The following is a 57671-nucleotide window of genomic DNA, read 5'->3' on the forward strand; positions in this document are numbered from 1 at the left end:
TTTGGCACGCTGTTGAGTTCTCAAGGAACGGACGCTTCCTTTGTACTCACCCTCTCGGGCTTTCCTCCGGGCGCTTCCCTTCGGTGTTTCATTTTGTTCTTGCTGTTCTTGCGTTTCCGACTCTATCAGACTCTTTCGTGTCCGATTTCCCTCGGTGCCTTTCAGGTTTCCGCTCCGGCCTTTCGGCTTTCGCGTTTCCCTTTCCGGCGGTTCCGACTTTATCAGAGATTCTGAGTCGGAATTCCCCGCCCCGTTTGGGTTGCTCCGGGCACGTGAGTGCGGGGTGCTTCCCGTTCAGGCGGAGACGTAAACGTACTGGAGCGGGGCTCCCCGATGCAAATCGAGGCGCCCCGCTCCGGAACTGACGCAGTGTCGGGTCAGACCTCGACGACCACGGGAAGGATCATCGGGCGCCGACGGTAGTTGTCAGAGACCCACTTGCCCAGCGTGCGGCGGATGAGTTGCTGCAGCTGGTGGGGCTCCACGACGCCGTCCTGGGCCGACTTCTCCAGGACCTCCTGGACCCTCGGCATGACGGCGGAGAAGGCCGAGTCCTCGATACCGGAGCCGCGGGCCTGGATGTGCGGGCCCCCGGTGATCTTGCCGGTGCTGGAGTCCACCACCACGAAGACCGAGATGATGCCCTCGTCTCCGAGGATCCTGCGGTCCTTGAGTGAGGTCTCCGTGACGTCGCCGACCGAGAGGCCGTCCACGTACACGTATCCCGCCTGGACCTTGCCGACGATCTTCGCCTTGCCCTCGACGAGGTCGACGACGACGCCGTCCTCGGCGATCACGATGCGGTCGTGCGGGACGCCGGTGAGGGCGCCGAGCTCTGCGTTGGCACGCAGGTGGCGCCATTCGCCGTGCACCGGCATCAGGTTCTTGGGCTTGCAGATGTTGTAGAAGTACAGGAGCTCGCCGGCCGACGCGTGGCCGGAGACGTGCACCTTGGCGTTGCCCTTGTGGACGACGTTCGCGCCCCAGCGGGTCAGGCCGTTGATCACGCGGTAGACCGCGTTCTCGTTGCCGGGGATCAGCGACGACGCCAGGATCACCGTGTCGCCCTGGACGATGCGGATCTGGTGGTCGCGGTTGGCCATCCGGGAGAGGGCGGCCATCGGCTCGCCCTGCGAGCCCGTGCAGACGAGCACGACCTGGCTGTCGGGCAGGTCGTCGAGCGTCTTGACGTCGACCACCAGGCCCGGCGGGACCTTCAGATAACCGAGGTCCCTCGCGATGCCCATGTTGCGGACCATCGAGCGGCCCACGAAGGCGACCCTGCGGCCGTACTCGTGCGCCGCGTCCAGGATCTGCTGGATGCGGTGGACGTGGCTGGCGAAGCTCGCGACGATGATCCGCTTCTGGGCGCCGGCGAAGACGCCCCGGATCACGTTCGAGATGTCGCGCTCCGGCGGGACGAAGCCCGGGACCTCGGCGTTCGTCGAGTCGGAGAGAAGGAGGTCGATGCCCTCCTCGCTCAGCCGCGCGAACGCGTGCAGGTCGGTGAGGCGGCCGTCCATCGGCAGCTGGTCCATCTTGAAGTCGCCGGTGGCGACGACCATGCCCGCGGGGGTGCGGACGGCGACGGCCAGGGCGTCCGGGATGGAGTGGTTGACCGCGATGAATTCACAGTCGAACGGGCCAAGACGCTCGCGGTCGCCCTCGACGACCTCGAGCGTGTAGGGACGGATGCGGTGCTCCTGGAGCTTCGCCTCGATGAGCGCGAGGGTCAGCTTGGAGCCGATCAGCGGGATGTCCGGCTTCTCGCGAAGGAGATACGGGACACCGCCGATGTGGTCCTCGTGGCCGTGCGTGAGCACGATGCCGTCGATGTCGTCGAGGCGGTCCCTGATGGACGTGAAGTCCGGCAGGATCAGGTCGATTCCGGGCTGCTCCTCCTCGGGGAAGAGCACTCCGCAGTCGACGATCAGCAGGCGACCGTTGTACTCGAAGACGGTCATGTTGCGGCCGATCTCACCGAGGCCGCCGAGCGGGGTGACCCGCAGGCCGCCCTTCGGGAGCTTCGGCGGGGCGCCGAGTTCAGGATGCGGATGACTCAAAAGACTCTCCTCACCACACGCGCCACGTACCTCCAGGGCACGTGGCGCGCATGACGTTCGTGCAGTAGCAGTTGTTTGGTGTGGGTGCAGGACCGTGTCAGTCGGTGTCCCGCGGTGTTTCGCGTATTCAGTTGTGAAGTCTGTGGTTAGAGCTGTACCCCGCCGGCGGCCAGATCGATCTTGAGCTGGGCCGTCTCGTCGGGCGACAGTTCGACCAGGGGCAGCCGCAGCGGGCCCGCGGGGCGGCCCTGCAAGGTGAGCGCCGCCTTGGTGGTGATCACACCCTGCGTGCGGAACATGCCCGTGAAGACCGGGAGCAGCTTCTGGTGGATCTCGGTGGCCTTCTGCACGTCACCCGTGGAGTACGCGTCAAGCATCGCGCGCAGTTCCGGGGTGACCACATGGCTCACGACGGAGACGAAGCCGCAGGCGCCGACGGAGAGCAGCGGGAGGTTCAGCATGTCGTCGCCGGAGTACCAGGCGAGGCCGGAGCGGGCGATGGCCCAGCTGGCGCGGCCGAGATCGCCCTTGGCGTCCTTGTTGGCGACGATCCGCGGGTGATGGGCGAGGCGGACGATCGTCTCGGTGTTGATCGGTACGCCACTGCGGCCGGGAATGTCGTAGAGCATGACCGGCAGCTCGGTGCTGTCGGCGATCGCGGTGAAATGCCTGAGCAGGCCCTCTTGCGGCGGCTTGTTGTAGTACGGCGTGACCGTAAGGAGGCCGTGGGCGCCTGCACGAGCCGCGTCACGGGCGAGCTCGATGCTGTGGCGGGTGTCGTTCGTGCCGACGCCCGCGACGACATGGGCCCGGTCTCCGACCGCTTCCACCACTGCTCGTACGAGCTCGGCTTTCTCCGCGTTACTGGTGGTCGGGGACTCACCAGTGGTGCCGTTGATGACGAGGCCGTCGTTGCCTGCGTCCACCAAGTGGGCGGCGAGCCGCTGCGCGCCGTCGAGGTCAAGTGCGCCATCCGCCGTAAAGGGCGTGACCATGGCGGTGAGGACCCTCCCGAAGGGGGTCTGCGGAGTGGAGGTCGGAGCCATGGGTAACACGCTACTCGCTGCTCAACGCGTGGTCCCCCCTCGGGGGATGTGTGCGGACCTGACAAGTGAGGAGCCCGGCACTGCCTGCTCGGGGGTTCAAGCAGTGCCGGGTCCGTTTGATCAGGCTAGATGAACTTCCCGAAATGCCGCAATACGGACACCTCGCTCAGCCCACCCGTACATCAGTGCCTTAGGGAGCCACGCGAGCGCCTTACGGAGCCACACGACCATTGCCGTTGAAGGCCGCGTGCGTGAGGGGCATGAGCTTGGCCCAGTGCTCCTCCATCCTCTCGCCGACCATCTCGATCTCCCGCTGCGGGAAGGACGGGACCTTGGCGAGCTCGTGCTGCGTACGCAGGCCGAGGAAGTGCATCAGCGAACGGGCGTTGCACGTCGCGTACATCGACGAGAAGAGGCCGACCGGCAGGACCGCGCGGGCGACCTCGCGGGCGACGCCGGCGGCGAGCATCTCCTGGTAGGCCTCGTACGCCTTCACGTACGAGTCCTCCATGACGCGGGTCGTGAGCTCCTGCTGGGCCTGGGTGCCCTCCACGAAGACGTACTTCCCGGGGCGGCCTTCCTGGACCAGCTTGCGGGACTCGTCGGGGACGTAGAACGTCGGCTCGAGCTCCCTGTAGCGACCGGATTCCTCGTTGTACGACCAGCCGACGCGGTGCCGCATGAACTCGCGGAAGACGAAGATCGGGGCGCTGATGAAGAACGTCATCGAGTTGTGCTCGAAGGGGCTGCCGTGGCGGTCCCGCATCAGGTAGTTGATCAGGCCCTTCGAGCGCTCCGGGTCCTTCTGGAGCTCCTCCAGGGACTGCTCACCGGCAGTGGAGACACGGGCGGCCCACAGGACGTCGGAGTCGGTCGCGGCATGCTTCACCAGCTCGACGGTGACCTCGCTGCGGAAGCTGGGCTTGAGGTCTTCGGTGGGGGTCTCGCTCACTGGCGGGGGTCCTTCCATGTGCATCACTCGGGCGGCGCCCACTCTATGGCCCGGCACTGACAATCGGCCGTTCGGTGTCTCGCCACGACAATCTTCAGCGAATTTGGCGAAACCGGGCACCATTTGGGTCTTTCGAGCGTCTGTATAGACAACAGAGATACGTTCGAGTCGCGTGAGGAGAAGCGCACCCCATGTTCCGTCGGCGCGAGCCCGTTCCGTTCGCCTTCATCGCCGAAGCCGACCAGTTCCGCAGCAATGTCACTCCCCCACCCCGAGAGCGCCCGTCGACCTCTCAGGTCGTGGGCCGCACCCTGATCGGCCTGGTCGTGGTCGCCGGACTCGCGGGTTCCCTGCTGGTCGGCATGCCCGCCGTGTCGCCCGAGCAGTCACCCGCACAGACCCAGCAGTCCGAAGCCTCGAACGGTCGATGACGACCCCAGAGGGCCCCTGACTCTCCCCCACTGCCCCAAAGGCGTGGGAGGTACCCCCTTGGCCCCCCAAGGGTGGTCGGCCGGAGCCGGGCTCGGTAGCCTCACCGGGCACAGCCCGTGCGTGGATTGAGTGAGGATTCAGTCGTGCCCCTGCCCTTCCTGACGGCGGACCGCGCCTTTGACGAGACGGCGGACGACGCCGCGCTGCCGTTCGACGACCGTGACCACTGGCGGCGGCCCTACCGGCCGGGCCCATGGCGGGTGGGAGCGGCCGCGCTGCTTCTGCTGCTCGCCGCGTTCGTCCTCGTCGCCGCCGTGATCATCGCGTTCGCGGACTCACTGGCGGGTGCCGCGATCTGCGCGGGACTCGCGGTGGCCGTCATCGTGAGCGCGCTGCGGCTGCTGCGGATGGGCACCTGGGTGAGCGCACACGGGTTGCGTCGGGTGGCCTTCCTGACGACGCAGACCGTGCCGTGGGCGCAGGTCGTGACGGTGCGCACGACGCAGCAGCCCGTGCGGTGGCTCGGGCTGCCCCGCACCGTGCAGGGGCAGGCGCTCATCCTCGTACAGCGCGATCAGCGGGCCGGGGGCCGGCCTCCGTTGCTCACCGACCGCAATGCCGACTTCCTGGCCCGGCACGCGGCCTTCAACCGGGCGGCCGACTCCATCGAGGTGTGGGCCGACGAGTACCGGCCCACCGCCTGAGTCAGGCGTTCACCGGCCGACCGGCATGCAGCGCGATCGCGCGCTGCATCGCCTGTCGCGCGCGCGGGGTGTCCCGGGCGTCGTGATAGGCGACGGCGAGGCGGAACCAGCAGCGCCAGTCGTCCGGTGAGTCCTCGGTCTCGGCCTTGCGCCGCGCGAAGACCTCGTCGGCCGAGTCGCGGTCGATGCGGCCGCCGGGCGTGCGCTTCAACTCGTCGACGGGCAGGCCGCCTTCGGCTTCAAGTTCCGCGGCGAGGCGGTTGGCGCGCTGGACGAACTGGGTGTTCTTCCAGAGGAACCAGACGCCGATGAACGGCAGGATGAGCACCGCCACACCGAACGTGATGGTCAGGGCGGTGCCGTGCTGTATCAGGAGCACGCCGCGGCTGCCGACCAGGACGAAGTAGACGACCAGGACGGCAGCCGTGACGGCGTAAGTGATCTTTGCTCGCATGAGGGTCAGTTCAGCTCGGTTCGGCCCGCGTCAGTTCAGGTCCAGGAAGTGTTCCAGGCCGAAGGTCAGGCCCGGAGTGCTCACCACACGCCGTACGCCGAGCAGGATGCCCGGCATGAAGCTGCTGTGGTGCAGCGAGTCGTGCCGGACGGTGAGGGTCTCGCCCTCACTGCCGAGCAGCACCTCCTGGTGGGCCAGGAGGCCGCGCAGGCGCACGGAGTGCACCGGCACGCCGTCGACGTCCGCGCCGCGGGCGCCGTCGAGCGCCGTCGAGGTGGCGTCGGGCTGCGGGGCGCTGCCCGCCTCCCTGCGGGCCTCGGCGATGAGCTGGGCGGTGCGGGTGGCGGTGCCGCTGGGGGCGTCGGCCTTGTTCGGGTGGTGCAGCTCGACGACCTCGACGGACTCGAAGTACGGCGCCGCGAGCTGCGCGAACTTCATGGTGAGCACAGCGCCGATGGAGAAGTTCGGGGCGATCAGGACGCCCGTCTTCGGCGATGCGGCCAGCGAGGCCTCCAGCTGCGCGACGCGCTCGTCCGTCCAGCCCGTCGTACCGACCACGGCGTGGATGCCGTGCCGCACGCAGAAGTCCAGGTTGCCCAGCACCGCGTCGGGGTTGGTCAGTTCGACCACGACCTGGGCGCCGGTCTCCACCAGCGTGTCCAGCGAGTCGTCCCGGCCGAGGGCGGCGACCAGTTCGAGGTCGTCGGCGGCTTCGACGGCTCGGACGGCCTCGGAGCCGATCCGGCCCTTGGCTCCGACGACCGCCACGCGCAGCTTGCTCATGTGCCTGATTCCTTAAGGGGTTTAAGGGGGTTAGGAGACCACGTCGTGCAGACGGGCGGCCTGCTTGTCCTTGAGCGGGCCGATGGCCGAGAGCGACGGACGGTGGCCGAGGACATCGCGGGCGACCTCACGGACGTCGTCCGGGGTGACCGCCGCGATCCTGGCCAGCATGTCGTCGACCGACATCTGCTCACCCCAGCACAGTTCGCTCTTGCCGATACGGTTCATCAGCGCGCCGGTGTCCTCGAGGCCGAGGACGGTGGAGCCCGCGAGCTGGCCGATCGCACGGCCGATCTCGTCGTCGCTCAGGCCGTTCTGCGCGACCTGGTCGAGTTCGTCGCGGCAGATCTTCAGTACGTCGTGCACCTGGCTCGGACGGCAGCCCGCGTACACACCGAAGAGGCCGGTGTCGGCGAAGCCCGACGTGTACGAGTACACGCTGTAGGCAAGGCCGCGCTTCTCCCTGACCTCCTGGAAGAGGCGGGACGACATGCCGCCGCCGAGGGCGGTGTTCAGGACGCCCATGGCCCAGCGGCGCTCGTCCGTGCGGGCCAGGCCCGGCATGCCGAGGATGACGTGGGCCTGCTCGGTCTTGCGGTTGATGACCTCGACGCGGCCCGCCGTGCGCAGGGCGCGCGAGCCCTGGCGCGGGATGACCGGCGTCGCGTCGGTGCGGTGCAGGGCGCCCGCCTTCTCGAAGGCGGCACGGACCTGACGTACGACCTTGTTGTGGTCGACGTTGCCCGCGGCCGCGACGACCAGATGGGTCGGGTCGTAGTGCTTCTTGTAGAAGCGGCGGATCCGGTCCGCGTTGAGGGCGTTGACCGTCTCCTCGGTGCCCAGGACGGGGCGGCCGAGAGGCGTGTCGCCGAGCATCGTGTGCGCGAACAGGTCGTGCACGCAGTCGCCCGGGTCGTCCTCGGTCATCGCGATCTCTTCGAGGATGACGCCGCGCTCGGCGTCGACGTCCTCCTGGAGGATCAGGGAGCCCGTCAGCATGTCGCAGACGACGTCGATGGCGAGCGGCAGGTCGGTGTCGAGCACGCGTGCGTAGTAGCACGTGTACTCCTTGGCCGTGAAGGCGTTCATCTCGCCGCCGACCGCGTCGAGCGCGGCCGAGATGTCGAGGGCGCTGCGCTTCTTGGTGCCCTTGAAGAGCAGGTGCTCCAAGTAGTGCGTGGCGCCGTTCAGGGCCGGCGTCTCGTCGCGGGATCCGACGTTCGCCCAGATCCCGAAGGTCGCCGAGCGTACGGAGGGCAGGGTCTCGGTGACGACGCGCAGGCCGCCCGGCAGTGTCGTACGGCGGACCGTGCCGATGCCGTCCTTGCCCTTGAGGAGGGTTTGGGTACGGGCGACGGCCCGCCCCTCCGAAGAGGGGCGGGCCGTCGTCGTGGTGCTACTCGACGTCACTTGTCGGTGTCGTCCTTCGTCTCGTCGCCCTCTTCGCCCTCGACCACGGGGATGAGGGAGAGCTTGCCGCGGGAGTCGATCTCGGCGATCTCGACCTGGACCTTCTGGCCCACGCCGACGACGTCCTCGACGTTCTCCACGCGCTTGCCGCCGGCGAGCTTACGGATCTGCGAGATGTGCAGCAGACCGTCCTTGCCCGGCATCAGGGACACGAACGCACCGAAGGTGGTGGTCTTGACGACCGTACCCAGGTAGCGCTCGCCGACCTCCGGCATGGTCGGGTTGGCGATGCCGTTGATCGTGGCGCGGGCGGCCTCGGCCTGCGAGCCCTGCGCGGCACCGATGTAGATGGTGCCGTCGTCCTCGATCGTGATGTCGGCGCCGGTGTCCTCCTGGATCTGGTTGATCATCTTGCCCTTCGGGCCGATGACCTCACCGATCTTGTCCACCGGGATCTTGACGGTGATGATGCGCGGCGCGTTCGGGGACATCTCGTCCGGAACGTCGATCGCCTCGTTCATCACGTCGAGGATGTGCAGACGCGCGTCACGGGCCTGCTTCAGCGCGGCGGCCAGGACCGAGGCGGGGATGCCGTCGAGCTTGGTGTCGAGCTGAAGCGCGGTCACGAACTGCTTCGTACCGGCGACCTTGAAGTCCATGTCACCGAACGCGTCCTCCGCACCGAGGATGTCGGTGAGGGCGACGTAGTGCGTCTGGCCGTCGATCTCCTGGGAGATCAGGCCCATGGCGATACCCGCGACGGCGGCCTTCAGCGGCACACCGGCGTTGAGCAGCGACATCGTGGAGGCACAGACCGAGCCCATGGACGTCGAGCCGTTCGAACCGAGGGCCTCGGAGACCTGACGGATCGCGTACGGGAAGTCCTCGCGCGAGGGGAGAACCGGCACGATCGCGCGCTCGGCGAGCGCGCCGTGGCCGATCTCGCGGCGCTTGGGCGAACCGACGCGGCCGGTCTCGCCGACCGAGTACGGCGGGAAGTTGTAGTTGTGCATGTAGCGCTTGCGCGTCACCGGCGAGAGGGTGTCGAGCTGCTGCTCCATGCGGAGCATGTTGAGGGTGGTGACGCCCAGGATCTGGGTCTCGCCACGCTCGAACAGCGCCGAACCGTGCACGCGCGGGATGGCCTCGACCTCGGCGGCGAGCGTACGGATGTCCGTGACGCCGCGGCCGTCGATGCGGACCTTGTCCTTGATGACGCGCTCACGGACCAGGTTCTTGGTCAGCGCGCGGTAGGCACCGGAGATCTCCTTCTCGCGGCCCTCGAACTGCGGGAGCAGCTTCTCGGAGGCGATCTCCTTGACGCGGTCGAGCTCGGCCTCGCGCTCCTGCTTGCCGGCGATCGTCAGGGCCTGCGAGAGCTCCGACTTCACGGCGGCCGTGAGGGCCTCCAGGACGTCGTCCTGGTAGTCCAGGAAGACCGGGAACTCGCCGGTGGGCTTGGCGGCCTTGGCGGCGAGGTCCGACTGGGCCTTGCAGAGCGCCTTGATGAAGGGCTTCGCGGCCTCGAGACCGGCGGCGACGACCTCCTCCGTGGGGGCCTCCGCGCCGTCCTTGACGAGCTGGATGGTCTTCTCGGTGGCCTCGGCCTCGACCATCATGATCGCGACGTCGCCGTCCTCGAGGACGCGACCGGCGACGACCATGTCGAAGACGGCGTCCTCAAGCTCGGTGTGCGTCGGGAAGGCGACCCACTGACCCTTGATGAGCGCCACACGCGTGCCGCCGATCGGGCCCGAGAAGGGCAGGCCGGCCAGCTGCGTGGAGCAGGAGGCGGCGTTGATCGCGACCACGTCGTACAGGTGGTCGGGGTTGAGCGCCATGATCGTCTCGACGATCTGGATCTCGTTGCGCAGGCCCTTCTTGAAGGAAGGACGCAGCGGGCGGTCGATCAGGCGGCAGGTCAGGATCGCGTCCTCGGAGGGGCGACCCTCACGACGGAAGAACGAACCGGGGATCTTGCCGGCGGCGTACTGCCGCTCCTCGACGTCCACCGTGAGGGGGAAGAAGTCGAGCTGGTCCTTGGGCCGCTTGGAAGCGGTGGTGGCCGACAGCACCATGGTGTCATCGTCCAGGTACGCGACGGCGGAGCCTGCGGCCTGCTTGGCCAGGCGGCCCGTCTCGAAGCGGATGGTGCGGGTGCCGAAAGTGCCGTTGTCGATAACAGCCTCGGCGTAGTGGGTCTCGTTCTCCACTAGCGTTTTCTCCGTTACTTGTCGTCTTTCGTCCCCTGGCCCGTGTGGCACGGGGACGGTGGCGGAGAAGCGCTCCTACTGGTGCGGGCCGGTCTTCGATCGAAGCACCCGGGTGGTACACGTTCGCCCGATGGCCGAGTCCCCTCGACGCTCGAGCTCTCCCTGTACTCCGGGGGCCACTACCGAGGACCGGCGGCGGCTTTCCTTGAGGTGCGCTTCTCCTCGTTCAGTTGACGTCGTCCCGTCGCCATGTGCGACGCCGTTACGTCGTTGGACCGTGCAGTCCGATTCTGCCCAGTCCGATACAGGTGTGCGTATGACGTTGTGCGACCAGACTACAAAGCGCCGGTGACACTTCGCACGTACAGCATGCGTACATCACGCACGGCACGCTTGCATACAGCAAAGGGAGCGGCCCCCTCTTGCGTGGGAACCGCCCCCTTCACGATGTCTTACTTAGCGCCCGCCGCACCGCGACGGATGCCCAGACGGTCCACCAGCGCACGGAAGCGCTTGATGTCCTTGCGGGCAAGGTACTGCAGCAGACGGCGACGCTGACCGACCAGGATCAGCAGACCACGACGGGAGTGGTGGTCGTGCTTGTGGGTCTTGAGGTGCTCGGTCAGGTCCGAGATACGGCGCGAGAGCATGGCGACCTGGACCTCGGGGGAGCCGGTGTCGCCCTCCTTCTGGCCGAACTCGGTCATGATCTGCTTCTTCGTAGCGGCGTCGAGCGACACGCTTACTCCTCGTAGTCTTTTCGTGGCCACCGAGTGCCCCTGGTCTAAATCTCAGGGGAGCTTCCGTAACTCGGGAGGCGAGGTCCGCTGGGCGCTGCCTCCAGGTCCTCGTCAGAGGGGGTCCGGGGGCGCGTACACATACGGCCGCTACACAGGATACCAGTCGGCGCGAGAGCGGCTGACAGGGCTCCTGTCCAGTCCCGCGCGCAACGGTTCCATTCCGTCCTGGACCCCTTCGATCCCCACTCAGGACCCTTCGCCCCCCCAGTGTGCCGTAGGCCGTCCCCTCCCCGGGGCCCCTTTCCTCCCGGTGCCACTCCTCGGGGGCGAAGAAGATCCGGCCGTGCTCGAACGCGGTGAGCTCGAAGCCCTTGAGCGTGCCGCCGACTCCCCTGACGAAGTTCCTGTCCGCGGCGGTGTCCGGGATCTCGTCCGGTGCCCGCCTGGCAGCCGTCGGGTTCTTCGCCTCTTGCGCACGGTCGCCGGACACCGCCCAGAGGATGCCACCGCCCGCGCCCAGGACGATGACCGCCAACACCGTGGCCAACACCGAACTGCCGGGACCTGGCAGTGATCGCAGGATCGCGCACGTCCCGGACCCGCCAAGTAGGCTGAGCAAACGGTTGGTTCGCTCATGTGGAAGGGGCCGTCGCACCATGGCCGAGGCACAGGACGAGGACATCAAGGCCCGCAAGGAGCGCGAGAAGAACGAGCTCTACGCCCTTGATATCTCCGGGGTCGAGTGGCACAGCGCGCCCGGTACCGAGGAGGCCGAGGAGCGGGTCGAGATCGCTTACCTGCCGCAGGGCGCTGTCGCGATGCGGTCGTCGCTCGACCCCGAGACCGTGCTGCGCTACACCGAGGCGGAGTGGACCGCTTTCGTACTCGGGGCGCGGGACGGGGAGTTCGATCTGGAGCCGTCGCCTCATGCCGGAGGGGCACCTGCGGGGGGAGCCGGTTCGGGTGGAGCCGGTGAGGCTGGAGTTACGGGGTGACTGGCTGACCCGGGTGTCGTCCCGTAGGTGATCTACGGCGGTCACTCGTGCGGGTCGCTTGCCGAAAGAGGGGAGAGGCGGTCCACCGCTCCTCCCCTCTTTCGGTTTGTCGAAAAACAGGCCCTCGGCATGCGTTCGGCGCGCATGGCGAGTGATCACTTGAGCGTGGCGGGTGGGTACTTCGCCGGAAGGACGGGCATGCTCCGGCTCTCCAATTTGCGACCCCTTGTCGCTTGTTGGGGTGGTTTGCCTCTGCTGTTTCCAGGGTGCGGTGAGCTTCGGGGTGGGGAGTGACACAAAGGACAGCATTCGTGGGGCGGACTGCCCTGCCGTGCTGGTGGTTTTGGTGATTAGGCTGGGACAGGGCGCAACGCCAGAACCCGCGAGTGGGTGGTGCGCGTCCCCAACGGGGAGAGCCAAGGCGGATCGGACGACAGGAACGGTCGCCCCCCACCACGGCACGAGGGTGCTCGACCACACCAGGAGGCATTGTGAACAGCGATCGGGACGAGATCCGCGGGGGCTGGGACACACCCGTCGATGATCAGTCCGACGCGGAGTCCGCTGCCGAGACGACGGGCGAGTTCACCATCGACTACGCCCCGCCCGCCTGGTACACGCAGAACGCGTCCGGCAGTGCGGGGGAGACTCCTTCGGCGCCGCCCGCCTCCTCGACGGCCTCCTCGCCTGCCACTCCACCTGTCCCTCCGCCCGCGGCTGCCGATGAGCCGGTCGCTCCTGCCGTTGCTCCTGAGCCTGAGGCTCCGCCGGTCGGGCGGCCCGTCGCTGTGCCGAAGCTGCCCGTGGGGAGCGGGTTCCAGCCGCAGACGGACTGGGCTGCGCCGGTCGCTCCCGCACCCACGTCCACGCCCGCTCCAGCCTCGTCACCTGAAGCTTCCCCCTCCCCGGCTCCGGCCGCCCCTGAGGGCGGTTCACCTTCGGGCGGTGCTGCCGACTGGAGCGGTGCTGTTGCTGGTGTCGCCTCCTCCGTGCATGTGACCGGTGTCGTTCCGAAGCCTGAGGTCGCGCCTGAGCCTGAGGCTGAGGTCGCTCCGGAGCCGGAGCCGGAGCCGGAGGTCGAGCCGGAGCCTGTGCCCTCGCCTCCCGCTTCGGTCGCGCCCATCGCCGAGCCCGTTGCCGACAGCAGTGGCGATCTTGAGAGTGGCGCCACCATGAGGTTCTCCGCTGTCGCCCTGAAGCGGGAGATCGAGGAGCGGGCCGCCGCAAAAGCTCCGCGGGACGATGCCGAAACCGCGGAAACAGCAGACGCGGATGCCTCGGACGAGGTTGACGACTCGGTCTCCGAGCCGTCTGTTGGCGCGAAGAGCGATCTTTCCTCTGGCGACGGCGGCGAGAGCGACGCCTACGGCGTTTCTGCTGCCGACGACGAGAGCTTCGACTCTGTCGATGAGATCTCGGGCCTTGTCGGTGCGGACTCCGGCGATCCCGGTGATGTCGACAGCGCCGATGCCGCCGACGCCGTTGACGAGATCGGTGATGTCTCCCCTCAGGACGCTGTGCCTGATGCGCCCGCCGATGACGTGCAGGACTCCGTTCCGCCCTCCTGGACTCCGCCGCCCGCGCCGCACGGTGGGCTTCCGCCACTGCCGCCCGCCTTCCAGCCCGCCGCGCCCACGTCGGCGCCGCAGTGGCCCGTGCCTGTCCAGGCCTCGACGCCGCCGGGCGCGGAGCCGACGCCCGCTGCCGAACCCGTACAGCCGCCTGTGCCGCAGCGGGCCGAGTCGGCGCCTGAGCCCGCGCCCGCACCTGCACCTATGCCTGCGCCCGTTCAGCCGCCTGCTCCTCAGATCACGCCTCCGGCGTGGCCCTCGCCCACCGGTCCGGTGGCTCCGTCACCGGTCGCGCCCGCGCCCTCACCTACTGCTGACGCTCCGATGCCGCCGAGTGGGTACGGATTCCCACAGCAAGGTGCGCCTGCTCCGCAAGCGCCTGCTCCGTCCGCCGGGTATGGGTTCCCGCAGGCCGGACCTCCTGCGCCTGGCCCCTCGGCCCCTCCGCCGCAGGGTAGTTACGGGTTCCCGCAGCAGGGTGCCGCCCCGGTACCGCCGACCGGGTACGGCTTCCCGCAGCAAGGCGCTCCCGTTCCGGCCGACCCCAACTCCCCTGCCCCGCAGGGTAGTTACGGGTTCCCTCAGCCGCCTGCGCCCCAGGCCCAGCAGCCTCTTCCGGCCCAGCAGCAGCCCCAAGCTCAACCGCAGCCCCAGCCGCCTGCCCCCGTACAGCCGCAGCAACAACAGCCTCAGCAGCCGTTCCCGGCTCAGCACCAGCCCCAAGCTCAGCCCCAGCCGCAGGCGCAGCCCCCGGCTCAGCCTCAGCCGCCCATCGACCCCCGCACCGGTGCCGCCTGGCCGCAGGCCGTGCAGCACGACCAGCGGGAGCGGACCAACCCCGGGGCGCCCCTCGGGTACACCGCCGCCGTCGAGCTGTCCTCCGACCGGCTGCTGCGCAACAACAAGCCGAAGGCCAAGAGCAGCCGGCCCGCTGCCGGCGGGTCCCGGTTCAAGCTCGGCGGCAAGAAGGAAGAGGCCGAGCGGCAGCGGAAGTTGGAGCTGATCCGGACTCCGGTTCTGTCCTGCTACCGCATCGCCGTCATCAGCCTCAAGGGCGGCGTCGGCAAGACGACCACGACCACCGCCCTCGGCTCCACGCTCGCCACCGAGCGACAGGACAAGATCCTCGCCATCGACGCCAACCCCGACGCGGGCACCCTCGGCCGCCGGGTGCGGCGCGAGACCGGGGCCACCATCCGTGACCTCGTCCAGGCGATCCCGTACCTCAACTCGTACATGGACATCCGCCGCTTCACCTCACAGGCCGCGTCCGGGCTCGAGATCATCGCCAACGACGTCGATCCGGCCGTGTCGACCACGTTCAACGACGAGGACTACCGGCGCGCGATCGACGTACTCGGCAAGCAGTACCCGATCATCCTGACCGACTCGGGTACGGGGTTGCTCTACAGCGCCATGCGGGGCGTTCTCGATCTCGCCGATCAGCTGATCATCATTTCCACGCCGTCCGTGGATGGCGCCAGCAGCGCGTCCACGACCTTGGACTGGCTGTCGGCCCATGGGTACGCCGATCTCGTCTCGCGGTCGCTCACCGTCATCTCGGGAGTGCGCGAGACCGGCAAGATGATCAAGGTCGATGACATCGTGTCCCACTTCGAGACGCGGTGCCGGGGCGTTGTCGTCATCCCGTTCGACGAGCATCTCGCCGCCGGTGCCGAGGTTGATCTCGACATGATGCGGCCGAAGGTGCGGGAGGCGTACTTCAACCTCTCCGCGTTGGTTGCCGAGGACTTCGTGCGGGCTCAGCAGCAGCAGGGGCTCTGGACGTCCGACGGCAATCCGCCTCCGGTCGTGGCGCCGCCCCTGCCGGGGCAGGGGGGCTATCCCGGGCAGCAGGCCCCTGGACAGCAGGCTCCCGCCCCTGGGCAGCAGCCGTACGGTGGGCAAGCGCCACAGCCCGGGCAGGCGCCACAGCCCGGACAGGGTCCGCAGCACGGGCAAGCGCCCTATCCGGGGCAGGCACCGCACCCGGGACAGGCACCGTATCCGGGGCAAGCCCCCCAGCAGGCTTACGCTCCTCAGCAGCCGCAGCCTCAGCCGCAGCCCGGCGGGCAGCCCTACCCCCAGCAGCCGGGGGCTCCGCAGGGGTGGCAGAATGCCGCACCTCCGCAGGCACCTGCGGCTCCGGGGCCGGGTCAGCCGTACCAGGCGCCTCACGGTCAGCCGCAGCAGCCGCAGCCGCAGCCGCAGCCGGGGCAGATGCCTCCCGGTCAGCCCCAGGGTGGGCAGGCGCCGCCGCCCGTTCAGCCTGCGCAGCCGTTCCAGCCCGGGGCCCCCTATCAGCCGCAGCCCCCCGCGCCGGAAGCGCCCGAAGCACCCGAAGCGCCGCAGCAGTAGCCCCCGCCTGTCCCAACTGGGCCCGCACCAACTCCTGGTGCGGGCCCAGTCACGTTCCCCGGCCCCTCGCAGCCTCCGCCGGCGAACAGACTTTCCCACCCACCCGTCCACCCGTTTGTCCCACAGCGTCGACCAAGCGACGTGGAGCACCGGGGCGGGCCCCGCCCCAGAACTCCCCCACCTGCCCCTCCCCTCACCGTCACCCCCCGACCAGCCACGCTTCACAGGTCTTGACCAATGCGGATGAATTACGGGTCAACTCGTTATTTCCGCAGGCCACATGGGGTTCACCTGCCGTTGACTGGCACAGACTGGCGCTGGTAGACACACACATCAACCAGCCGGCGTTACTTGATCAACTAGCCATCTCTGCGCGAGCGATGACGCGAGGTCACCGACCCATGGATACACAAGATCAGCACGGCAGAACACGGACAGGGACACGGGCAGGGACACGGGCAGGGACACAGGCTCACCGCCCCACCCACGTGCACCCCGGAACGCCACCACGCCTCCGTCTCCTCCTGGCAGGCGGAGCCGCCGCCCTCGCTCTGACCGCGGGGCTCGCCTCGCCCCTCAACCCGGCTCCGGACCAGGCCGAGGCCAAGGCGGACGGCAAGCAGACCCTCACTGTCGCGGTGGCCCAGAGCGTCGACTCCCTCAGCCCCTTCCTCGCCCAGCGGCTGCTCAGCACCAGCATCCTCCGCCTCACGAACGAGTACCTGACGAACTACGACGCCAAGGACAACCACGCGGTCCCGGGCTTCGCCACCAAGTGGAAGCCCTCCGCGGACAAGCTGACCTGGACGTACACCATCCGGGACGACTCCAAGTGGTCGGACGGCAAGAAGGCGACGGCCGAGGACGCGGCCTGGACGTTCAACAAGCTGATGTCCAAGCAAGGCACCGCCACCGCCAACTCCGGCTTCGTCGCCAACTTCAAGAAGGTGACCGCTCCCAGTCCCACCGAGCTGGTCGTCGAGCTGAAGAAGCCGCAGGCCACCATGGCCGCCCTCGACGTGCCGATCGTCCCGAAGCACGTCTGGGAGAAGGTCGGGGACATCTCCAAGTTCAACAACGACAAGACCTTCCCCATCGTCGGCAACGGCCCCTTCGTCCTCACGGACTACAAGACCGACCAGTACGTGAAGCTGAAGGCCAACAAGAACTTCTGGCGCGGCGCGCCCAAGTTCGACGAGCTGGTCTTCAAGACGTACAAGGACCAGGACGCGGCCGTCGCGGCGCTCAAGAAGGGCGAGGTCTCCTTCGTGGCCGGCCAGCCCGCCCTCACTCCGGCGCAGGCATCCGAGCTCAAGGGCACCGAGAACGTCAAGGTGAACGACGGGCCCGGTCGGCGCTTCTTCGCGCTCGCCACCAACCCCGGAGCCCAGACCCGCGACCACAAGAAGTTCGGTGACGGCAACCCGGCCCTCCTGGACAAGAAGGTCCGTCAGGCGCTCTTCCTCTCCGTGGACCGTGCGGCGCTGGTCGACAAGGTCTTCCAGGGGCAGGCCGTCGAGGGTGAGGGGTATATTCCGCCGCGCTTCTCCGAGTACGCCTGGAAGCCCTCCGCCGACCAGAAGCTGTCGTACGACCCCAAGAAGGCGGCCCAACTCCTCGACGAGGCGGGCTACAAGAAGAACAGCGACGGCAAGCGCGTCGGCAAGAACGGCAAGCCGCTCGACTTCCGCATCCTGTGTCACGCCACCGACCCGAACGACAAGGCCGTGGGCAAGTACCTCAAGGAGTGGTGGGGGGATCTCGGGATCGGGCTCAAGGTCAACTGCCTCGATGACGTGTCCGTGCCCTGGTACGCGGGTGAGTACGATCTCGCCTTCGACGGCTGGTCGGTCAACCCCGACCCCGACTTCGTCCTCGGCATCCACGCCTGCAACGCGCTCCCGGTGAAGGCCAAGGAGAGCGCCGCGACGGACAACTTCATCTGCGACAAGAAGTACGACGAGCTCTACAACAAGCAGCTGGCCGAGTACGACCCGGCCAAGCGCGCGAAGACCGTCAAGGAGATGCAGTCCTGGCTCTACGACTCCGGGTACATGAACATCCTTGCGTACCCGAACGCCGTCGAGGCCTACCGCACCGACCAGATCAAGTCCATCACCACCATGCCGACGGCCGCGGGCAACATCTACGGCCAGGACGGTTACTGGTCCTGGTGGTCAGCGGTGCCCGCGGATGGGAAGAGTTCCTCCAAGGATGGAAGCTCGACCGGTGTCATCATCGGTATCGCCGCCGCCGCGGTGGTGCTCGTCGGCGGTGGAGTCCTGTTCGCCCTGCGCCGCCGTTCGACCGCAGAGGACCGCGAGTAACGCATGACCGCTGACAGCAATCCCGCACTGCTCGACACCGAGGGCGCCGCGGCGACCGACGATCCGGTATCCGCCGGACCGTCGGCCCGCGGCCCCCGGGCCCGGAACACCCGCGCCTATCTCCTGTACGTGGCGGGCAAGCTGGGCGGCGCCGCCGTCTCGCTGTTCGCCGTCCTCGTCACCAGCTTCTTCCTGTTCCGTCTCATTCCGGGCGACCCGGTGAAGCAGATGACGGGCGGAAAGCGCGTATCGGCCGAACAGCTGGACGCGATGCGCAAGGAGTTCGGCCTCGACCAACCGGTCATGACGCAGTTCTTCGACTACTGCGGCAAAGCGCTGACCGGCGACTTCGGCACCTCGTACCAGTTCCACACGCCGGTGATGGACAAGATCACCGACGCGCTGCCCGCGACGCTCCTGCTCACCGGCACCGCGTTCGTGCTCTACACCCTCATCGGCATCTGGCTCGGCACCCGCACGGCCTGGCGCAACGGACAGCTCGGGGACCGCGTCCACACGGGCCTGGCGCTCACCCTCTACTCCGTGCCGTCCTTCTGGCTCGGGCTCCTGCTCATCATCACCTTCTCGGTCGGGGTCGGTCCCATCCCCGGGCTCTTCCCGACCGGCGGACTCGAATCGGGGGGTGAGACGGGCGTCGCGTACGTCATCGACGTCGCGCACCACATGGTGCTCCCCGTCATCACCCTGGTGGCGGTCGGATACGCGCAGACACTCCTCGTCATGCGCTCGTCCCTCCTCGACGAGATGGGCAGCGACTATCTGACGACCGCGCGCGCCAAGGGGCTGCGGGACGACCTCGTACGTCGCCGCCATGCCGTCCCCAACGCGATGCTGCCCACCGTCACGCTGATGTTCGTGAACCTCGGCACGGTGGTGGCGGGCGCGATCCTCGTCGAGACCGTCTTCTCCTGGCCCGGGCTCGGCGGGCTCTTCTACGCCGCGCTCAGCGTGCCGGACCTGCCCCTCGTCCAAGGCCTGTTCTTCATCTTCTCCGCCGCGGTGATCCTGATGAACACCCTGGCCGACGTGATCTATCCGTTGCTCGATCCCCGGGTGGGCCGATGACGACCGAATCCGCACCGACCACCCCGCCGACCACTCCGCCGACGGCCCCGCTGAAGAGCGCGCGGTCCCTCGCCCGGGCCCGCAGACGGCACTCGGCCGCCCGTTTCTGGCGCGAGTACCGCACCCACAAGGCCGGGCTCTTCGGGCTTGTCGCACTCGTCCTGATCGCGCTCGTCGCCGTCTTCGCACCGCTCCTTGTCGGCTCGGACGCGCAGAACGTGACCGACGCGCCGGGCAAGCCCATGGAGTCGCCGAGCGGCGAATTCCCCCTGGGCACCGATCAGTTCGGGCGTGATCTGCTCGGGCTCCTGGTGTACGGCGCGCGGATGTCGTTGACCGTCGGGCTGCTCGCCGCCGTGCTCTCGGTGACCATCGGCACCCTCGTGGGGATCACCGCAGGGCACTTCAAGGGCTGGTACTCCACCGTCATCATGCGCGTCACCGACTGGTTCCTCGTGATGCCGACGCTGGTGCTCGCCATCGCGCTCGCCGCGGTGATGTCCGGATCGATCTGGACGATCATCCTGGCGATCGGCGTGACGACCTGGCCGACGACCGCGCGACTGGTCCGCGCCCAGACCCTGGCGGTGGAGTCGCGCCCGTACATCGAGCGCGCACAGGCGCTCGGCGGCGGCCACGGCCACATCATGACCCGGCACGTCCTGCCCAACGTCATGCCGCTCGTCCTCGCGCAGACCACCCTCGTCATCTCCAACGCCATCCTCACCGAGGCGACGCTCGCCTTCCTGGGCCTCGGCGACCCCACGGGCGTCTCCTGGGGCGGACTGCTCCAGGACGCGCGCGAGGCGGGCGCGGTCAGTGCGGGCGACTGGTGGTACCTCGCTCCGCCCGGACTCGCCATCGCCGTGGTGGCACTCGCGTTCACACTGTGCGGGCGCGCCGTGGAGTCCGTGCTCAACCCCAGGCTGGGGGTCTCCCGTTGAGCAGCTCGACCGAAGAGACAAAGACGGAGACCAGGGTGACGGAACAGCGCCTCCTCGACGTAAGAAATCTCGAAGTGACGTACGCGTCAGGGGCAGCCGCCGTGCGCGGCGTGAACCTCTCGGTCGACGCGGGCCAGAAGCTCGGCGTCGCGGGCGAGTCCGGCTGCGGCAAGTCGACGCTCGCGCTTGCGCTGCTGCGGCTGCTGCCCGCTGGTACGAAGGTGACCGGCGAGGTCCTGCTCGACGGCGAGGACGTCCTCGCCATGAAGTGGGGCCAGGTCCGGGCGGTCCGCTGGGCGGGCGCGTCGATCGTCTTCCAGGGCGCGATGCACTCGCTCAACGCCGTGCACCGCATCGGGGACCAGATCACCGAGCCGATCCTGCTGCACAAGAAGGCGACACCGGCGGGCGCGCGGAAGAAGGCCGGGGAACTGCTCGAACAGGTGGGTCTTCCCGCCGCTCGTGCGGAGGCGTATCCGCACGAGCTTTCGGGCGGTCAGCGCCAGCGGGTGATGATCGCGATGGCGCTCGCCTGCGATCCGCGCCTGATCATCGCCGACGAGCCGACGACCGCCCTGGACGTGATGATCCAGGCGCAGATCCTGCGTCTGATCGAGCAGCTGGTGGCCGAGCAGGACCTGGGCCTGATCATGATCAGCCATGACCTCGCGGTGCTCTCCGACACCTGCGACCGGCTCGCGGTGATGTACGCGGGCCGCGTCGTGGAGGAGGGCCCGGCCTCCGAGGTCTACGAGAACGCCCGGCACCCGTACGGAAAAGCCCTGTCCGCCGCCTTCCCGCGCATCGGCGACACGGCGTCCCGCTTCGCGCCGCGCGGCCTGCCCGGCGACCCGCCCGACCCCTCCGCGCTCCCCACGGGCTGCACCTTCCACCCGCGCTGCGAGGTCGCCCTGGACTCCTGCACCACGGAGGACCAGGCGCTGCGGGACGCGGGTCCGCGGCACCGCGCGGCATGCGTGCACGCGGGCGCGCAGCTTCCGGCGCAGCCGACATCGGCACCGACGACGGCGGAGCGGACGTCGTGAGCAGCGCGAGCCCCGACAGATCACGCACCGAGGAGCAGCGACGCATGACCACCGATGATTCACCGCTGTCGGCTGATTCACCGCTGTCGGCTGATCCCCCGCCTGCTGCCGATCCCCTGCTCTCGGCGGGCGATCTGCACATCACGTTCCCCGGCCGCCGTGGCGCGCCGCCCGCGCGGGCCGTGGACGGCGTCGACCTCGACATCAAGCCGGGCGAGATCGTGGCCCTGGTCGGCGAGTCGGGCTGCGGCAAGACGACCCTGGCCCGCTCCCTGCTCGGCCTGGTGTCGCCCACGTCCGGCAAGGTGACGTTCGGCGGCAAGCCGCTCGACTACTCGGGCCGCGCCCTGAAGGCGTACCGCAAACGCGTCCAGCTGGTCCTTCAGGACCCCAGCGGGTCGCTGAATCCGCGGCACACGGTGTACGAGGCTGTCGCGGAGGGCCTGCGCATCCACGGGTACGGGGGCGACGAGCGGGCGGCGGTCGCGGACGCCCTGTCACGGGCTGGTCTGCGTCCGCCCGACCGGTTCTTCCTGCGCTATCCGCACGAGCTGTCGGGCGGTCAGCGCCAGCGCGTCGTCATCGCGGGCGCGCTCGTCCTGGAGCCCGAACTGATCGTCGCGGACGAGCCGGTGGCCTCGCTCGACGCGTCCGTACGCGGCGAGATCCTCGCGCTGCTGCTCAGGCTCCGCGACGAACTGGGCCTGTCCGCACTCGTGGTGACGCACGATCTGGGACTCGCCTGGAACATCGCCGACCGTGTCGCGGTGATGTACCTGGGCCGGATCGTCGAGACGGGGACGGTGGAGGAGGTTCTGACGTCGCCTCAGCATCCGTACACACAGGCGCTGTTGTCGGTGCTTCCGGAGGCTCCCGGCTCCCCGGTGATCCTCACGGGTGAGCCGCCGGACCCGTCCCGCATCCCCGGCGGCTGCCGGTTCCACGCGCGCTGCCAGGTGCTCGCCTCGGGTGAGGCGGAAAGCGCCGGGGTGGCGGACCGCTGCCGGAGCGAGGACCTGCCGGTGTTGTCCGGCGGGGACGAGACGCAGGTTGCCTGTCACTGGGCAACGGCGCGTCTCAGCCCGTCCGGCGTCTGAGGACGGGCCCTCAGGGCGAGAGGGGGTACGGGGGTGCGGGGGGCCGAGCCCCCGCACCTCGCCGCTACTCGGCGGCTTCGATCAGCTCCCGCGACCGCTTCACGTCGTCCGCGATGGCGACAAGGAGCGAGTCGATCGAATCGAACTTCGCCTGGCCGCGCACGTAGGCCAGGAAGTCGACGGCGACGTGCAGGCCGTACAGGTCGAGCCCGACGCGGTCGATCGCGTACGCCTCGACCGTTCGTTCCGTCCCGTCGAACTGCGGGTTCGTCCCGACGGAGATCGCCGCGGGCATCGCCTCGCCCTGCGCGTGCAGCCATCCGGCGTAGACGCCGTCGGCGGGGATGGCGGTGTGCGGCAGTGTCTCCACGTTGGCGGTGGGGAAGCCCAGTTCACGCCCGCGCTGCGCGCCTCGTACGACGACGCCCTCGACGCGGTGCGGGCGGCCGAGGATCTCCGCCGCGCCCTGGACATCGCCCTCGGCGACCAGGCGCCGGGTGAGCGTGGAGGAGAAGGGCTCGCCGCCCCCGGCCTCGCCGCTCACGAACAGGTCGATGACGTCGACTTCGTAGTCGTACGTCGCTCCGAGCTCGGTCAGGAAGGCGACGTTGCCCGCGGCCTTGTGGCCGAAGCGGAAGTTGGGGCCCTCGACGACCAGGCGCGCGTGCAACTTGTCGACCAGGACCTTCACGACGAAGTCGGCGGGCGACAGCTTCGAGAACTCCGTGGTGAACGGCAGGATGAGCAGCGCGTCCACGCCGAGATCGGCCATGAGCTCGGCGCGCCGGTGGTGCGGGGCGAGCAGCGGCGGGTGGCTGCCGGGGCGCACGACCTCGGAGGGGTGCGGGTCGAAGGTGACGACCACGGCGGGCACACCGAGCTCACGGGCGCGTGCCACCGCACGGCCGATGATCAGCTGGTGCCCGCGGTGTACGCCGTCGTAGGAACCGATGGTGACGACGCTGCGCCCCCAGTCCTGGGGGATGTCCTCCAAGCCACGCCAGCGCTGCACTGTCTTTGCTCCTCGCCGAACCTGTATACGTCTGGGTACGTCCCATTGCCGATTGCGCAGGTCTAAGACTGCCATGCCCGCGCGATCGGGATCGCATCGGAGGGGGTGGCGGGGGTCACGCGGGTACGCGTACTCCGGCGAGGTTCTCGATCATGCGGCGGGCGCTGGGACCGACGAGGGCGGACCACTCCTGCGGGGCCGCGCAGATCCATCTGGTGACCAGGGCGGAGAAGCCCTGCACGGAGCGGGCCAGCTCGACCAGACGCCGGTCGAAGCAGGTCGCGCCCTCCGGGGTGCGGACGAGCAGCACGCCGGTGCGGTGCACGAGATCGCGGACCCGTTCCTTGTCGTCGCCGGCCACCACGGCACAGAGCACGGCGTCCAGGACTTCGGGCTCCCGCTCCTGGGCCAGCAGCACGTCGAGGAGCTCCGTGCGCAGGGCGCGCGAGGCATCGGTGCCCTGCGCGGCGACGGGTGCGGCGAGCGCGGCGCGCACCGGGGCGGGGCGGTGCAGCAGAAGGTCCGTGACCAGTGGGAAGAGGACGGCGCGGACGCCGGGCCCCTGCTCGAACCGCAGGTCGAGGTGGGCGGCCACGTGCCCCGCCAGGTCGGGGCGCAGTTCGAGCGCGTCATGTACGAGATCGGCCACGCGCCGGGCGAGCGCGGGTGCCGTCACGTCGGCGAGGTCGCGCAGTACGTCCCCCGGCGTCGGGCCGGGGCCGTGCAGCCGGGTCCGGAAAGCGGCGAACACCTGCTCCGGGTGGGTGTCCAGGGCGGCGACGAGCGCGCTCGCGGGCAGCTGGGGGTCGCCGGCGATGAAGCGCTTCAGGGCGGGCGTCAGGTGGCGTTCGCGAGTCTGCGGGTCGCGTACGAGGAAGGCGAGGGCGGCGCCGTGCAGGGTGTCGTCGGCTGTGCGGGCGAGCAGGGAGAGGGCCGCGTTCCGCAGAAGTACGCGGTCGGCGTCCGTGCCCGCGTGCGGGGCGGCGCGCAGGCCGTAGGCGACGGCGGCGACATGGCGGGCGGGCCGCTCGTCGTGGATCCAGCGGTCGACGGCCCGGCAGATGGCCGAAGGCTCCTCCTCCGCGAGGGCGGCGAGCAGTTCGTCGGCGCGGGGGTGTGCGCAGTCGGCCAGGATCTCGATGAGGTCGTCGATGGCGCGGTGGCGGTGGGTGTGGAGGAGGGCCTGGGCGGCCGACGCGACGGTGGCGTGCGGGGTGGCTCGGAGGGGGCGCTCGTCGGTGAACCATCGGGTGAGGTGGGGTTGCACCGCGGCGGGGGCGGTGGCGAGCAGCTCGGCGACGGCGTCCAGGCTGCGGCCCTGCGGAGTGTCGGGCGGTGCGTCGTGGATCACGACCTCCCGCAGCAGGTCGAACCGGTCGCTCTCGGGGAGGGGCAGGCCAAGCCAGAACCTGGCGGGGTGCCTGCTGCCCTGCTGGGCGAGTACTTCGAGCACGGCGCGATAGGGCCGCGCGTCGGGCACGCGCAAGAGGGTCTCCCTCAACAGATGGGTGGCCCACCACTGGGCGTCCCCCCGCGCGTCGGCAGCCGGCGGTGCGGGCGGGTCCGCGTCCCCCTGCGATTCGGCAGCCAGCGTCGCGACTGAACTGTCCGCATCCGCAGCCGCATCCGCAGCCGCGTCCGCAGCCGGAACGGCACCCGGCGATGCGGGCGCGCGGCCCGCGCCCTCCGCCCAACCGGCACCCGACGGCGCAGACACCCGACCCACATCCCCCGCCCAACCGGCACCCGACGGCGCAGACACCCGACCCACATCCCCCGCCGAACCGACACCCGGCGGTGAAGGCTCCGTGCCCACGCCCCCCATCGAACCCGCACCCGACGCCGCAGGCACATCACCGACACCCCCCGCCGAACCAGCACCCGCCGATGCGGACACCCTGCCCACATCCCCCGCCCAACCGGCACCCGGCGGAACGGGCACGTCGCCCACGCCCCCCATCGAACCGGCACCCGACGCCACAGACGCACCGCCCCCGCCCACGCCCACGCCCACGCCCCTCACCGAACCGGCACCGGGCGGCGCAGGCACGTCACCGATGCCCCCCGCCGAGGCAGCACCCGACGCCGTCGGCACGTCGCCGACACCCTCAGCCGAACCAGCACCCGACGGCAGGGATTGCGCCCGCCCTTCCCCGAGTTCTCCGCCCCGCTCGCGCAGGGGCGGCCCTGCTCGCTCTGCGGAACGCCTGGCCACGGCCGTGGCGTCCTGTCCGTCACGCGTCTGGGCCCCGACGCCCGCAACGATGGCGCCCTCGCTGACGGGTGCCGGATCATCCGGCGGTGAGCAAAGCCCCCCGAACTTCGCCAAGTTCCGCAAGCGAGCCCCGAGTTCAGCAGCACCCCGTTGGCGGCCCAGGAACAGCAAGGCCTGGATCACCGGGCCGATCCGATGCCGGGGTACCGGCAGTGAATCCCCCGTCTCCGGCGCCGCGGGTCCGTGCCGGTACACCAGCGACCACAGCGCCCCGTCCACGTCCAGATGCGTTCCCTGGATCCAGTCCGCGAGCTCCTCGTGCGCGAAGCGGTATCCGTCCCCGGCAGGGACGAGCAGCCCCTCCGTGAGGACCGCGGAGGCCCATCCCGTCCCCCACGGGAACACCGCTTCGAACGACTCCCGGTCGAGCTCCCCCTGCCCCGGCCCCAGGGAGCGCCGCGCAGCCTCGTGCACCTGTCCGGACACCTTCGCCGCAAGGCGCCGCACAGCCGCTCCCCGCAGCCCGTTCGCCGCAGCGAGCCGCACCGCCACACGCAGGCACAGCACGTCCACGTACGCCTCGAAGATCTCCTCCCGGTCCGGGCGCCCCGGCGGCGGCTCCTCCGGCAGGGCCGCCCGCACCTCGGCGAGCAGCCGCAGGGCGAGGGGGTGGCGCGCATCGGGTTCGGCGAGCGCCCCGTCCGGGATGTCGTACCTCTCCCGGGCGATCCGTGCCTGCCTCTCGGGCAGATCGCCCAGCCGCACGCACCCCGCCGAAAGCGACGCGGGAAAGTGCGCCCCGGCCACCTCCCAGTACTCCGCCCGACAGGCCACCACGAGCCGCGTACCCGTCTCCCGCAGCCACTGAGACGTCCCCCCGCTCCACTCCGCGAGGCGGTGGGCGAGAGCCGGCGGCATTTCCTCGGGCCCGTCCAACAGCAGGAGCAGCGCCCGCCCCTCGTCCCGCACGAGCCGCGCGACCCGCCCCGCGGAGATGTCCCCGAGCCCGTCGTCCGCGTCGGCGAGCGACTCCCTCGATGCCGACGCCGACGCCGATACCGATGCCGACGCCGATGCCGATGCCTCCAGGATTCGCCCCGCCCGCTCGAGCGCCCGCTCCACCGCGTCGCCCACGCACGTGTCCGTGCCCTGAAGATCGGCGCCGCGCAGCCACAGCGTGGGAGCCGGTTCGGCGCCTCGCGCGCGGCCCGCGGCGAGGGCGGTGAGTTCCGTCGTCCGGCCGGTGCCGGGGGCGCCCACCAGGCCGAGCAGCTGCGCGGGCCCGGCGGTGAACTGGGCCAACTGCCGTGTGATGTCCGGGCGTTCGACCGGTTCGAGGAGCGCGGGGCGCGGCCCGTCGGAGCCCACCGACGTCGCCGCGAGGTGCAGCGCCCCCGCCAGGTTCAGATCGCACCCGTACGCGGGAACGGTCGCCGCGTTGTGCGCGAGGAGCTCGGCGAGCGGCCCGCCCGGATCGGCGGCGGCCGCCTCCCTCAACCGCAGGGCGAACCCCGCCGCACTGTGCTCGCCGTGCAGCGCGGTCCCCAGGACGGCGAGCACGGCCCCGGACGAGACGTCGACGACCGGGCTGCCCGCCGCTCCACCGCCGAGCCGCAGCGCGTCCGCGCCGTCCGTGCCGATCGCCAGCTCCATGGCGGCGTCGATCAGATGGAAGCGGTCCGTCGCCGTGTACGTCACCGGCGCCGGACCCAGGACCCGTGCCTGACGCAGGCCGCGCGCGACGAGGTGCACGTACGTCCCGACGGGGACGGCGTCGCGGACTGTGACCGGCAGCGGCCGCAGGCCGAGCCCGTCCGTGCGGACGAGGGCCAGATCGGCCTCGGGGAGAGCCACCACGGAATCGGCGGTGACCACACAGACGCGCTCCCCCGCCGCGTGCAGCACGACTCGCGCGAGGCCGTCGACCGCTTCATGGCTGGTGATCACCGTGCCGAGGTCGTCGGCGGCGAAGCCCATCCCCCGTGGGCGCCCGGCCAGATCGCAGATCCGCACCAGGGCCCCGTCCAGCGCCGTCGGGCCACCCTGTCCCGCCATGCCCGAACCTCCCGCGACGCGCCCCGTACTCCTGACGGTAGGTCGGCGGTGATCAGCGGGACAGAACGCGTAGCGAACGCGCCCCCTTCCGCTCCCTCATTTCACTCCGAGCGCCTGCCCGAAGGGGTGAATCGGCGGGGCGTAGTGGATACATCTTGAGGTGGGGGGGGCGGGGGTCAGCCGTGGAGCGGCGTGCGGCCACGCACACAACCGCCGCCGGTCCACAGCTGAATCCCCCGTACGGACAACGCACAGCCACTCAAGGCACAGCTGCACAAGGCGCGGCTCAGGCGAAGACGGCCAGGCTCTTGGCCTTGCCCTTCAGCTCCTCGGCCAGGACCAGGAACCGTCCCTGCGGATCGAAGACCGCGACGGGGCCGGCCCCCGCGTACTCCCCCGGCATCTCGATCCGTACGCCGTTGAGCAGCAGCCCCGCCCGCTTCTCGTCCACGTCCCAGCGCGGGAACGCGGCGGCCGCGGCGTCCGCCACCGGCATCACCGTCAGCTCCTCCTGGAGCTGGTCGATCGTCTTCGCCGTGTCCAGCTTGTACGGCCCGACCCGCGTGCGCCGCAGCGCCGTCAGATGGCCGCCGACCCCGAGATCCGCGCCGAGGTCACGGGCGAGGGCGCGGATGTACGTCCCCGACGAGCAGACCACCGACACGACCAGGTCGAGTACGGGGGTGCCGTCATCGGCGACGGCGTCCCTGACGTCGTACACGGTGAAGCCGGAGATCTTCACCGGCCGGGCGGGGATCTCGAAGTCCTCGCCCTGGCGCGCTCGCGCGTACGACCGCTTGCCGTCGATCTTGATGGCGCTGACCTTCGACGGCACCTGCATGATGTCGCCGGAGAGCTTGGCGATGCCCGCGTCGATGGCGTCCCGCTTGATCCCGGAGGCCCCCGGGATACCAGCCGACGAGATGAACTCTCCCTCGGCGTCGTCCGTGACCGTGTCCTGGCCGAGCCGGATCGTGCCGAGGTACTCCTTCTCCGTCAGCGCGAGATGCCCGAGGAGTTTGGTCGCCCGCTCGACCCCGAGGACGAGAACACCCGTCGCCATGGGGTCGAGGGTGCCCGCGTGGCCCACGCGGCGTGTCTTGGCGATCCCGCGCATCTTGGCGACCACGTCATGCGAAGTGAAGCCGGACGGCTTGTCGACGATGACAAGTCCGTCCGGCGTCTTGTTGCTGGTGCTGCTCATGCGCGGGCGTCGCCGTCCGTTTCCTCGTCGGAGTCGTCCTCAGGCTTGCGGTACGGGTCGGCCCCGCCGGCGAACTCGGCGCCCGCGGACACCTCGCGCACCTTCTCGTCCGAGAGCCTGGCCCTGTCGAGGAGGTCCTCGATGGCCTTGGCGTTGTCCGGCAGCGCGTCCGCCACGAAGGCGAGGCTCGGGGTGAACTTCACACCCGCGGCCGCGCCGACCGCCGAACGGAGGACGCCCTTGGCGCTCTCCAGGCCGGCGGCGGCAGCCGCGCGGTCCTCGTCGTCCCCGTAGACCGTGTAGAAGACGGTCGCCTCCCGCAGATCACCCGTGACCCGGGTGTCCGTGATGGTCACATGCGTACCGAGCCGCGGGTCCTTGATCCCGCGCTGCAGCTTCTTGGCAACCACCTCTCGGATGAGGTCCGCCAGCCTTTTCGCCCGCGCGTTGTCGGCCACTGCTCCGTCTCCTTCTTCGCCTTGCTGTGCAATCAGTCTTCGTCGCCGTGGAGCCTGCGTCGAACGGAGAGCAGCTCCACCTCGGGACGGGCGGCGACCATGCGCTCGCACCGGTCCAGTACGTCGGTGAGGTGCCCCGTCTCCCCGGAGACCAGCGCGAGGCCGATCTCGGCCCTGCGATGGAGGTCCTGGTTCCCGGTCTCCGCCGCGCTCACTCCGTGCTTACGGATGAGTTCGGCGACGATCGGGCGGACGACGGAGCGTTTCTCCTTCAGCGAGTGAATGTCGCCGAGGAGCAGATCGAAGGACAGAGTCCCCACATACATGTGTGTCCGGATGTCCCGCCGGTTCGGGTTCGTGCCCCGCCAACCACTTGGCAGGGACACAAGAACCGTACACGCAACGACCGGGGCCGATCGACGGGATTTACTCCCCTCGACCGGCCCCGACCAGAGCTGCGGTGATCAGCCTCGCGGCTTCTCGCGCATCTCGTACGTCGCGATGACGTCATCGATCTTGATGTCGTTGAAGTTGCCGAGGTTGATACCGCCCTCGAACCCTTCGCGGAGCTCCGTGACGTCGTCCTTGAAGCGGCGCAGACCGGAGATGTTGAGGCTCTCCGCGATGACCTTGCCGTCGCGGATGAGGCGCGCCTTGGTGTTGCGCTTGACCTCGCCGGAGCGGACAAGAACACCGGCGATGTTGCCCAGCTTGGACGAGCGGAAGACCTCGCGGATCTCCGCCGTGCCGAGCTCGACCTCTTCGTACTCCGGCTTGAGCATGCCCTTGAGGGCCGCTTCGATCTCTTCGATCGCCTGGTAGATGACCGAGTAGTACCGGACGTCCACACCTTCGCGCTCGGCCATCTGTGCGGCACGACCGGCCGCACGGACGTTGAAGCCGATCACGATCGCGTCGGAGCCGGTCGCCAGGTCGATGTCCGACTCGGTGACCGCACCCACACCGCGGTGCAGGACGCGGATGTCGACCTCTTCGCCGACGTCGAGCTGGAGCAGCGAGGACTCGAGAGCCTCCACCGAACCGGACGCGTCGCCCTTGATGATGATGTTGAGGTCCTGCACCAGACCAGCCTTGAGTGCCTCGTCCAGGTTCTCCAGGGAGAACCGAACGCCCTTGCGGGCGAAGCGGACGTTGCGCTCACGGGCGGCACGCTTCTCGGCGATCTGACGGGCCGTACGGTCCTCGTCGACGACCAGGAAGTTGTCGCCGGCACCCGGGACGTTGGTGAGACCGAGGACGAGGACCGGAGTCGAGGGACCCGCCTCTTCCACGTTCTCGCCCTTGTCGTCGAGCATCGCGCGGACTCGGCCGTACGCGTCGCCGACCACCATCGTGTCACCGACGCGGAGGGTACCGCGCTGGACCAGGACGGTCGCGACGGCGCCGCGGCCCTTGTCCAGGTGGGACTCGATCGCAATACCCTGCGCGTCCTGCTCAGGGTTGGCGCGCAGGTCGAGCGAGGCATCCGCGGTCAGGACCACGGCCTCCAGGAGGGCCTCGATGTTCTCGCCCTGCTTGGCGGAGATGTCGACGAACATCGTCTCGCCGCCGTACTCCTCCGCCACCAGACCGAACTCGGTGAGCTGACCGCGCACCTTGGTCGGGTCGGCACCTTCGACGTCGATCTTGTTGACCGCGACCACGATCGGCACGTCGGCCGCCTTGGCGTGGTTCAGCGCCTCGATCGTCTGCGGCATCACACCGTCGTTCGCCGCGACCACGAGGATCGCGATGTCGGTGGACTTCGCACCACGGGCACGCATGGCGGTGAACGCCTCGTGACCGGGGGTGTCGATGAAGGTGATGCGGCGGTCCTCGCCGTTGACCTCGGCACCGACCTGGTACGCACCGATGTGCTGCGTAATACCGCCGGCCTCGCCCGCAACGACGTTCGTCTTGCGGATCGCGTCCAGAAGTCGGGTCTTACCGTGGTCGACGTGACCCATGACGGTCACGACCGGCGGACGCGCGACGAGTGCTTCCTCGCCGCCCTCGTCCTCACCGAACTCGATGTCGAAGGACTCGAGGAGCTCGCGGTCCTCCTCCTCCGGGCTGACGATCTCAAGGACGAAGTTCATCTCGTCCGCGAGGAGCTTCAGCGTCTCGTCCGGGACGGACTGCGTGGCAGTGACCATCTCGCCGAGGTTCATCATCACGCCGACGAGCGACGCCGGGTTGGCGTTGATCTTCTCGGCGAAGTCGGTCAGCGAGGCACCACGGGACAGGCGAACCGCCTGGCCGTTGCCGCGCGGCAGCATGACGCCGCCGACCGACGGAGCCTGCATCGACTCGTACTCCTGGCGCCTCTGCCGCTTCGACTTGCGACCACGACGCGCGGGACCGCCGGGGCGACCGAAGGCGCCCTGCGTGCCACCACGGGCGTTGGGACCACCCGGACGACCGGCGAAGCCGGGACGGCCACCGCCACCGGGACGACCGGCGAAACCGCCGCCACCGCCACCGGGACCACCGGGACGACCGGCGAAACCGCCGCCACCGCCACCGGGACCACCGGGACGACCCGCGAAGCCGCCGCCACCGGGACGACCGCCGCCGCCACCGGCACCGCCGGGACGACCGCCGCCACCGGGACCACGGCCACCGCCGGGGCCACCACCGGGACGCGGACCCGCGGCGGGACGCTGCGGCATCATGCCCGGGTTCGGACGATTAACACCGGCGCCGGGCGCACCGCCACCGGGGCGCGGAGCGCCACCCTGCGGGCGGGGCATGCCGCCGGGGCTGGGGCGAGCGCCGCCCTGACCCTGCGGACGAGGAGCACCCTGGCCGCCGCCCTGGCCCTGCGGGCGCGGGGCGCCGCCGGGACCGCCGGGGCCACCCTGGCCGCCGGGGCGCGGGGCGCCACCCGGACGGGGCGCCTGCGGGCGCGCCATGCCGGTGGAGCCACCAGAGGTGAAGGGGTTGTTGCCGGGGCGCGGTCCTGCCGGACGGCCACCGGGGCGCGCAGCGCCACCCTGGCCGCCGGGACGCGGAGCGCCACCCTGACGGTCGTTGCGGTCGCCACGACCCTGACCACCCTGACCGCCCTGACCCTGACCACCCTGGCCGGGGGCCGGACGGCCCGCGGGCTTGGGGGCACCCGGGCGAGCGCCCGGACGGGGGCCTGCCGGAGCCGAGGAGGCGGCCGGGGCAGCCGGCGCGGCCGGCGGAGCGGTGAACTCCGGGGCGGCCGGAGCCGGGCTCGCCGGTGCGGCGGGCGCGGCCGGGGCAGCCGGAGCCGCCGGGGCGGCCGGAGCTGCCGGGGCGGCCGGAGCTGCGGGCGCCGGCTTGGGCGTCGGCGGCTTCGGGCCCGGACGCGGGCCGGGAGCAGCCGGAGAGGCCGCGGGCTTGTCGGCCGCGGCGGCGGGCTTGGCCGCCGGCGGCTTGGGCGCGGCCGGACCCGGACGGGCGGCCTGCGCGGGAGAGGGGGACGCCGAGCCCGAGGGGGCCGGCGGCTTGGGGGCGGCCTGCTTGCGCGGCGCCCCGGGCTTGGCGGCGGCCTTGCCGTTGCCACCACCCGTGTTCAATGCGTCAGTCAATTTCCGTACAACGGGCGCCTCGATCGTCGAGGACGCCGAACGTACGAATTCACCGAGTTCTTGGAGCTTGGCCATGACGACCTTGCTCTCTACGCCGAACTCCTTGGCGAGCTCGTATACCCGGACCTTAGCCACTTCGCTCCTTTTAGGTCCGGGTTACGCCGGACCGTCGCTACTTCATGGGCGTACTCATCGCGTGCTCATCGAGTGCTCATCGCAATCTCGACCTACTTCCAACTCGCGGAATACCAGGGCCGCGCGGGGTTCCGCGCGACCTTCCTTACGGTGTTGCCTGCTGGGCAACTGTCTCGACGACTCGGCGCAAGTCCGCCGTATCGAGTGGGCCCGGGGCCCGGAAGGCCCTCGGGAACGCTCTACGTCGGACCGCCAGGTCGAGACAGACCGGGACGGGGTGGATATACGCACCCCGGCCGGGCAGCGTACCGCTTGGATCGGGGGCGCAGACGCCCTCTTTCGCCACGATGCGCAGCAGATCGCTCTTGGCCGCTCGCTCCCGGCACCCCACACAGGTGCGTTCAGGGCATGCGCGGGCTTGCGTCCGGCCAGACACGATTAAGTCTACCTCCCCGCACCGACCTCACCCCTTTGGGGCAAAAATCGAACGGTTGTTGTCTTGATCAGGGGCTCGATCAGGGGCTCGATCAGGTCTGAGTCAGCACCCGATCCAGCACCAAATCCAGCACTCGATCAGCACGGATCAGCACGGATCGGCACGGGTGGACGACGAGCAGCACGGATCGGCGCCGATCGGCACCGATCAGGACTCCGGGGAGTCCTGCGGCTGCTCGGTGTCCGGACGGATGTCGATGCGCCAGCCCGTGAGCCGCGCGGCGAGGCGGGCGTTCTGGCCCTCCTTGCCGATCGCGAGGGACAGCTGGTAGTCGGGCACCGTCACCCGCGCGGAACGGGCCGCCATGTCGACGATCTCCACCTTGCTGACCCGCGCCGGGGAGAGCGCGTGGGCGACCATCTCGCCCGGGTCGTCCGACCAGTCGACGATGTCGATCTTCTCGCCGTTGAGCTCGGCCATGACGTTGCGCACGCGCTGGCCCATCGGGCCGATGCAGGCACCCTTGGCATTGAGCCCGGAGCGGGTCGAGCGCACCGCGATCTTGGTGCGGTGACCGGCCTCGCGGGCGATGGCCGAGATCTCGACCGACCCGTCGGCGATCTCCGGCACCTCGAGCGCGAAGAGCTTCTTGACGAGGTTGGGGTGCGTACGGGACAACGTGACCGAGGGGCCACGGACGCCCTTGGCGACCCGCACGACGTACGAACGAAGGCGCAGGCCGTGGCCGTACTCCTCGCCGGGCACCTGCTCCTGCACCGGCAGGATGGCCTCGAGCTTGCCGATGTCGACGAGCACGTTCTTCGGGTCACGGCCCTGCTGGACGACGCCCGTGACGATGTCGCCCTCACGGCCCGCGTACTCGCCGAGCGTCGCGTCGTCCTGGGCGTCGCGCAGGCGCTGCAGGATGACCTGCTTGGCGGTCGTCGCGGCGATGCGGCCGAAGTCCGACGGGGTGTCGTCGAACTCCTTGGCCTCCTGGCCCTCTTCGAGATCCGCCGGGTCCTCCGTCGCCCACACCGTGACGTGGCCGCTGTCGCGGTCCAGCTTCACGCGTGCGCGACGGAAGCTGCCGTCGGTACGGTGGTAGGCGATGAGGAGAGCGGACTCGATCGCCTCGACCAGCAGGTCGAAGGAGATCTCCTTCTCCCGGACCAGACCCCGCAGGGCACTCATGTCGATGTCCACGGCTACGCCTCCTCTTCCTTCTTGTCCTTGCGGTTGAACTCGACCTCGACGCGCGCCTTGGCGATCGCGTCGAAGGCGAGCCTGCGGGCGGTGGGCTTGCGCCCCTTCACGCCCGGTACTTCAAGATCCACGCCTTCGTCGTCCACCTCGAGGATGCGGGCGATCAAGTCGTCGCCGCCCTCCGTCAGCTGGAACTTCACCAGGCGGCCGACGGCGCGCAGGTAGTGGCGGTGCTCCGTCAGCGCGCGCTCGGCGCCCGGGGAGCCGACTTCGAGGGTGTATTCGCCGTCGCCCATCGCGTCGCTCTCGTCGAGCTTCTCGGAGAGTTCGCGGCTGATCTCGGCGATCTGGTCCAGGTCCACGCCGTCGTCGGAGTCGATCACCACTCGCAGCACCCGCTTGCGTCCGACCGAGGCCACTTCGATCTCTTCGAGATCCAGTTCCTTCGAGCTGACGAGCGGTTCCAGCAGTTCTCGCAGCCTCTCGCTCTGGGTGGTGCTCATCCGGGTGACTCCTCGGCCGCGTGTGCTGTTGTGGGATCGTCGTGTGTCAGGTCAAAGGGTATCCGGTCCGGAGGGGTGTTGCCGCCCGCTGCCCGACCGCCGCCCACCCGCCGGGCGGCGCCGCCCGGCCGCCGCACGCCCGGCTTCGAGCCGCTCACGAGTACGAGGGCCGCGCGAAGGTACGGTGATCACCGGGCTCCCGCCCGGCTTCGCCCGCCCGCCTTCTGACTGCCTGCCCTTTTCTGACTGCCTTTTTCTGACTGCCTGCCTTGCTGGCCTTCCTGCCGAGGACGTCTGCTGTGCCGTCGTATCCCACCCCCTCGCACGCCCACTCGGGGCCGCGCCGCAGGAGTCTGCTGACCGGGGCCGCCAGAGCGGCGGGGGCCGTGCTGCTCTCGGGCTGCTCGGGCTCCGGCTCCACGGACGCGGACGAGCGTCCTTCCGCCGCCGCGCGGCTGCGCGCCCTTGCCGCCGAGGACAGCGGTGAGCTGCTCGGGCGGTACGACGCCGTCCTTGCCGCGCATCCCGCGCTCGCCGGACGGCTCGATCCGCTGCGGGCGGAGGTGAAGCGGCACGAGACGGTCCTGGCCGAGGGCTCCACTCCCCCGCCTTCGTCCGGTTCTCCGTCCGCGTCCGCCTCGCCCGCACCGAAGCCCTCCGTCCCCAAGGACGAGAAGGACGCCGTGCGCGAGCTCGCCGAGGCCGAGCGTGATCTGGCGAAGCGGCGCGGGAGCGCGCTGCTCGACGCGCCCGCGGAGCTGGCCAGGCTGCTCGCGTCGGTGGCCGCCGCGGGCGCCGCGCACGCGTATCTGCTGACGGAGGACGCCAAGTGAGCGATTCCAAGGACGAGTTGAAGGCGGTACAGGCCGCCCTGGCCGCCGAGCACGCGGCCGTGTACGGCTTCGGGGTCGTCGGCGGCAGGATCGGCGAGGGCCGCAGGGCCGAGGCGCGCACGGCGTACGACACGCACCGCGCCCGGCGCGACGAGCTGCAGCGCGCGGTGCGCGACCTGGGCGGCGAGCCCGAGCCGTCGGCGGCCGCCTACGCGCTGCCGTTCGCGGTGCCGGACCCGGCGGCGGCCGTGCGGCTCGCGACGGACCTCGAGGAGCGGGTCGCGGGGGTCTACTCGGATCTCGTACGGGCCTCCACCGGCGCCCGGCGCGGGAGCGCCGCCGAGGCGCTGCGGGACGCGGCGGTCCGTGCGGCGCGGTGGCGCGGCGGGAGCGTAACCTTCCCTGGTCTCGCCGAGCGGGCCACGCGGCCGGACACCTCCGGGTCCGCGGCCCCCAAGGCGTAGGGCGCTCTTGGCAGTAATGCTCTTGGCAGTCAGGAAGGGAACGACTCGCGTATGGCTCTCGAACCGCCCCAGCGCCTGGTCACCGCACTCGGTGAGACGGCGCAGGACGGCGACGACTGGCTGGAGAGGCTGCCCGAGGCAGCCGAACAGGCCGTCGCTCTACGCGAGTTGACCGTCGAGCGCGTCCATGTACCCGGTGGACGCAGCGGTCTCGCCGTCCTGGTACGTCTCGCCGACGGCACACCCGCGGTCCTGAAGCTGGTGCCGCCGAGGTCTCGGCCACAGAGCGAGCGGGCCGCGCTCGCGCACTGGGCCGGGTTCGGTGCCGTACGCCTCCTCGATCCGTCCGCCGCCGACGGTGCGCTCCTCCTTGAGCGGCTGCACCGCGATGTGTCGGTGCGTTCGCTGCCCGAGGCCAAGGCTCTCCTGGAGGCGGCGGGCACGCTGCGGCGGCTGTGGGTGGAGCCGCCGTCGAACCACCGCTTCGAGACGGTCGCAGAGCGGACGGGGCGGCAGGCCGACGCGATGCGGGCGTCCGCCGACGGGGAGGTCGCACCGCTGGTGGAGGCCGCGCTCGCCGCGCGGGAGGAACTCCTCGGCGGGGACGCGGAGGTGCGGCTGCTGCACGGGACGTTCCGGCAGAGCAAGGTGCTCGCGGGTGAGCGGCTGCCGTGGCTGGCCGTGGGGCCCGATCCGGTGATCGGGGAGCCCGCCTTCGACCTGGCCCGGCTCGTACGCGACCGCGTCGAGGACCTGATCGCCTCCCCCTCGGGGTCTTCGATCACCCGCCGCAGGGTGAAGAAGCTGGCGGAGTCCTTGGATGTCGACCAGGAGCGGCTGCGGGGGTGGACGCTGTTCCGGGCCGTTGAGTCCGGGGTGCGGGCGCGGCGCGTCGGGCGTGAGCAGGATGCGGAGCTGTTGTTGGAGTTCGCGGGGTGGCTGTAGGGGCGTTTCCTTTCCCCAACCCCGCCCCTTCCCGAAAACCCGCTCTGGCGCGGGGGCCTTGGTGGACGTCATCACCGGCTTCGCCGAGTTCGTCCGCAGACGCCGGACGGGCTGAAAAAATCAGCCCGTCCGGCGTCTGAGGGCTTTTCGGGGGTCCAAGGCCCCCGGCCCGGCTCAGGCCGTGAGCCGCGCGACAGCCTCCGCCACGGTCAGCTCCTCGCGCTCCCCGGTCCTGCGGTCCTTCAGTTCCACCACGCCCTCGGCGGAGCGGCGGCCCGCGACCAGGATCTGAGGCACGCCGATCAGCTCGGCGTCCGTGAACTTCACGCCGGGCGAGACGCCCGCCCTGTCGTCGACCAGGACCCGTACGCCCGCCGCGTTCAGCTGCTCGGAGACGTCGAGGGCGAGCTCCGTCTGGAGCGCCTTGCCCGCGGCCACCACGTGGACGTCGGCGGGGGCGATCTCCTTGGGCCAGCACAGACCCTTGTCGTCCGCCGTCTGCTCGGCCAGCGCCGCCACCGCGCGTGAGACGCCGATGCCGTACGAACCCATGGTCACGCGGACCGGCTTGCCCTGCTGGCCCAGGACGTCCAGCTGGAAGGCGTCGGCGAACTTGCGGCCGAGCTGGAAGATGTGGCCGATCTCGATGGCGCGGTCCAGCTTCAGGCCCGTTCCGCACTTGGGGCAGGGGTCGCCCTCCTCGACGACCACGACGTCGAGGTAGTCGTCGACCTCGAAATCACGGCCCGCGACGACGTTCTTCGCGTGCGTGTTGATCCTGTTCGCACCGGTGATCCAGGCCGTGCCCGCCGCCACCCGCGGGTCGGCGATGTAGCGGACCTTGTCCAGGCCCTGCGGGCCGACGTAGCCGCGTACGAGATCGTCGCGGCCCTCGAAGTCCTCGGCCGTCACCAGCTCCACGACGGCGGGCGCCAGGTGCTCGCCGAGCTTGCCGAGGTCGACCTCGCGGTCGCCGGGGACGCCCACGGCGACGATCTCGCCGTCGACCTTGACCAGGAGGTTCTTCAGGGTCGCGGACGCGGCCACACCGAGGTGGGCCGCGAGCGTCTCGATGGTCGGGGTGTCGGGGGTGTCAAGATCCTCGACGGGGCCGTGCGCAGAGCCGTCCGCCTCGGGGGCGACGAAGGACACCGCCTCCGTGTTGGCCGCGTAGTCGCACGCGGGGCAGTCCACGAACGTGTCCTCACCGGCGGGCGCGGGCGCGAGGAACTCCTCGGAGGCCGAGCCGCCCATCGCGCCGGAGACGGCGGAGACGATGCGGTGGTCGAGGCCGAGGCGCTCGAAGATCTTGATGTACGCGGCCCGGTGCAGGGCGTAGGACTCGGCGAGGCCCTCGTCCGTCGTGTCGAAGGAGTACGAGTCCTTCATCTGGAACTCGCGGCCACGGAGCACACCGGCGCGGGGGCGGGCCTCGTCGCGGTACTTCGTCTGGATCTGGTAGAGGATCACCGGCAGGTCCTTGTAGGACGAGCACTGGTCCTTGACGATCTGGGTGAAGATCTCCTCGTGCGTGGGGCCGAGGAGGTAGTCCGCGCCCTTGCGGTCCTTGAGGCGGAAGAGCAGGTCGCCGTACTCGTCGTAGCGGCCCGTCGCGTCGTACGACTCCTTGGGCAGGAGTGCGGGCAGGAGGACTTCCTGGGCGCCGATGGCGTCCATCTCCTCGCGCACGACGTGCGAGATGTTCTCCAGGACCTTCTTGCCGAGCGGCAGCCAGGACCAGATGCCGGCGGCGGTGCGGCGGACGTATCCGGCCCGGACGAGCAGCTTGTGGTTGAGCGTCTCGGCGTCCGCCGGGTCGTCGCGCAGTGTCTTGATCATCAATCGGGACATGCGCTGGACCTGGGCCATGGTGAACTCCTGCGTATGGGGGTCCCCCCTGCTCCGGCGAAGCCGAGAGCTTGGGGGAGGGTGATGGCAGGAGGTTACTTGGGGCGCGGGCGCGGGCGGAAATCGGTCAGGTGCCGGGCCGCCTCAGCGGCAGGGGCGCGCCCATCACCGCGTACGGCCTCGCGGCGCTGGGGAACTGCACGTCGCGGGCCAGGTCGGCGTAGCCCAGGGAGCGGTAGAGGCCGCGTGCGGGGCTCTCCGTGTCGATCGCGGAGAGGATCGAGCGTGGCTGGTCGGCGGTCTCCGTGATGGTGGTGATCAGGGTGCGGCCGACTCCGCGGTTCTGGTAGCCGGGCTGGACGTGGAGCTCGGTGATCACGAAGGAGTCGTCGAGCCAGCCGTCCACGCCTCCGGCGCGCAGATACGGCTCGACGACCGTGGACCACCAGTGGCCGCGGTCGTTGGGCATGCCGTAGACGAAGCCGACGAGCCGTCCCTCGGGGGTGGTGGCGCCGAGCGCGCGGGCGCCGGGGTAGGTGATGTGCCGCAGCACGATCTGCCGCCGCACGGTCACCTCGTCGTCGCTGAGACCGAAGGCGTGGGCCTGCACCCGCAGCGCTTCGTCCACGTGCGTGGCGAGGTCCAGCGGCCCGATCACGACGTCGTCAGTCATGCGCCGAACTTTAACTCGCGGACGCGGGTACGTGAGGAGTGCGGTGTGAGACGTGACGGAGCTAGAACAGGACGCTCATGAACGCCCCGACCTCCTGGAACCCGACCCGGCGGTACGCCGCCCTGGCCGCGGTGTTGAAGTCGTTGACGTAGAGGCTGACGACCGGGGCGACGTCCGCGAGGGCGTAGCCGAGGACGGCGGCCATGCCCGGCGCGGCATATCCCTGCCCGCGGTACTCGGGGGCCACCCAGACGCCCTGCACCTGGCAGGCCAGCGCCGTGGCCGCGCCGATCTCGGCCTTGAATATGACCTTGCCGTCGCGGTCGAGGCGCGCGAACGACCGCCCGGCGCCGACCAGTTCGGCGACCCGCGCCTGGTAGAGGAGGCCGCCGTCGCCCGCGAGGGGCGAGATGCCGACTTCCTCGGTGAACATCGCCACGCACGCGGGCATGATCGTCTCCATCTCGTCCTTGCGGACGCGACGGACGTAGGGGTCCGGGACGGTGTCCCGCGGGAGGCGGTCGGTGACCATCAGGGGCTGCTGGGCGCGGACCTCGCGGGCGGGGCCCCAGGACGGTTCCAGGAGCCGCCACAGCTGGGCGGTGGGTTCGGCGGGGCCGACGATGGAGGAGCAGCGGCGGCCTGCCCTGCGGGCGCGGTCCGCGAAGGCGCGTACGGCACGTGGGGTCGCGCATATGGGGACGAGGTTGGCGCCCGCGTAGCAGAGGGACTCCAGCATTCCGTCCTGGTACCAGCCCCACATCTCGCCGCCGAGGCGCCATGGGTCGAGGCCCGCGACCCGGACCCTCGAGGCCACGAAGGCGTTGGCCACCGGCTCGCGGTCCAGGACAGCGAGCGCGGCGTCCAGGTCACTCGGTTCGAGGACCCTGGTGGTGGTCTGAGTCAACACGTGCGGGGGCCTCACCATTACGGTCTGCTAGATCTCCGCACTGTACCTGGCGGGGGCGCCTTGTGACTCGGGGTGGCTTGGAGGGGGCTTTGTCGCCTTACTTCTGCGGGCGGGGCTTTCCTTCGCCTCCAGGCAGAACGCGGGCCCCGCCACCAAGTGGTGGCGGGGCCCGAATCGCGTATCGAGCCACGCGCGGCTCAGCGCGGCGCAACCGCTCGGCGCAGTGCAACCGCTCGGCGCAGTGCAACCGCTCGGCGCAGTGCAACCGCTCGGCGCGGTGCAACCGCTATCCGGCGATGGCGACCGTCGGCTCGCCCGAGGGGATTCCGTCCTTCTCCATCTGCTCGGCGATCTTCATCGCCTCTTCGATGAGGGTCTGAACGATCTTCGACTCGGGGACGGTCTTGATGACCTCGCCCTTGACGAAGATCTGCCCCTTGCCGTTGCCGGACGCGACACCGAGGTCGGCCTCACGGGCCTCACCGGGCCCGTTCACGACACACCCCATGACCGCGACACGCAGCGGCACCTCCATGCCGTCCAGGCCCGCGGTCACCTCTTCGGCCAGCTTGTAGACGTCCACCTGGGCCCGCCCGCAGGACGGGCACGAGACGATCTCCAAACGGCGCGGCTTGAGGTTGAGGGACTCCAGGATCTGGAGGCCGACCTTGATCTCCTCGACCGGCGGAGCCGAGAGCGAGACCCGGATCGTGTCGCCGATGCCCTCGGAGAGCAGCGCACCGAAGGCCACCGCCGACTTGATCGTGCCCTGGAAGGCCGGACCCGCCTCCGTCACACCGAGGTGCAGCGGATAGTCGCTGGCCGCGGCGAGCTGGCGGTAGGCGTTGACCATGACCACCGGGTCGTTGTGCTTGACCGAGATCTTGATGTCACGGAAACCGTGCTCCTCGAAGAGCGACGCCTCCCAGAGCGCCGACTCGACCAGCGCCTCCGGGGTGGCCTTCCCGTACTTCTGAAGAAGACGCGCGTCCAGGGAGCCCGCGTTGACCCCGATCCGGATCGGCGTGCCCGCGTCGTTCGCGGCCCGCGCGATCTCCTTGACCTTGTCATCAAACTGCTTGATGTTGCCCGGGTTCACCCGCACCGCGGCACAACCGGCGTCGATCGCCGCGAAGACGTACTTCGGCTGGAAGTGAATGTCCGCGATCACCGGAATCTGCGACTTCCGCGCGATCGTGGCAAGCGCGTCCGCGTCATCCTGCGTAGGACAGGCGACCCGCACGATCTGGCAGCCGGACGCGGTCAACTCCGCGATCTGCTGCAGCGTCGCCCCGATATCGGACGTACGCGTCGTCGTCATCGACTGCACCGACACCGGTGCGTCTCCGCCGACAGCCACCGTCCCGACCTGGATCTTGCGGCTGACCCTGCGGTCGGCGAGCTTGGTCGGAACAGACGGGATTCCGAGAGAAATGGCAGTCATCTGGCGTGCATCCCCAAGGTGTGGATCATGGTCCCGAGATCGGCGGGCTCCAGGCTTCGAGATTACGGCACCCCGAAGGGCCCGAGCACATCACGCCCCCGAGTCCACCCAATAGTGGGCGGCCAGCCACATACGGTGCCTGGCCGCCGCAAACTTTACGCAATCAGGAAATTCTGACTGGGTTAACTACATCCGCGATCAGGACGAGGATCGTGAAGCAGATGAAGATTCCAGCCACCACGTAGGCGACGGGCATCAGCTTCGCGACATCGAAGGGGCCCGGGTCGGGCCGCTTCAGGAGCTTGGCCGCTTGGCGTCGCAGCGATTCCCACAGTGCTCCGGCGATGTGCCCGCCGTCCAGCGGAAGCAGCGGCAACATGTTGAACAGGAACAGCGAGAGGTTGAAGCCCGCCACCAGGAACAGCATCATCGCGATCTGGTTCTCCGGCGGGATGTCGAGCGTGAAGACCTCGCCGCCCACCCGGGCCGCGCCCACGACACCCATCGGGGAGTCCTGTTTGCGGTCGCCGTCACCGAAGGCCGCGTCCCAGAGGTCCGGGATCTTGGACGGCAGTGCGACGAGCGACTGGACGCCGTTCTCCATCATGTCGCCCATGCGGCTGACGGAGTCGCCGAAGCCCTGCTGGACGATGCCGGTGGCGGGGGTGAAGCCGAGGAAGCCGGCGCTGACGTACTTCCCTTCCACGTAGCCGCCGTCGCCGTCCGTCTTGCTGACCTGGTTCTTGATGAGGTTGGCGTGCAGGTCCACCCGCTTGCCGTCGCGCTCGACCGTGATGGTGGCCGGGCCGATGGTCTCGCGGATCTTTCCCTGGAGCGCGGACCAGTCGTCGACGGGCTTGCCCTGGAAGGCGACGATCTTGTCGCCGAGCTTCAGTCCTGCCGCCTTGGCGGGCGCGACCGTGTCGCCCTTCTCGCACTTGGAGCGGTTCTCGCTCTGCTGGATGACGCAGTCGGACACCTTGCCGACGGACGTCGTCTGGGTGCTGATGCCGAACGTCATCATCACGCCGAGGAAGATCGCCACGGCGAGGATCAGGTTCATGAACGGGCCCGCGAACATCACGATCACGCGCTTCCACGGCTTGCGCGTGTAGAAGAGACGGCTCTCGTCGCCGGGCTTGAGCTCCTCGAAGGCGGCCGACCGCGCGTCCTCGATCATGCCGCGCCAGGGGGACGTCGAACGCGCCTCGATGCGGCCGTCAGGGCCTGGCGGGAACATGCCGATCATGCGGATGTAGCCGCCGAGGGGGATGGCCTTGACGCCGTACTCGGTGTCGCCCTTCTTGCGCGAGAAGATCGTCGGGCCGAAGCCGACCATGTACTGCGGCACACGGATGCCGAACAGCTTGGCGGTCGACAGGTGGCCCAGCTCGTGCCAGGCGATCGAGAACAGCAGCCCGACCGCGAAGACGACTATGCCGAGGATCATCATCAAGGTCGTCATGCGCGGGCCTCCGCGGTCGCCTTCGCTGTCAGTTCACGTGCCCGGGCACGTGCCCAGGTCTCCGCTTCGAGGACGTCCGCGACGGTCAGGGAGGTTCCCGCAGACGGTGTGCCGTGTTCGGCGACGACCTTCGTGACGGTCTCCATGATCCCGTTGAAGGGCAGGGCGCCGTTCAAGAACGCGTCCACGCACTCCTCGTTGGCGGCATTGAACACCGCCGGGGCCGTGCCCGCGAGCTTCCCCACATGTCGGGCGAGCCCGACCGACGGAAAAGCGTCGTTGTCGAGGGGGAGGAACTCCCAGCTCGACGCCTTCGTCCAGTCGAACGCGGGGGCCGCGTCCGGCACCCGCTCGGGCCAGCCGATGCCGATGGCGATCGGGCCGCCCATGTCCGGCGGCGTGGCCTGGGCCAGGGTCGATCCGTCGGTGAACTCGACCATGGAGTGCACGTAGGACTGGGGGTGGACCACGACCTCGATGTGCTCGAAGGGGATGTCGTAGAGGAGGTGTGCCTCGATGACTTCCAGGCCCTTGTTAACGAGCGTCGCGGAGTTGACGGTGATGACCGGCCCCATGGCCCAGGTGGGGTGCGCGAGTGCCTCGTCCGGTGTGACGTTCGCCAGATCGGCCTTCGTACGGCCACGGAACGGGCCGCCGGACGCCGTGACGACCAGCTTGCGCACATCGGCGCGGGTGCCCGCGGCGAGCGCCTGGAAGAGGGCGGCGTGCTCGGAGTCGACGGGGATGATCTGCCCCGGCTTGGCGAGCGCCTTCACCAGCGGGCCGCCGACGATCAGCGACTCCTTGTTGGCGAGCGCGAGGGTGCGGCCCGCCTCGAGCGCGGCGAGGGTGGGCGCGAGCCCGATGGATCCCGTGATGCCGTTCAGGACGGTGTGACACCGGGACGCGGCGAGCTGGGTGGCCGCCTCGGGACCGGCGAGGATCTCGGGCAGCGGCTCGGTGCCGTACTGCCCCTTCAGCGCCTCGCGCAGCGCCGGTACGACGTCCTCGCGGGCCACCGCGACGGTCCGCACCCGCAGCTGCCGTGCCTGCTCGGCGAGGAGCGACACGCGGCCACCGGCGGCGGAGAGCGCGGTGACGCGGAAGCGACGGGGGTTGCGCAGGACGAGGTCGATGGCCTGGGTGCCGATCGACCCGGTCGACCCGAGGATGACGATGTCCCGCGGTCCGTCCGTGACGACGGGGTCGAAGACGAGATGCGGGTCGGCGAGGGGGGCTGGACTGTCGCTCATCCCCCCATTCTTGCCTGGGCGGCTGTGTATGGGTGCACCGCTCCCCGATCCGGTCGGTCGGAATCGTGTTCCTGGGCGGTCGCAATCGTGTTCCTGGCGGTCTCGATCGTGTTCCGGGCCGCCTTCCTCGCGTTCCGGGCAGCCTTCCTCGCGTTCCGGGCAGCCTTCCTCGCGTTCTGGGCGGTGTCCCCCGCGTTCCGGGCGGTGTCCCTCGTGTGCGAGGCGGGCTCCATGGAGTGCGAGGCGGGCCCCATCGAGTCCGGGGCGGGACCTTTGGCCAGTCGGCCGGGGACGGGTCCTGAACCCGCCCCGGCCGCCGCTTCAGCGGATCGGGCGGTGGACGTTCTCCCGCTTGGAGGGGCCCGGTGTGGCGTCCGCGATCCAGGGGCCTTCACCACTGGGGTCGACGACGCCGGATTCCAGCCAGGTGTACGTGCCGGACAGGACGCCCTTGACCACCTTGTGGTCGATGTCGTCCGTGTTGGTCCACAGCCGGTCGAAGAGCTCGTCGACGCGGATGCGGGACTGGCGGCAGAACGTGTCGGCCAGCTGATACGCCTCGCGGCCGTGGTCCTCGGTCGTCCGCAGGAGCTCGGCGCGTACGCACGCCGCGCTCATCGCGAAGAGTTCGGCGCCGATGTCGACCACACGGCCCAGGAAGCCCTGCTTGGTCTCCATCTTTCCCTGCCAGCGCGACATCGCGTAGAACGTGGAGCGGGCCAGCTTGCGGGCGGCCCGCTCCACGTAGCGCAGATGCGGGGAGAGGTCCGCGTGGCCGCTGGGGTGGAACTCGGCGTACGAGCGCGGGAGTTGGCCTGGACCGGTGACCAGCTTCGGCAGCCAGCGGGCATAGAAGCCGCCTGCCTTCGCGCCCGCCTTCGCCTTGTCGGAGAGCGACTTGTCCGGGTCGATCAGGTCGCCCGCGACCTTGAGGTGCGCGTCCACCGCCTCACGGGCGATGAGCAGGTGCATGATCTCCGTCGAGCCCTCGAAGATGCGGTTGATGCGCAGGTCGCGCAGGACCTGTTCCGCCGGGACCGCGCGTTCGCCGCGGGCGGCGAGGGACTCCGCCGTCTCGAAGCCGCGGCCACCGCGGATCTGCACGAGCTCGTCGGCCATCAGACAGCCCATCTCCGAGCCGTACAGCTTGGCGAGCGCCGCCTCGATGCGGATGTCGTTGCGGTCCTCGTCGGCCATCTGCGACGACAGATCGAGTACGGCTTCGAGGGCGAAGGTCGTCGCCGCGATGAAGGAGATCTTCGCGCCGACCGCCTCGTGGAACGCGACCGGCTTGCCCCACTGCTCGCGTGCGCCCGACCACTCACGGGCGATCTTCAGGCACCATTTGCCCGCGCCGACGCACATCGCGGGCAGCGAGAGGCGTCCGGTGTTGAGGGTCGTCAGAGCGATCTTCAGGCCCGCGCCCTCCGGGCCGATGCGGTGCGCGGCCGGCACGCGGACCTGGTGGAAGCGGGTCACGCCGTTCTCCAGGCCGCGCAGGCCCATGAAGGCGTTGCGGTGCTCGACGGTGATGCCGTCCGCCGCGGCCTCCACCACGAAGGCAGTGATGCCGCCCTTGTGGCCCTCGGACTTCGGTACGCGCGCCATGACGACCAGGAGGTCCGCCACGACGCCGTTCGTGGTCCAGAGCTTCACACCGTCAAGGACGTATTCGTCGCCGTCCGGCACGGCCGCCATCGCCATGCGCGCCGGGTCGGAGCCGACGTCCGGCTCGGTCAGGAGGAACGCGCTGATGTCCGTACGCGCGCAGCGCGGCAGGAACTCGTCCTTCTGCTCCTGGGTGCCGAACTGCTTGAGCGGCTGGGGTACGCCGATCGACTGGTGGGCGGAGAGCAGCGCGCCGATGGAGGGGTTGGCGGATCCGACCAGGGCCAGGGCCTTGTTGTAGTACACCTGAGTGAGGCCGAGCCCGCCGTACTTGGTGTCGATCTTCATGCCGAGCGCGCCGAGCTCCTTGAGCCCGTTGATGACCTCGTCGGGGATCTTCGCCTCGCGCTCGATGCGGGCCGAGTCGATCTTCGTCTCGCAGAAGTCGCGGAGCTTGGCGAGGAACTCCTCGCCGCGTCGTGCGTCCTCGTCGGCGGGCATGGGGTGCGGGTGGATCAGGTCGAGCCGGAAGCGGCCGAGGAAGAGTTCCTTGGCGAAGCTGGGCTTGCGCCAGTCCTGTTCGCGGGCGGCCTCGGCGACCTGCCGGGCCTCGCGTTCGCTGACGGACGCCCCGGAAGGGGGTGTGGGTTGTTCGGGCATTGAGGAGCTCACCTCGCCGCGAAGTGGGGCCGATCGGCTCCGGTTGACCCGATCTCGACCCGGTCGGTTACTGACTGGTGCTACTCGATCGTATGGATCGTATGTACCCGATTCGTCCGGAGCCCACCAGTCCTCGCGCAGCGTTCGGCGCAAGGCGTCCTCGTGTACGAGAACGGCCGGAGCCCCCGCACAGTGGGTCCCACATGAGCACGCTGCCCCCTGTCGCCCGAAGACCGACAGGCAGGAGGCCAACCCAACAGGGGGCGGAGCGGGCAGGTCGTCATTGCGTTGCGAAGCCGTAGGCGAGGGCGCTCATCACGGCCAGGAGAGCGGCCAGGTATATGGCCTGAGCAGCGATGGTGTGCCACATCGGGATCTCGTCGGCGGGCTGCTCCTCCGGAGGCGGTGCGACTTCCGCCCAGACCCGCTTGCCCCACCGGAACTCGTCGACGCCCCACCGCGGCGTCAGAGCCTCGATGAGAAAAAGGCCGCGCCCGCTCTCGCCGAGCGCCTCGCCGGTGCGCGCAATCTGAGGCAACTGCTGAGAAAGATCGACGACCGCCACCTTCACCCGGTCTGTCGCGACACGGGCCACCGTGACGCGGATCGAGGAACCCTCCCCATGGACGACTGCGTTGCCGACCAGCTCACTGGCCACCAAGCGGGCCGTCTCCGCGAGATCGCTCAATCCCCAGTCCGCGACAGCCTTATCCACCATCTGCCGCGCCGCCCTGGCGGACTCCGCCTTGCGCGGCAGGATCTCGGTGGACACCTCCGAGCCATCTGCGGCGTACAGAGCACACATCACGCGTCACCCGCCATCCGCATGTAGTCCAAGGCGACGAGCGGCGGCCGACTGAGTTCTCCCGGAGATGAGGGCACGACCGCCCAGTGCGTCTCGGGCCCGTCGTAGTCCGTGGGCCGGATTGGTGGGCAGGCGAACTGGTTACCCGCAGCGATGACCGGGCCGCCGTCAAGCGCCTGTGCGAGGCTGGCGACGGGCCATGTCTCGGACCCGGCCGCGGCGTGGACCACTTCACGGGAAATGCGGGTGGCGGTGAACAGCAGACCGCAGCGGAGGAACGTCGCTCCGTCTTCGCCCCAACCCCATCGGGGCTGCCTGGGCTCGGGAGCCGAGGACAGAAGCCAGTGCCCGACAGCTCGCGCCCGCTCGTCACCCGTCGTCACCTGCCTGTCAGGGGCCGGGCCGGGTCTTTTCTCAGCGTACGGGGTCACCTCTCGGCCTCCTTGGCGTTAAGCAGCCGACAGGCAGACTCATGCGCGGCGGATCCCTGCAGAACAGAGCCCACGGCCAACCGCCTCCCTCTAATCTCGTTACTGGGGATGGCATCGACGGTATGGAGTCGGCGCGGCCTCTTTAAGTGACTGTGAGTACAGGTGACTTGCCTACCAAGGCACCGGGAAGGGCCTCCATGCGGCCGAACCTTCACCGAACCCTGACTGGCAGTACGGGTTCGGCCTCACGCGCACGAACGGGTTTGATCAGCGGGTACGTCTTACGGGTCATTCGTGAACAGATGGGCTACACACAGGAAGAGACCGCGGGGCTTCTCCGAGTGAGCATCGACACCGTCGCCGGCTGGGAGACGGGCCGCCGTCCCCTCGCCTCCGTGCCCGTCGGGCAGATACTCGCGACACGGTCCAGGCTGATGCAGCTGGGCACCCCGCCCGCTCTGCTCCAGGCCCTTGCGCGCGGCCTGGAGGCCGACGTCCTGCTGTCGAGCGTCCTCGACGACGAGACACCGACCGACGACAGCCCTCTCGGCGTGATGGTGATGCAGCGCGAGCTGGCCGAGGTGGTCGCCTGGCCGCTCAACGCAGTGCCCCCTGGCCCCATTCGGGATCTGCCGCCGCCAGCGCGCCCCCGGCGCGGTCCGACGCCGACCGGCCCGCAGCTGACCGCGGACGAGCGCACCCAGTTCTTCAGGGCGATGCGGCACACGGCCGAACGAGCCCGCGGTGAAGGACAGTTCCTCCTCCGCCGCCAGGCCCTCTACCTCTCCGGCTACGACACCGCGCCCGACAGCGCCGAGTGGCTCGCCCACCAGCAGCGCACCGAGCGGCCGGGCGATTGGCTGTCCTCGTGGCTCAACGAGCGGTCCGTCGCCGCCGTCGCCGCCCGGCACGGTGACCGCGACCGCATGAACCACTTCATCGACCTCGTGCTCGTCGACGACGACGCCGGCGAGTCCGCGAACCTGTCGTACTGGGCCTACTGGGTCGGTGAAATGACCACGCCCCAGCTCAACGACGACTTCATCGCCGACGGGGCCCCGAAGATGTGGCCCGGCGACAGGCTGCTGACGCACTTGGTGGGTGGCCTCTCGCCCGAGCACGGCTACGTAGACCTCAACGTCCACAGCCTGTGGTCACTTCTCCAGATCAGGCCCAACCTCCTGCGCTCCGGAGCCGCCTCCCGTGCCCTTCGCGAGAGACTCCCCGTGATGTTGGATAGCCGGAACATCTCCTCGCGCGGACACCGCGAGTTGGAGAGCATCCGGTACGCGATCCGCCTCGCCGAGGCGTGAGAGGAGCCCTACCGTGGCCGACGACCTGACTTCGGTTGCTCGATTCCTGTACGAGGCAGGAACGCTCAAGCACACGAAGCGCACCGGCTGGTGGATGGGCGGCGTCAAGGACCCCGAGTCCGTCGCCGAGCACTCGTGGCGCGTCGCCGTCATCGCCTCGATCATCGCAAAGCTCGAAGGCGCCGACCCGGCCCAGGCCGCGTTCCTCGCCGTCTGGCACGACACCGGCGAGACCCGCACCGGCGACGTGAACCATCTCGGGAAGAAGTACACCGGCGGGGCTGAGGCCGATCCTCGTGACATCGCGGCCGATCAGTCGACCGGCTTCCCCGCCGGGTTGGCCGACACGGTGCGTGACCTGATCGGCGAATACGAGGACAAGGAAACGCCCGAGGCTGTCTGTGCCCGGGACGCCGACAAGCTGGAGTGCATGATCCAGGGCATCGAGTACCGCGAGCAGGGCTACACCAACATGCAGCGGTGGATCGACAATTCACGTGGCCGGATCACCACGAAGTCCGCCGCTGAGCTGGCCGACGCGGTGCTCGAAACGGGCTCGCTCGACTGGTTCCGGTCCGCCCTCGGCGAGACGTCCTGAACGAGAACGGCCGGAGCCCCCGCACAGTGGGCTCCGGCCGTTCGGTTCGAGGTCCGGCCTACAGGTCGAGGCCCGTCATGACCATGACCCGCTCATAGGTGTAGTCGTCCATCGCGAAGCGGACGCCCTCGCGGCCCACGCCGGACTGCTTGACGCCGCCGTACGGCATCTGGTCGGCGCGGTAGGAGGGGGCGTCGCCGATGACCACGCCGCCGACCTCAAGGGCGCGGTGCGCGCGGAAGGCGGTCTGCAGGTCGTGCGTGAAGACGCCCGCCTGGAGGCCGTACTTGGAGTCGTTGACGGCGGCGAACGCCTCCGCCTCGCCGTCCACCTTCCTGATCGTGAGGACCGGGCCGAAGACCTCCTCGACGGCGATGGTCGTGTCCGCCGGTACGTCGGCGAGCACGGTCGGCGCGTACGAGGCGCCGTCACGCTTGCCGCCCGCGAGCAGCCGCGCGCCCGCCTGTACGGCCTCGTCGACCCAGGACTCCACGCGCTTGGCGGCGTCCTCGTTGACGAGCGGGCCGACGTCGGTCTTCGGGTCGGACGGGTCGCCGGTGGCCTGGCCCTCGATGGCCGCCAGGACGCGCGGCACGAGCCGGTCGTACACGGAGGCGTCGGCGATGACCCGCTGCACCGAGATGCAGGACTGGCCGCCCTGGTAGTTGGAGAAGGTCGCGATGCGCGCGGCAGCCCAGTCGAGGTCCTCGTCGGAGGAGAAGTCGGACAGGACGACGGCGGCGCCGTTCCCGCCGAGCTCCAGGGTGCAGTGCTTGCGCGGCACCGAGTCCAGGATCGCGTAACCGACCTTCTCGGAACCGGTGAAGGAGATGACGGGAAGGCGCTCGTCCTGCACGAGGGCGGGCATCTTCTCGTTCGCGACCGGCAGGACCGACCAGGACCCGGCGGGCAGCTCGGTCTCGGCAAGCAGCTCGCCGATCAGGAGACCGGAGAGCGGGGTCGCGGGCGCCGGCTTGAGGATGATCGGCGTGCCGGACGCGATGGCCGGGGCGATCTTGTGGGCGCAGAGGTTCAGCGGGAAGTTGAACGGCGCGATGCCCAGGACGACGCCCTTGGAGAAGCGGCGGGTGAAGGCGAGACGCCCCTGGCCACCGGCGTCGGTGTCGAGGCGCTGGGCTTCGCCGCCGTTGAAGCGGCGGGCCTCCTCGGAGGCGAACCGGAAGACGGATACGGCACGGCCGACCTCGCCGCGGGCCCACTTGATCGGCTTGCCGTTCTCAGCGGAGATGAGCTGGGCGATCTCTTCCGTCCGCTCGACGAGCCTGCGGCTCACGTGGTCGAGGGCCGCGGCCCGCACGTGCGCCGGGGTCGCGGCGAACTCGTCGCGCACGGCGTAAGCGGCGGCGACGGCCTCCTCGACCTGCGCGTCGGTCGGAACGGCAGCCTTGCCGACGATCCGCCCGTCCCAGGGGGACGTGACGTCGAGAGTGGTCTCACCGGTGGTCTGGCGACCGGCGAGCCAGAAGGCGTGGATGGAAGTCATGTCGATTCCCGGCCCTTCCGCGAAGGTGTGTCTTGGGGGGTACGTTCCCCACCGTAGGGGCGACAGGGGTCCGGGACGTTTGTCCGACGCGGAGTACTGGCCGGGGGACCCGCGCCTCTTTGGCAGGGGCGCATTTCGTACGCGGCTACTGCGAACCGCTCGATTACTCCGTACCGCTCGACGTCGCCTTCAGGGAGAGCCACAGCTCCATGCGCACGTCCGGGTCGTCCAGCGAACGGCCCAGGATCTCCTCGACCCTGCGCATGCGGTAGCGCAGCGTGTGGCGGTGGACGCCGAGGTCCGCGGCCGCCGCGTCCCACTGGCCGTGGCGCGAGAGCCAGGCGCGCAGCGAGGCGATCAGGTCGCCCCGCCCGGTGGCGTCGTGCTCGAACAGGGCGCGCAGCAGACCGTCGGCGAACGCGCGCACCGCGTCGTCCGCGAGCAGCGGCAGGACCGAGCCCGCCGCGAGGTCCTCGTGCTCGACCATCGCGCGGCCCCGGCGCCTGGCGATGGAAAGGGCCTGGTCGGCCTGCTTGTACGCGGTGGCCGCCGCGATCGGTCCCGCGGGAGCGGAGAGCCCGAGGAGGAGGGAGGTCTCCTCGCCCGCACCCTGCTCCGGCGCCTCGGAACGGCCGTCCTCCAACGCCCGCGCGTAGGCGACGCACGCCGCCGCGCCCGCGCCGCCGTCCACGACGAGCAGCACTAGCCGCTCGCCGTAGGGGACGACGAGGAGTGCTTCACCGGCGCGTGCGGCGGCGGACTCGACGGCGTCCGTGAGTCCGGCGAACGGGTCGCCCTCCTCCGTGGAGGAGGAGGGCGCGGTGGTGGCCGGCACCTCCGCCACCACCAGACGGAACGGCGCGTCGAGCAGGGCTCCGTACAACTCCCCCGCCGCCGTGCGGGCGTGGTCCGGCTCCCCGGCGAGCAGCATCCGAAGGACAGCGGAGCCGACCCGGGCCTCGGCGGCCTGGAGCGAGCGGTTGCGCTCGGTGGTGAGGGTGAGCAGTGCGATGGCGGAGTGCAGGGCGTAGCGCTCGGCGGTGCCGAGGGTGGATGCCGTGCCGACGGCGAGCGCGGCGCGGGGCCGCCGTCCCGTACCGATCGAGTGCAGCTCCACCCGGTCCTCGGCGCCCGCGACGACCGCGCTCGCGGGCGCCGCTCTGTCCCGTAGCCGCTCCACGTCGGTGGTGAGCCGGGCGGCCCGGCGCGAGGCCCACTCGGGTGCCGTGGCGACGACGGCGCCGGACGCGTCGTACAGCGCGGCCCAGCCGTCCACCTGTGCGGCGAGCGCGCCGAGCAGCCCCTCCGGGCCGTCGCTCAGCGCCTGCTTGGTCAGCTCGCGCTGGGCCGCGAAGCCCGCCGTCACCGCGCGGTACTGGTCGGCGGCGATGGCGGCGGACACGGCCTTGCTGATGGCGAGGAAGGGTGTGCGCCGCGGCACCTCCAGGAGCGGAAGCCCTTCATCCGCGGCGGCCTCGACCAGGGCCTCCGGGATGTCCTTGTAATGCACGCCGACCGCGAACCCGAGCCCGACGACCCCCGCCGCCGCGAGCCGCTTCACATAGCGGCGCATCGCCTCCGGGTCCTCCGCGTCCAGCTTGAGCGCGGTGATCATGAGGAGCTCGCCGCCCTCCATGTAGGGCACGGGATCGGTGAGCTCGCTGGCGTGTGCCCAGCGCACGGGCGCGTCCAGATGTTCCTCACCCGCGCGCACGGTGAGCTTCAGCGCGGAGTGGTGGACGAGGGAGGCGAGCGTGGGCGGCATGGGACCTTCAGGTCTGGTCAGCAGGTCAGGGCGGCAGGTCTGGCAGCGGCGGGTGAGGCACGCGTCCCGGTGTCGGCCATTGAATCCCGGACGAGATGTGGATCTTTTGGCCGGTACGTATGAACGACCTGTGCCGATTCTGCCTCACCGTACGGTAGGTACGGGACCGAATGCCCCATACGCCGCTGCCTGCCCGCGCCATGTTGACTAACCCCGAAGATCCACGAGGAGGGGAGGCGCGTGTTCCCCCTTCACGTCCGTCAGCGAGAGCACCGCGTGGCCCGGTGGCAGGGAGTGGGCGAGGTCGGAGGCGGACCAGCGTTCGCGCTCGACCTTGCGCACGGTGACGGCGTCCGTCGTGACCGCCTTGCCGGTGACGAGCTTGCGCAGCGAGTGCAGCGCCCGCGTCATCGGCTGATCGGCGAAGACCGTGTGCTGGGCGACTTCCTTGGTCTCGATCCACTCGGTGCCCCAGGCCTCGGTGAACCGGCGCCCGTCCCAGGTCGTCACGCCGGAGAAGGCCATCCGGCAGCCGACCGCCGCGTACAGCGGCCCCTGGAGTGACTCCGGCACCTCGCCGATGGTGCGCAGGCCGAGCACGACGCCCGCGTTCAGCGACCGCAGCCGCTGGATGGCGCGCACGCTCTCACCGGTGAGGGTGCGCGCGGCGTCGTCGAGGATCAGGCAGGCAAAGTGCGGGCGCCTGGCCGGGTCGCGTACGACGTACGTGAACTGGGCGAGCAGCAGCCGGGCGAGCAGCCTGGACGCCTCCTCGTGTCCCTGCTCGGGCAGATCCACCCTGACCCGGAGCGGATGGTTGACGACAGCGCGCATCGAGAAGGGGCGCCCCTCGCCGCTGGGGTCGAAGAAGTCGGCGAAGACGGGCCGGTCGAGCAGGCCGAGCCGGTCGGCAAGGGCGGGGCCCGGGTCGTTGGGAGAGCCCGACTGGCGGATGCGGGCGTCCAGTTCGCGGCGCATGGCGGTGTGCCCGTCAGCGGCGAGGCCGTCCTTGAGGGCGGCGAGCCCGGCGGGGTCCCCTTCGAGGAGTTCGCGCAGCACGGGGACGGAGGGGAAGCGTCCGTGCAGGACGCGGTAGGGGCCCAGGAGTTGGGCGAGGGTGGTGGCGGCGCGCCGCGTATCGACGGCTTCGAGGTCGCCGACCAGGCCTTCGGCGAGGAAGGCTGCGGCCTCGTCCGCGTCGGCGCAGTCCGCGTACAGATCGATGTCGTGCACGGACGCCGGATCGCCCGGCCTGACCACGATGTCGTACGTCTGGTCGGCACCGAGCGATGTGCCCGCCGCGCACACGGCGACGACCGCGCTCTGTCCGGTCAGGGCGCCCAGGGCGAGCGACTCCGCCACCGGGCGCATGAGCCTGCCGGTCTTGCCCGCGCCGGACGGGCCGACAGCGAGCAGGGAGGTGCCGAGCACCGCGGGGTCGAGCGCGGCGGCGGCTGCGCGCACGGCGCGGGGATTGCGCTCGTCCTTCGCGAAGCGGCCGATCCTGACCTGGCCGACGAGCAGGTCGTGCACGGCGCTGCGAGCGGGCAGGTCGCGCTGGCCCGAGGGATGGGCCCAGGCGGCTGAACCCTGCCGGGCGACCGTGTCCACGAAGGTGGCGAGGGCGCCCGGGTCGGAACCGGCCGTGCGCCAGGCGTGGGCCACGCGGGTGCAGTCGACGTCGTTCATGCGTCCGCTGACCAGCTCGGCGGAGAGCAGGTCGGCCGCCTTGTCGTGTCCCGCCGCGCGCAGTTCGGGCCAGTGGCCGTGTGCGGGGGCGTCGGCGGGGCGGGGCGGGGCGACGGTCGGCCGCCGCCGTGTCGTCGCGGCCCTGCCGTCGCGGACCGCCTGCCACCACCCGCCGACGCGGGCGAAGGGCCACAGCACGGCGAGGGTGATTAGGACGGACAGGGTGTCGGTGACCACGCGCGAGGTGAAGACCTCGTAGCCACCCGCGACGAGCGCGATCAGGGAGTAGACGGGGTCGACCACGGGGAGCGGTCGCATGTCGAACCCGAGGCCGCTCGGCCAGACGTAGACGAGGGCGCCGACCGCCCCGACGGAGGCGAGTACGGCACGGGCCGGTTGCGGGCGTCGCGTCACGAAGTGCCGGATCGCGTCGGGCCAGGCGCCGAGCCGCCCGACGCTGTAGATCACCGCGCCGAAGACAAGGCCGTCGTAGACCATCTGGGCCTCCGTGGCCTGCCACTCCTTGGGCGTGGCGCTGCCCGCAAACCACCAGTCGCCCGGCGTGAACAGCTTCAGCGGGGCCCACTGGTAGGGGATGCTGCCCTGCCGCCACAGCGACCAGAACAGCAGACCGAGCAGGGCGGAGATGACCATGCCGACGGCCAGGCGCCGGGTGACTCCCTCGATCTCGGACTCGGGCGCGGGCGGCCGGTAGCCGTAGCGCCAGATGCCCGGCGCCGCCTCGGGGCGGGGCGCGGCGAGCCAGTCGGCGACGGATGAGGGGCGCTCGGTACCGGGCGCCTGCCGGGGCATCGGCGGCGGCCCGGGGGCGGGGGACGGCGCCGCGGGGACCGCGGGCGCCGCCGGCCGCGGCACCGGTGTGGCGTGTGTGCCGCGAGCGTCGTGCGTGCCCGTGCCTTCGGAGTCCATGGCCCTTCCCCCCTGACCTGCCGGTCTGTCGGTTCAGCCGTCAATCTAGTGCCCCCGCAGGGGCAGTTCACGAAATACGCGCCCGGGACCTGCGGGAACACCATGACTCTTACCCGCCGCCGAAGGGGACGAAAGCCGCACCCCGCCCACCCGCCGCTATGTCCATCACGGACAACCGCCACGCCGAACAACTCCCCCGTGGAGCATGCCCGCCTCCACCCTCCGCCCCTAACCTGCGAAGAAAGCAAGCAGGAAAGCAAGCATTCGAGCGTCCGCCTCGCCCCACCCCCAGGAGCACCCCATGACCGCACTTCCGCAGGAGCGCCGCGTCGTCACCGCCATCCCCGGGCCGAAGTCCCAGGAGCTGCAGGCCCGCCGTACGGCCACGGTCGCCGGCGGCGTGGGTTCCGTGCTGCCCGTCTTCGCGGCGCGCGCGGCGGGCGGCATCATCGAGGACGTCGACGGCAACCGCTTCATCGACTTCGGCTCCGGCATCGCCGTGACGTCGGTCGGATCCAGCGCCGAGGCCGTCGTACGCCGTGCGAGCGCGCAGCTCGCCGACTTCACCCACACCTGTTTCATGGTCACGCCGTACGAGGGGTACGTCGCCGTCGCCGAGCAGCTCGCGGAGCTGACGCCGGGTGACCACGCCAAGAAGAGCGCCCTGTTCAACTCGGGCGCCGAGGCCGTCGAGAACGCCGTCAAGATCGCCCGTGCGCACACCAAGCGCCAGGCCGTCGTCGTCTTCGACCACGGCTACCACGGCCGTACGAACCTCACGATGGCGCTGACCAGCAAGAACATGCCGTACAAGAACGGCTTCGGGCCGTTCGCGCCCGAGGTCTACCGCGTCCCGGTGGCCTACGGCTACCGCTGGCCGACGGGCGAGGAGAACGCCGGGCCCGAGGCCGCCAAGCAGGTCATCGACCAGATCGGCAAGCAGGTCGGTGCCCAGAACGTGGCCGCGATCATCATCGAGCCGGTGCTCGGTGAGGGCGGCTTCATCGAGCCCGCGAAGGGCTTCCTGCCCGAGATCGTGAAGTACGCCAACGACAACGGCATCGTCTTCGTCGCGGACGAGATCCAGTCCGGCTTCTGCCGTACGGGCCAGTGGTTCGCGTGCGAGGACGAGGGCATCGTGCCCGACCTGATCACGACCGCCAAGGGGATCGCGGGCGGCCTGCCGCTCGCCGCCGTCACGGGCCGCGCCGAGATCATGGACGCCGCGCACTCCGGCGGCCTCGGCGGCACCTACGGCGGCAACCCGGTCGCCTGCGCCGGTGCGCTCGGCGCCATCGAGACGATGAAGGAGCTCGACCTCAACGCCAGGGCGAAGGCCATCGAGGCGACGATGAAGGCCCGCCTGGCCGCCATCGCGGAGAAGTACGACATCGTCGGCGACGTCCGCGGCCGTGGCGCGATGATCGCCATCGAGCTGGTCAAGGACCGCGCGTCGAAGGAGCCGAACCCCGAGGCGACGGCCGCGCTCGCCAAGGCCTGCCACGCGGAGGGTCTGCTCGTCCTGACC

The 57671-nt window shown here is 70.1% G+C and carries 43 protein-coding genes (1 of these 43 running past the window's edge); 15 read left to right on the plus strand and 28 right to left on the minus strand.

Going from position 1 to position 57671, the window contains the following annotated elements:
* Positions 1 to 377: 377 nt before the first annotated feature.
* From ACFVXC_RS24825 to thyX, 3 genes are all read right to left on the minus strand, one after another.
* Positions 378 to 2063: a ribonuclease J gene (locus ACFVXC_RS24825; RefSeq protein ID WP_389908720.1), complete on the minus strand. Its 1686-nt coding sequence runs from the start codon at positions 2061 to 2063 to the stop codon at positions 378 to 380.
* Between the two features lie 146 nt (positions 2064 to 2209).
* Entirely contained in the window at positions 2210 to 3109 is a 900-nt protein-coding gene (dapA, locus tag ACFVXC_RS24830) for a 4-hydroxy-tetrahydrodipicolinate synthase (RefSeq protein ID WP_389908722.1), read from the minus strand.
* Positions 3110 to 3320: 211 nt separating this feature from the next.
* A complete protein-coding gene (gene thyX / locus ACFVXC_RS24835) occupies positions 3321 to 4061 on the minus strand; it encodes an FAD-dependent thymidylate synthase (protein WP_389908725.1) in 741 nt (246 codons plus the stop codon).
* A gap of 191 nt (positions 4062 to 4252) precedes the next feature.
* On the opposite strand from thyX, the gene ACFVXC_RS24840 reads away from it, so the two are divergent.
* Positions 4253 to 4492, plus strand: coding sequence for a hypothetical protein (locus ACFVXC_RS24840; protein ID WP_389908728.1), 240 nt, complete (start codon positions 4253 to 4255; stop codon positions 4490 to 4492).
* Between the two features lie 144 nt (positions 4493 to 4636).
* Positions 4637 to 5197 (plus strand): hypothetical protein, encoded by a 561-nt coding sequence (locus tag ACFVXC_RS24845; RefSeq protein ID WP_389908730.1) that lies wholly within the window; start codon positions 4637 to 4639, stop codon positions 5195 to 5197.
* A 1-nt stretch (position 5198) separates the two neighbouring features.
* Here the strand turns inward: ACFVXC_RS24845 and ACFVXC_RS24850 are convergent, their stop codons facing one another.
* The 5 genes from ACFVXC_RS24850 to rpsO form a co-directional block, all read right to left on the minus strand.
* On the minus strand, positions 5199 to 5651 hold the full coding sequence (locus tag ACFVXC_RS24850) for a hypothetical protein (protein WP_389908733.1): 453 nt from the start codon (positions 5649 to 5651) through the stop codon (positions 5199 to 5201).
* A gap of 30 nt (positions 5652 to 5681) precedes the next feature.
* The gene (gene dapB, locus ACFVXC_RS24855; protein ID WP_389908736.1) at positions 5682 to 6434 is read right to left on the minus strand and encodes a 4-hydroxy-tetrahydrodipicolinate reductase; all 753 of its coding nucleotides are present in this window, start codon (positions 6432 to 6434) and stop codon (positions 5682 to 5684) included.
* A 30-nt stretch (positions 6435 to 6464) separates the two neighbouring features.
* The gene (locus ACFVXC_RS24860) at positions 6465 to 7844 is read right to left on the minus strand and encodes a M16 family metallopeptidase (protein WP_389908739.1); all 1380 of its coding nucleotides are present in this window, start codon (positions 7842 to 7844) and stop codon (positions 6465 to 6467) included.
* Complete coding sequence (locus ACFVXC_RS24865; protein ID WP_389908741.1) at positions 7841 to 10057, minus strand: polyribonucleotide nucleotidyltransferase; 2217 nt, start codon at positions 10055 to 10057, stop codon at positions 7841 to 7843. The genes ACFVXC_RS24860 and ACFVXC_RS24865 overlap by 4 nt, the downstream gene beginning before the upstream one ends.
* Positions 10058 to 10509: 452 nt before the next feature.
* Positions 10510 to 10797, minus strand: coding sequence for a 30S ribosomal protein S15 (gene rpsO, locus ACFVXC_RS24870; protein ID WP_383273224.1), 288 nt, complete (start codon positions 10795 to 10797; stop codon positions 10510 to 10512).
* 656 nt (positions 10798 to 11453) lie between these two features.
* Between rpsO and ACFVXC_RS24875 the strand changes: the two genes are divergently transcribed.
* From ACFVXC_RS24875 to ACFVXC_RS24905, 7 genes are all read left to right on the plus strand, one after another.
* The gene (locus ACFVXC_RS24875; protein WP_389908744.1) at positions 11454 to 11792 is read left to right on the plus strand and encodes a DUF397 domain-containing protein; all 339 of its coding nucleotides are present in this window, start codon (positions 11454 to 11456) and stop codon (positions 11790 to 11792) included.
* Positions 11793 to 12283: 491 nt separating this feature from the next.
* Positions 12284 to 15721 (plus strand): SCO5717 family growth-regulating ATPase, encoded by a 3438-nt coding sequence (locus ACFVXC_RS24880; RefSeq protein ID WP_389908747.1) that lies wholly within the window; start codon positions 12284 to 12286, stop codon positions 15719 to 15721.
* 401 nt (positions 15722 to 16122) lie between these two features.
* The gene (locus ACFVXC_RS24885) at positions 16123 to 18048 is read left to right on the plus strand and encodes an ABC transporter substrate-binding protein (protein ID WP_389908750.1); all 1926 of its coding nucleotides are present in this window, start codon (positions 16123 to 16125) and stop codon (positions 18046 to 18048) included.
* 3 nt (positions 18049 to 18051) lie between these two features.
* Positions 18052 to 19134, plus strand: a complete 1083-nt coding sequence (locus ACFVXC_RS24890; RefSeq protein ID WP_389908753.1) for an ABC transporter permease — start codon at positions 18052 to 18054, stop codon at positions 19132 to 19134.
* Entirely contained in the window at positions 19131 to 20078 is a 948-nt protein-coding gene (locus tag ACFVXC_RS24895; protein ID WP_389908756.1) for an ABC transporter permease, read from the plus strand. Before ACFVXC_RS24890 ends, ACFVXC_RS24895 begins: the two co-directional genes overlap by 4 nt.
* The gene (locus ACFVXC_RS24900; RefSeq protein WP_389908758.1) at positions 19967 to 21124 is read left to right on the plus strand and encodes an ABC transporter ATP-binding protein; all 1158 of its coding nucleotides are present in this window, start codon (positions 19967 to 19969) and stop codon (positions 21122 to 21124) included. Before ACFVXC_RS24895 ends, ACFVXC_RS24900 begins: the two co-directional genes overlap by 112 nt.
* Positions 21125 to 21168: 44 nt before the next feature.
* On the plus strand, positions 21169 to 22221 hold the full coding sequence (locus ACFVXC_RS24905) for an oligopeptide/dipeptide ABC transporter ATP-binding protein (protein ID WP_389908761.1): 1053 nt from the start codon (positions 21169 to 21171) through the stop codon (positions 22219 to 22221).
* A gap of 64 nt (positions 22222 to 22285) precedes the next feature.
* Here ACFVXC_RS24905 and ACFVXC_RS24910 read toward each other — a convergent pair whose 3' ends face one another.
* The 9 genes from ACFVXC_RS24910 to rimP form a co-directional block, all read right to left on the minus strand.
* Complete coding sequence (locus ACFVXC_RS24910; protein WP_389908764.1) at positions 22286 to 23233, minus strand: bifunctional riboflavin kinase/FAD synthetase; 948 nt, start codon at positions 23231 to 23233, stop codon at positions 22286 to 22288.
* Between the two features lie 115 nt (positions 23234 to 23348).
* A complete protein-coding gene (locus ACFVXC_RS24915) occupies positions 23349 to 27503 on the minus strand; it encodes a serine protease (protein ID WP_389908767.1) in 4155 nt (1384 codons plus the stop codon).
* 286 nt (positions 27504 to 27789) lie between these two features.
* Positions 27790 to 28707 (minus strand): tRNA pseudouridine(55) synthase TruB, encoded by a 918-nt coding sequence (truB, locus tag ACFVXC_RS24920; RefSeq protein WP_389908770.1) that lies wholly within the window; start codon positions 28705 to 28707, stop codon positions 27790 to 27792.
* The gene (gene rbfA / locus ACFVXC_RS24925) at positions 28704 to 29165 is read right to left on the minus strand and encodes a 30S ribosome-binding factor RbfA (RefSeq protein WP_389908773.1); all 462 of its coding nucleotides are present in this window, start codon (positions 29163 to 29165) and stop codon (positions 28704 to 28706) included. The genes truB and rbfA overlap by 4 nt, the downstream gene beginning before the upstream one ends.
* 32 nt (positions 29166 to 29197) lie before the next feature.
* A complete protein-coding gene (locus ACFVXC_RS24930) occupies positions 29198 to 29491 on the minus strand; it encodes a DUF503 domain-containing protein (RefSeq protein WP_383324322.1) in 294 nt (97 codons plus the stop codon).
* A gap of 138 nt (positions 29492 to 29629) precedes the next feature.
* On the minus strand, positions 29630 to 32860 hold the full coding sequence (gene infB, locus ACFVXC_RS24935) for a translation initiation factor IF-2 (protein WP_389908776.1): 3231 nt from the start codon (positions 32858 to 32860) through the stop codon (positions 29630 to 29632).
* A 145-nt stretch (positions 32861 to 33005) separates the two neighbouring features.
* Entirely contained in the window at positions 33006 to 33296 is a 291-nt protein-coding gene (locus ACFVXC_RS24940) for a YlxR family protein (RefSeq protein WP_389908779.1), read from the minus strand.
* 207 nt (positions 33297 to 33503) lie between these two features.
* A complete protein-coding gene (nusA, locus tag ACFVXC_RS24945; protein WP_389908781.1) occupies positions 33504 to 34502 on the minus strand; it encodes a transcription termination factor NusA in 999 nt (332 codons plus the stop codon).
* 2 nt (positions 34503 to 34504) lie between these two features.
* On the minus strand, positions 34505 to 35005 hold the full coding sequence (gene rimP, locus ACFVXC_RS24950; protein ID WP_389908784.1) for a ribosome maturation factor RimP: 501 nt from the start codon (positions 35003 to 35005) through the stop codon (positions 34505 to 34507).
* Positions 35006 to 35304: 299 nt separating this feature from the next.
* On the opposite strand from rimP, the gene ACFVXC_RS24955 reads away from it, so the two are divergent.
* From ACFVXC_RS24955 to ACFVXC_RS24965, 3 genes are read left to right on the plus strand one after another with little or no spacing between them, the layout of a single operon-like run.
* The gene (locus ACFVXC_RS24955; RefSeq protein WP_389908787.1) at positions 35305 to 35838 is read left to right on the plus strand and encodes a hypothetical protein; all 534 of its coding nucleotides are present in this window, start codon (positions 35305 to 35307) and stop codon (positions 35836 to 35838) included.
* Complete coding sequence (locus ACFVXC_RS24960; RefSeq protein ID WP_389908790.1) at positions 35835 to 36302, plus strand: ferritin-like domain-containing protein; 468 nt, start codon at positions 35835 to 35837, stop codon at positions 36300 to 36302. Before ACFVXC_RS24955 ends, ACFVXC_RS24960 begins: the two co-directional genes overlap by 4 nt.
* A 51-nt stretch (positions 36303 to 36353) precedes the next feature.
* Entirely contained in the window at positions 36354 to 37247 is an 894-nt protein-coding gene (locus ACFVXC_RS24965) for an aminoglycoside phosphotransferase family protein (protein ID WP_389908793.1), read from the plus strand.
* A 174-nt stretch (positions 37248 to 37421) separates the two neighbouring features.
* Here the strand turns inward: ACFVXC_RS24965 and ACFVXC_RS24970 are convergent, their stop codons facing one another.
* The 8 genes from ACFVXC_RS24970 to ACFVXC_RS25005 all read right to left on the minus strand — a co-directional run bounded on the left by ACFVXC_RS24970 (position 37422) and on the right by ACFVXC_RS25005 (position 47880).
* Positions 37422 to 39116 carry a proline--tRNA ligase gene (locus ACFVXC_RS24970; protein ID WP_389908795.1) on the minus strand — a complete coding sequence of 565 codons (1695 nt, stop codon included), beginning with the start codon at positions 39114 to 39116 and terminating at the stop codon, positions 37422 to 37424.
* 106 nt (positions 39117 to 39222) lie between these two features.
* Entirely contained in the window at positions 39223 to 39768 is a 546-nt protein-coding gene (locus ACFVXC_RS24975) for a GNAT family N-acetyltransferase (RefSeq protein ID WP_389908798.1), read from the minus strand.
* A 61-nt stretch (positions 39769 to 39829) separates the two neighbouring features.
* A complete protein-coding gene (locus tag ACFVXC_RS24980; RefSeq protein ID WP_389908801.1) occupies positions 39830 to 40678 on the minus strand; it encodes a GNAT family N-acetyltransferase in 849 nt (282 codons plus the stop codon).
* 286 nt (positions 40679 to 40964) lie between these two features.
* The gene (ispG, locus tag ACFVXC_RS24985) at positions 40965 to 42122 is read right to left on the minus strand and encodes a flavodoxin-dependent (E)-4-hydroxy-3-methylbut-2-enyl-diphosphate synthase (protein WP_389908804.1); all 1158 of its coding nucleotides are present in this window, start codon (positions 42120 to 42122) and stop codon (positions 40965 to 40967) included.
* A gap of 163 nt (positions 42123 to 42285) precedes the next feature.
* A complete protein-coding gene (locus tag ACFVXC_RS24990; RefSeq protein WP_389908807.1) occupies positions 42286 to 43587 on the minus strand; it encodes a M50 family metallopeptidase in 1302 nt (433 codons plus the stop codon).
* The gene (gene dxr / locus ACFVXC_RS24995; protein ID WP_389908809.1) at positions 43584 to 44840 is read right to left on the minus strand and encodes a 1-deoxy-D-xylulose-5-phosphate reductoisomerase; all 1257 of its coding nucleotides are present in this window, start codon (positions 44838 to 44840) and stop codon (positions 43584 to 43586) included. Before dxr ends, ACFVXC_RS24990 begins: the two co-directional genes overlap by 4 nt.
* Before the next feature lie 321 nt (positions 44841 to 45161).
* Complete coding sequence (locus ACFVXC_RS25000) at positions 45162 to 47108, minus strand: acyl-CoA dehydrogenase family protein (RefSeq protein ID WP_389908812.1); 1947 nt, start codon at positions 47106 to 47108, stop codon at positions 45162 to 45164.
* Between the two features lie 280 nt (positions 47109 to 47388).
* On the minus strand, positions 47389 to 47880 hold the full coding sequence (locus tag ACFVXC_RS25005; protein WP_389908814.1) for an ATP-binding protein: 492 nt from the start codon (positions 47878 to 47880) through the stop codon (positions 47389 to 47391).
* A 661-nt stretch (positions 47881 to 48541) separates the two neighbouring features.
* On the opposite strand from ACFVXC_RS25005, the gene ACFVXC_RS25010 reads away from it, so the two are divergent.
* Entirely contained in the window at positions 48542 to 49657 is a 1116-nt protein-coding gene (locus ACFVXC_RS25010; RefSeq protein WP_389908817.1) for a helix-turn-helix domain-containing protein, read from the plus strand.
* 13 nt (positions 49658 to 49670) lie between these two features.
* Positions 49671 to 50255: an HD family hydrolase gene (locus ACFVXC_RS25015; protein ID WP_389908819.1), complete on the plus strand. Its 585-nt coding sequence runs from the start codon at positions 49671 to 49673 to the stop codon at positions 50253 to 50255.
* 58 nt (positions 50256 to 50313) lie between these two features.
* Here the strand turns inward: ACFVXC_RS25015 and ACFVXC_RS25020 are convergent, their stop codons facing one another.
* The 3 genes from ACFVXC_RS25020 to ACFVXC_RS25030 form a co-directional block, all read right to left on the minus strand.
* Positions 50314 to 51759, minus strand: coding sequence for an aldehyde dehydrogenase family protein (locus tag ACFVXC_RS25020; RefSeq protein WP_389908822.1), 1446 nt, complete (start codon positions 51757 to 51759; stop codon positions 50314 to 50316).
* Positions 51760 to 51922: 163 nt separating this feature from the next.
* Positions 51923 to 53524: a PucR family transcriptional regulator gene (locus ACFVXC_RS25025; RefSeq protein ID WP_389908824.1), complete on the minus strand. Its 1602-nt coding sequence runs from the start codon at positions 53522 to 53524 to the stop codon at positions 51923 to 51925.
* Positions 53525 to 53731: 207 nt separating this feature from the next.
* Positions 53732 to 56143 carry an ATP/GTP-binding protein gene (locus ACFVXC_RS25030; protein ID WP_389908827.1) on the minus strand — a complete coding sequence of 804 codons (2412 nt, stop codon included), beginning with the start codon at positions 56141 to 56143 and terminating at the stop codon, positions 53732 to 53734.
* Between the two features lie 301 nt (positions 56144 to 56444).
* Here ACFVXC_RS25030 and gabT point away from each other — a divergent pair, with 301 nt between their 5' ends.
* A protein-coding gene (gabT, locus tag ACFVXC_RS25035) for a 4-aminobutyrate--2-oxoglutarate transaminase (protein ID WP_389908830.1) crosses the window boundary here: on the plus strand, positions 56445 to 57671 show its 5' portion. It continues 108 nt past the right edge of the window; the window shows 1227 of its 1335 coding nt (coding positions 1–1227); its start codon is at positions 56445 to 56447; the stop codon falls past the right edge of the window.

This window comes from Streptomyces sp. NPDC058257, assembly GCF_042881845.1.
Taxonomy (GTDB): Bacteria; Actinomycetota; Actinomycetes; order Streptomycetales; family Streptomycetaceae; genus Streptomyces.

Bases quoted from the DNA above. Each gene is read 5' to 3' on its own strand.
- truB (WP_389908770.1), bottom strand. From the start codon at position 28,707: ATGAGCAGCACCAGCAACAAGACGCCGGACGGACTTGTCATCGTCGAC.
- ACFVXC_RS25030 (WP_389908827.1), bottom strand. From the start codon at position 56,143: ATGGACTCCGAAGGCACGGGCACGCACGACGCTCGCGGCACACACGCC.
- ACFVXC_RS24890 (WP_389908753.1), top strand. From the start codon at position 18,052: ATGACCGCTGACAGCAATCCCGCACTGCTCGACACCGAGGGCGCCGCG.
- ACFVXC_RS24930 (WP_383324322.1), bottom strand. From the start codon at position 29,491: ATGTATGTGGGGACTCTGTCCTTCGATCTGCTCCTCGGCGACATTCAC.
- ACFVXC_RS24915 (WP_389908767.1), bottom strand. From the start codon at position 27,503: ATGGCGGGACAGGGTGGCCCGACGGCGCTGGACGGGGCCCTGGTGCGG.
- dapB (WP_389908736.1), bottom strand. From the start codon at position 6,434: ATGAGCAAGCTGCGCGTGGCGGTCGTCGGAGCCAAGGGCCGGATCGGC.
- ACFVXC_RS24990 (WP_389908807.1), bottom strand. From the start codon at position 43,587: ATGACGACCTTGATGATGATCCTCGGCATAGTCGTCTTCGCGGTCGGG.
- ACFVXC_RS24905 (WP_389908761.1), top strand. From the start codon at position 21,169: ATGACCACCGATGATTCACCGCTGTCGGCTGATTCACCGCTGTCGGCT.
- ACFVXC_RS24975 (WP_389908798.1), bottom strand. From the start codon at position 39,768: ATGACTGACGACGTCGTGATCGGGCCGCTGGACCTCGCCACGCACGTG.
- ACFVXC_RS25025 (WP_389908824.1), bottom strand. From the start codon at position 53,524: ATGCCGCCCACGCTCGCCTCCCTCGTCCACCACTCCGCGCTGAAGCTC.
- ACFVXC_RS25000 (WP_389908812.1), bottom strand. From the start codon at position 47,108: ATGCCCGAACAACCCACACCCCCTTCCGGGGCGTCCGTCAGCGAACGC.
- ACFVXC_RS24885 (WP_389908750.1), top strand. From the start codon at position 16,123: ATGGATACACAAGATCAGCACGGCAGAACACGGACAGGGACACGGGCA.
- rimP (WP_389908784.1), bottom strand. From the start codon at position 35,005: ATGAGCACCACCCAGAGCGAGAGGCTGCGAGAACTGCTGGAACCGCTC.
- dapA (WP_389908722.1), bottom strand. From the start codon at position 3,109: ATGGCTCCGACCTCCACTCCGCAGACCCCCTTCGGGAGGGTCCTCACC.
- ACFVXC_RS25010 (WP_389908817.1), top strand. From the start codon at position 48,542: ATGCGGCCGAACCTTCACCGAACCCTGACTGGCAGTACGGGTTCGGCC.
- dxr (WP_389908809.1), bottom strand. From the start codon at position 44,840: ATGAGCGACAGTCCAGCCCCCCTCGCCGACCCGCATCTCGTCTTCGAC.
- ACFVXC_RS25020 (WP_389908822.1), bottom strand. From the start codon at position 51,759: ATGACTTCCATCCACGCCTTCTGGCTCGCCGGTCGCCAGACCACCGGT.
- ACFVXC_RS24970 (WP_389908795.1), bottom strand. From the start codon at position 39,116: ATGGCCCAGGTCCAGCGCATGTCCCGATTGATGATCAAGACACTGCGC.
- ACFVXC_RS24895 (WP_389908756.1), top strand. From the start codon at position 19,131: ATGACGACCGAATCCGCACCGACCACCCCGCCGACCACTCCGCCGACG.
- ACFVXC_RS24850 (WP_389908733.1), bottom strand. From the start codon at position 5,651: ATGCGAGCAAAGATCACTTACGCCGTCACGGCTGCCGTCCTGGTCGTC.
- ispG (WP_389908804.1), bottom strand. From the start codon at position 42,122: ATGACTGCCATTTCTCTCGGAATCCCGTCTGTTCCGACCAAGCTCGCC.
- ACFVXC_RS24875 (WP_389908744.1), top strand. From the start codon at position 11,454: ATGGCCGAGGCACAGGACGAGGACATCAAGGCCCGCAAGGAGCGCGAG.
- ACFVXC_RS24965 (WP_389908793.1), top strand. From the start codon at position 36,354: ATGGCTCTCGAACCGCCCCAGCGCCTGGTCACCGCACTCGGTGAGACG.
- ACFVXC_RS24840 (WP_389908728.1), top strand. From the start codon at position 4,253: ATGTTCCGTCGGCGCGAGCCCGTTCCGTTCGCCTTCATCGCCGAAGCC.